General features: G+C 65.1%; 39 protein-coding genes and 1 pseudogene (1 of these 40 only partly in view). All 40 read right to left on the minus strand.

The annotated features are described in order from the left end of the window. Positions 1-152, minus strand: the beginning of a protein-coding gene (locus QZ634_RS20690; protein ID WP_043563183.1) for an amino acid ABC transporter permease. Its footprint begins 607 nt before the window's first position; only the first 152 of its 759 coding nucleotides appear in the window; its start codon is at positions 150-152; its stop codon lies beyond the left edge, outside the window. Between the two features lie 18 nt (positions 153-170). Then, positions 171-944 (minus strand): ABC transporter substrate-binding protein, encoded by a 774-nt coding sequence (locus QZ634_RS20695; protein ID WP_291991372.1) that lies wholly within the window; start codon positions 942-944, stop codon positions 171-173. Between the two features lie 325 nt (positions 945-1269). After that, complete coding sequence (locus QZ634_RS20700) at positions 1270-2889, minus strand: PAS domain-containing sensor histidine kinase (RefSeq protein ID WP_291991373.1); 1620 nt, start codon at positions 2887-2889, stop codon at positions 1270-1272. A 4-nt stretch (positions 2890-2893) separates the two neighbouring features. After that, positions 2894-4393, minus strand: coding sequence for a transporter substrate-binding domain-containing protein (locus QZ634_RS20705; RefSeq protein WP_291991374.1), 1500 nt, complete (start codon positions 4391-4393; stop codon positions 2894-2896). Between the two features lie 77 nt (positions 4394-4470). Then, positions 4471-4674 (minus strand): heavy-metal-associated domain-containing protein, encoded by a 204-nt coding sequence (locus QZ634_RS20710; RefSeq protein WP_291991375.1) that lies wholly within the window; start codon positions 4672-4674, stop codon positions 4471-4473. 443 nt (positions 4675-5117) lie between these two features. Then, positions 5118-6596, minus strand: coding sequence for a HAMP domain-containing sensor histidine kinase (locus tag QZ634_RS20715; RefSeq protein ID WP_291991376.1), 1479 nt, complete (start codon positions 6594-6596; stop codon positions 5118-5120). 119 nt (positions 6597-6715) lie between these two features. Continuing rightward, on the minus strand, positions 6716-7417 hold the full coding sequence (locus QZ634_RS20720) for a response regulator transcription factor (RefSeq protein ID WP_291991377.1): 702 nt from the start codon (positions 7415-7417) through the stop codon (positions 6716-6718). Between the two features lie 84 nt (positions 7418-7501). Next, positions 7502-8338 carry a spondin domain-containing protein gene (locus QZ634_RS20725; RefSeq protein ID WP_291991378.1) on the minus strand — a complete coding sequence of 279 codons (837 nt, stop codon included), beginning with the start codon at positions 8336-8338 and terminating at the stop codon, positions 7502-7504. Between the two features lie 153 nt (positions 8339-8491). Continuing rightward, positions 8492-9418 carry a transglycosylase SLT domain-containing protein gene (locus QZ634_RS20730; RefSeq protein WP_291991379.1) on the minus strand — a complete coding sequence of 309 codons (927 nt, stop codon included), beginning with the start codon at positions 9416-9418 and terminating at the stop codon, positions 8492-8494. A gap of 221 nt (positions 9419-9639) precedes the next feature. Beyond that, positions 9640-10257: a c-type cytochrome gene (locus tag QZ634_RS20735; RefSeq protein WP_291991380.1), complete on the minus strand. Its 618-nt coding sequence runs from the start codon at positions 10255-10257 to the stop codon at positions 9640-9642. A 118-nt stretch (positions 10258-10375) separates the two neighbouring features. Next, positions 10376-11038, minus strand: coding sequence for a putative metalloprotease CJM1_0395 family protein (locus QZ634_RS20740; RefSeq protein ID WP_291991381.1), 663 nt, complete (start codon positions 11036-11038; stop codon positions 10376-10378). Positions 11039-11205: 167 nt separating this feature from the next. Next, on the minus strand, positions 11206-14352 hold the full coding sequence (locus QZ634_RS20745; RefSeq protein WP_291991382.1) for an efflux RND transporter permease subunit: 3147 nt from the start codon (positions 14350-14352) through the stop codon (positions 11206-11208). 15 nt (positions 14353-14367) lie between these two features. Next, the gene (locus QZ634_RS20750; RefSeq protein WP_291991383.1) at positions 14368-15504 is read right to left on the minus strand and encodes an efflux RND transporter periplasmic adaptor subunit; all 1137 of its coding nucleotides are present in this window, start codon (positions 15502-15504) and stop codon (positions 14368-14370) included. A gap of 320 nt (positions 15505-15824) precedes the next feature. After that, positions 15825-16112, minus strand: coding sequence for a DUF1272 domain-containing protein (locus QZ634_RS20755; protein ID WP_291991384.1), 288 nt, complete (start codon positions 16110-16112; stop codon positions 15825-15827). After that, positions 16105-16689, minus strand: coding sequence for an isochorismatase family protein (locus QZ634_RS20760; RefSeq protein ID WP_291991385.1), 585 nt, complete (start codon positions 16687-16689; stop codon positions 16105-16107). The genes QZ634_RS20755 and QZ634_RS20760 overlap by 8 nt, the downstream gene beginning before the upstream one ends. 92 nt (positions 16690-16781) lie before the next feature. Beyond that, positions 16782-17099 carry a pyrimidine/purine nucleoside phosphorylase gene (locus QZ634_RS20765; protein ID WP_291991386.1) on the minus strand — a complete coding sequence of 106 codons (318 nt, stop codon included), beginning with the start codon at positions 17097-17099 and terminating at the stop codon, positions 16782-16784. Further along, positions 17096-17305 (minus strand): DUF2788 domain-containing protein, encoded by a 210-nt coding sequence (locus QZ634_RS20770; protein ID WP_043563167.1) that lies wholly within the window; start codon positions 17303-17305, stop codon positions 17096-17098. The genes QZ634_RS20765 and QZ634_RS20770 overlap by 4 nt, the downstream gene beginning before the upstream one ends. Positions 17306-17324: 19 nt before the next feature. Next, positions 17325-18554 carry an argininosuccinate synthase gene (locus QZ634_RS20775; protein WP_291991387.1) on the minus strand — a complete coding sequence of 410 codons (1230 nt, stop codon included), beginning with the start codon at positions 18552-18554 and terminating at the stop codon, positions 17325-17327. Between the two features lie 57 nt (positions 18555-18611). Next, positions 18612-19547 (minus strand): ornithine carbamoyltransferase, encoded by a 936-nt coding sequence (gene argF, locus QZ634_RS20780; RefSeq protein ID WP_291991388.1) that lies wholly within the window; start codon positions 19545-19547, stop codon positions 18612-18614. Positions 19548-19559: 12 nt separating this feature from the next. Further along, complete coding sequence (locus tag QZ634_RS20785; RefSeq protein WP_291991389.1) at positions 19560-20732, minus strand: aspartate aminotransferase family protein; 1173 nt, start codon at positions 20730-20732, stop codon at positions 19560-19562. Positions 20733-21104: 372 nt separating this feature from the next. Further along, positions 21105-21860, minus strand: a complete 756-nt coding sequence (locus QZ634_RS20790; RefSeq protein ID WP_291991390.1) for a zf-TFIIB domain-containing protein — start codon at positions 21858-21860, stop codon at positions 21105-21107. 180 nt (positions 21861-22040) lie between these two features. Then, a complete protein-coding gene (locus QZ634_RS20795; RefSeq protein ID WP_291991391.1) occupies positions 22041-22274 on the minus strand; it encodes a DUF3567 family protein in 234 nt (77 codons plus the stop codon). A gap of 38 nt (positions 22275-22312) precedes the next feature. Then, positions 22313-24892 carry an ATP-dependent chaperone ClpB gene (gene clpB / locus QZ634_RS20800; protein ID WP_291991392.1) on the minus strand — a complete coding sequence of 860 codons (2580 nt, stop codon included), beginning with the start codon at positions 24890-24892 and terminating at the stop codon, positions 22313-22315. 136 nt (positions 24893-25028) lie between these two features. Beyond that, the gene (gene moaE, locus QZ634_RS20805; RefSeq protein WP_291991393.1) at positions 25029-25493 is read right to left on the minus strand and encodes a molybdopterin synthase catalytic subunit MoaE; all 465 of its coding nucleotides are present in this window, start codon (positions 25491-25493) and stop codon (positions 25029-25031) included. Position 25494: 1 nt separating this feature from the next. Further along, complete coding sequence (gene moaD / locus QZ634_RS20810) at positions 25495-25746, minus strand: molybdopterin converting factor subunit 1 (RefSeq protein ID WP_291991394.1); 252 nt, start codon at positions 25744-25746, stop codon at positions 25495-25497. Between the two features lie 29 nt (positions 25747-25775). Continuing rightward, a complete protein-coding gene (gene glp / locus QZ634_RS20815; RefSeq protein ID WP_291991395.1) occupies positions 25776-26981 on the minus strand; it encodes a gephyrin-like molybdotransferase Glp in 1206 nt (401 codons plus the stop codon). Further along, complete coding sequence (mobB, locus tag QZ634_RS20820; RefSeq protein WP_291990150.1) at positions 26968-27495, minus strand: molybdopterin-guanine dinucleotide biosynthesis protein B; 528 nt, start codon at positions 27493-27495, stop codon at positions 26968-26970. The genes glp and mobB overlap by 14 nt, the downstream gene beginning before the upstream one ends. Then, on the minus strand, positions 27492-28826 hold the full coding sequence (locus QZ634_RS20825) for a hypothetical protein (RefSeq protein ID WP_291990153.1): 1335 nt from the start codon (positions 28824-28826) through the stop codon (positions 27492-27494). Before QZ634_RS20825 ends, mobB begins: the two co-directional genes overlap by 4 nt. Continuing rightward, on the minus strand, positions 28826-30808 hold the full coding sequence (locus QZ634_RS20830) for an ATP-dependent DNA helicase (RefSeq protein ID WP_291991396.1): 1983 nt from the start codon (positions 30806-30808) through the stop codon (positions 28826-28828). The genes QZ634_RS20825 and QZ634_RS20830 overlap by 1 nt, the downstream gene beginning before the upstream one ends. A gap of 48 nt (positions 30809-30856) precedes the next feature. After that, positions 30857-31723, minus strand: a complete 867-nt coding sequence (locus QZ634_RS20835) for a serine protease (RefSeq protein WP_291991397.1) — start codon at positions 31721-31723, stop codon at positions 30857-30859. Positions 31724-31814: 91 nt separating this feature from the next. Beyond that, the gene (locus QZ634_RS20840) at positions 31815-32723 is read right to left on the minus strand and encodes a transglycosylase SLT domain-containing protein (protein ID WP_291991398.1); all 909 of its coding nucleotides are present in this window, start codon (positions 32721-32723) and stop codon (positions 31815-31817) included. Then, the gene (locus tag QZ634_RS20845; protein WP_291991399.1) at positions 32723-33781 is read right to left on the minus strand and encodes an SDR family oxidoreductase; all 1059 of its coding nucleotides are present in this window, start codon (positions 33779-33781) and stop codon (positions 32723-32725) included. Before QZ634_RS20845 ends, QZ634_RS20840 begins: the two co-directional genes overlap by 1 nt. Then, complete coding sequence (locus QZ634_RS20850; protein ID WP_291990154.1) at positions 33781-35061, minus strand: nucleotide sugar dehydrogenase; 1281 nt, start codon at positions 35059-35061, stop codon at positions 33781-33783. The genes QZ634_RS20845 and QZ634_RS20850 overlap by 1 nt, the downstream gene beginning before the upstream one ends. A 45-nt stretch (positions 35062-35106) precedes the next feature. Beyond that, positions 35107-37896 (minus strand): XrtA/PEP-CTERM system TPR-repeat protein PrsT, encoded by a 2790-nt coding sequence (gene prsT, locus QZ634_RS20855; RefSeq protein WP_291991400.1) that lies wholly within the window; start codon positions 37894-37896, stop codon positions 35107-35109. A gap of 36 nt (positions 37897-37932) precedes the next feature. After that, positions 37933-39291 carry a PEP-CTERM-box response regulator transcription factor gene (gene prsR, locus QZ634_RS20860; protein WP_291990159.1) on the minus strand — a complete coding sequence of 453 codons (1359 nt, stop codon included), beginning with the start codon at positions 39289-39291 and terminating at the stop codon, positions 37933-37935. Next, positions 39288-41399 (minus strand): XrtA/PEP-CTERM system histidine kinase PrsK, encoded by a 2112-nt coding sequence (gene prsK, locus QZ634_RS20865; protein ID WP_291990668.1) that lies wholly within the window; start codon positions 41397-41399, stop codon positions 39288-39290. The genes prsR and prsK overlap by 4 nt, the downstream gene beginning before the upstream one ends. Before the next feature lie 61 nt (positions 41400-41460). After that, positions 41461-42678 carry a TIGR03013 family XrtA/PEP-CTERM system glycosyltransferase gene (locus QZ634_RS20870; RefSeq protein ID WP_291991401.1) on the minus strand — a complete coding sequence of 406 codons (1218 nt, stop codon included), beginning with the start codon at positions 42676-42678 and terminating at the stop codon, positions 41461-41463. A gap of 463 nt (positions 42679-43141) precedes the next feature. Further along, positions 43142-44005, minus strand: coding sequence for a hypothetical protein (locus QZ634_RS20875; RefSeq protein WP_291991402.1), 864 nt, complete (start codon positions 44003-44005; stop codon positions 43142-43144). A gap of 26 nt (positions 44006-44031) precedes the next feature. After that, complete coding sequence (locus QZ634_RS20880) at positions 44032-44658, minus strand: hypothetical protein (RefSeq protein ID WP_291991403.1); 627 nt, start codon at positions 44656-44658, stop codon at positions 44032-44034. A 903-nt stretch (positions 44659-45561) separates the two neighbouring features. Beyond that, positions 45562-47462, minus strand: a pseudogene (locus QZ634_RS20885) (TRAP transporter fused permease subunit); the annotation flags it as partial.

Below are 47462 nucleotides of genomic sequence, written 5' to 3' on the forward strand. Positions count from 1 at the left end.
GTGATCCGCGCCCCGTCGGCGAACTGCTGCGCCGCCGGGCCGACCGGCGCCGGCATTGCCGAGAGCGGGATGGCCATCCCCCAGAGAAAGGCGAGCAGCCCGATCATCGCGCCGAACATCGTCCATCCGGGGTTGTTCCTGGTCCAGTTCATGCTGCCTCAGTCACCTACTCAGGGGCGGCAGGAAACGTCTTCCTTGAAGTATTTCTGCGACAACGCCTGGTAGCTGCCGTCCTTCATCACCTCGGCCAGCGCGTGGTTGAGTTTCTCGGCAAGTTCCTTGTTGCCCTTGGGCATGATCATCGAAACCTTCTCGACGAAGACCAGCTCGCCGCCAACGATACCCGCGTCGGGGTTCTTGTCGAGCGTGCCCTTGACGGTGAACTTGTCGGAGATCCAGGCATCGACCTTCTTTGCGCGCAGCGCCGAGAAAGCCTCCGGGTCACCCTTGTAGGTCTTGATGGCCTTGATGCCCTTGATCTTCTGCGCGGCACCCGCGTAGGTGGTCGCCAGTTGCACGCCGACGGACTTGCCGTTCAGCGCGGCAACGGTCAGCGGGCCGCCCTTGTGCGCGGCGATCTGGCCACCGGTGCAGTAGTGCGGATTGGCGAAATCGACCGACTTCGCCCGCTCTTCCGTAAAGCCATGCGAGGCAATCGCGAAGTCGAAACGATCCTGCTTGAGCGCCGCAATCTGGGCATCGAAAGGCACCACGCTCCATTCCAGCTTGAGGCCCAGCTTCTTGGCGATGACCTCGGCGAGCTCGACTTCGAAACCGGTAAGCGTCGAACCTTCGTAGTAATTGAACGGCTGGAAGGCACCCTCGGTGGCCGCCTTGATCGTCCCCGACTCCTGGATCGCTTTCCATTCACGCGCGTTCGCCGCACCTCCAATCAGCAGCGTTAGCGGAATAACGACACTCAACAACCTGGCTAGAAATCGCATGACACCTCCTGTCGATAAAGATCGGACGCCCGAAACAAGGCTTCGCCATCGCCGCCGTACCGTGTGAGCCCGGCCATGGCGGTGAAAACGGAGCACAGAGTACAACAAACAGCGGCAAAAGAGAGCAACTACAGCGCGCGGCGGCCAGCCCGTCATTGCGAGCGCAGCGAAGCAATCCAGGGCTTGGCAATGGCGGCGGTCGGAAGGCACTCGGCAAACAGGTGGAAACGTCACTGACAGGAGGCGTTGTGAGACGCCGCAGAAAGCCGCAGAAAGCCGCAGAAAGCCGCGGGAAACCGCGGGAAGCAGCCGCCGGCCTGCCGAGTCACGCTTCCGCCGCGCGCGCCTTGCCGTCGGGAAACTCCAGCCGGAACACCGAACCCTGGCCGGGCGTGCTTTCGGCGTACACGCGCCCGCCCATGCGCTGCATGGCTTTCCTGACCAGGGCCAGGCCGACGCCGGTGCCGGCGTAGTCCTCGCTGCGCTGCAGGCGCTGGAACATCTCGAAAATTCGGTCGTGGAAGCGCATGTCGAAGCCGATGCCGTTGTCTTCGATGGCCAGCTTCGTCGAGTGGCCGCAGCGCTGCCCGCTGATGCGGATCAGCGGCGACGGCACACCGGCACTGAACTTGACGGCGTTGTCGATCAGGTTGCGGACGACCACGGTCAGCCCCTGCGGATCGGCGCACACGGCAAGCTGGTCGAGGTCGATTTCAACTCTTGCGCCCTGCTGGCCGATGACCCCGTGCAACTCGGCAAGCACCTCGTCGACCAGCGGACGCAAGGCGACCGTCACGCGCTGCAGAGCGCAGCGTTCCAGCCGCGAATAGGCGAGTAGATCGTCGATGAGGTCGTTCATCTGCTCGATGCCACGCGCAATGTTGGCGAGGAACTGCTGCCCGTCGGCGTCGAGTTGCGCGCGGTAGTCGTCGGCCAGCATGTGGCTGTAACCGGCGATGCCCCGCAGCGGCGCCTTGAGATCGTGGGCGACGGCGTAGGCAAAGGTCTCCAGCTCCCGGTTGGCGGCGGCGAGCTGGCGGGTGCGTTCCTGCACCCGCTCTTCGAGTTCGTCGCGGGCGCGGGTCAGGTCGGTCTGCACTGCCTTGAGCGGCGAGACGTCACGCGCGATGCCGAATACGCCGCGCACTTCGCCGGCGATGATCAACGGCCCCTTGGTGGTCAGATACGGCGCGCTCCGACCACCCACGCGCACGGTTTCCTCGTAGATCTCGACCTGACCGCTGGCCATTATGCGCTGGTCATCGGCGCGAAAACGTTCGGCGACCTCGCGCGGGAAGAGTGCGAAGTCGTCGCCGTTCACGACGGCGTCGGGAGACTGTCCGACCAGATCGGCGAGGGCGCGGTTGCCGATCAGATAGCGCCCGTCCTCGTCCTTGACGAAGATGGCGTCGAGCGAGCCTTCCACCAGAGCCGCCAGCATGCCGTGGAGGTGCTCCAGTTCGGAGGCCTTGGCGACCCGTTCGCTGATGTCCTGCACCGTTCCCAGCCGGTACAACGGCGAACCGTCACTGGCGCAGACCGTTTCGCCGCGTTCTTCCACATGCTTGACCCGAGCACCGGGAAAAAGCAGGCGATGGACGATGACGTAAGGCGCGCGCGTGGCCAGCGACTCACGACGCGCCGCGTCGACGGCTGCCCGGTCGTGCGGATGGATGGCGTGGAGAAAGTCCTCGTAGGAAGCGACGACGGACTGCGGGGCGATCTCGAAAATGCGGTAGAGCTCGGCGCTGCCGCTCAGGCGGCTCGTTGTCAGGTCCAGCGACCAGCTGCCAACATGCGCCAGTCGCTGCGCCTCGTTCAGGCGCGCCTCGCTCGCCCGCAGCGCGTTCTCCGCCTGCTGCTGGTCTTCCAGAACACTCAGCAGGGCCCGCCGCGAACGCTCGCCATTGTCGGGGTTGTCGGGGTGCTCTGGCGGTGTCGTCACGACGTCAGTTCCGCCCCGTCGACCCATGCGCGGCCTGGCTGGGATAACGTGGCGGCTGTCCGTGTTCGGCAAGCAAGGCGTTGATCTCGGCCTTGAGTTCCTGCACGCGGTCTTCGCGGCCGAGCATCACGGCCTGCCAGCGGGTCAGTTCGTCGAGCTGGCTTTGCAGCTTGTGCTGCATCGCGCGCCAGTCGGTGACGTCCTGGATGGCGCCGAACAGGCGACCGGGCTTTCCCGTCTCGTCATAGTCGATATCGACGCGCACGCTGACCTCGCGCACGCTGCCGTCAGGACGCAGCAGCCGATACCAGAGTTCGCCGATGTCGTCGCCTGGCCGGCTGGCCAGCATGCGCTGCAGATAGGCGTCGTGGCGCTCGCGGTCACCCGGGTGGACGCGGGCGATCAACTCCTCATAGCTCAGTTGCAGCGACTGCGGCTCGAGGCCGAAGAGGCGATAGGTTTCGTCGGACCACAGGATGCGTCCGTCGGCGACGCGGAATTCCCAGTGGCCTAGGCGGGCGAGGGCCACCGAGGCCTTCTGCCGCTTCTCGCTGTCGTCGAGGGCGTGCTGGCGGCGGGCCAGTTCGCGCTTGAGCTGGCGATTCCAGCCGAGGATGACCAGATAGGCGACGAGCGCCAGCGCCAGCGCGCCGAGCAACCAGGGTACCGCGCGGACCAACAGCGTCGGCTTGCTCAAACGCACAAGCTGCTCGGCCTGTTGCGGCACCCAGCGCTGCAAGATCGCGTTCCTGCGCTCCGCCGGGATGGCCGCGAAGGCCTTGTCGAGGAGTGGCGCGAGTTCTGGCCAGTCCTTGCGCACGCCGAAGCGCTGATTGTTGTCGGCCATGTCGAAAGCGACGTTGACCTTGAGATTGGTGATGCCGCTCTGCGCCGCCAGGAAGATGTTCACGCCGATCACGCCGACATAGGCGTCGGCAGCGCCGGAGGCCACCGCACGCAGGCCGTCAAGCGGATTGGCGACCAGCAGGGGGCGCAGCTGCGGGTATTCGTTGAGCACCCGGCGGCTCGACGAATACCCCTCGACGAGCACCAGGCGCAAGGCCTCGAGATCCTTGAGCGAATGCAGCTGCGCGGTCTCGCGGCGGGTCACGACGACCAGCGGGGTGATCAGGTAGGGGGCGCTGAATTCGAGAAAAGCCTCGCGCTCGGGCAGATGGGCGACGGTGGCCACGGCATCCAGCTGGCGCGCGCGCACCGCGTCCATGAGCTGCGGCCAGGAGAGGTCGGCGACGAACTCGAAACGGACTCCCAGTAACGCGGCGATCTCGGCCATGAAATCGGCCGCCACACCCTGCACCCGGCCGTTCTCGTCAAGGAAGGTGTAGGGGCCGTAGCCGGCATCGATGCCCATGCGGATCACCGGGTGCTCGGCGAGCCAGGCGCGTTCGGCGCCACTCAGGTCGAGCTCGGCAGCGCGCAACGAAGCGCTCGCCGCCAGCAGCAGCAGGCAAAGACCGGTCAGAAGGCGAACGACAAACGGCATGTCTTGTCCCCGGGTCAAATCGGTTCAGGTGGACGCGCGCACAAGATCAACGATACGCGCCCGCCGTCCCGCCGAATCTACTCCGTCGGATAACCCGCGTCTTCGATGATCTGGCGGATATCGCCCTCATCGACCATCGCCGTATGCTCGATGGTCGCCTGGCCGGTTTCCAGCGACACGTCGACGTGGCCGATGCACGGCAGGTCCTGAATGGCGTTCATGACCAGGCGCAGGCAGTCGTCGGACTTCATTCCGGTGATCTTGAGGGTGGTGGTCGGCATCGCATTTTCCCGTTCGCGGTGAGCGCTCATTGTAGCCGCTGTCGCCAGGGTCACCGCAACCCGCGCCGACCGGTGTAGTGCTGCATTCTTGATGAGACTTTCAGCGACCCTGAGAGCAGCGTGAAAGCGCAGGGTAGCTGGAGTTCGCCCGGCCCATACCTCTGCCCGCGTCGCCAAATCCGGGCAACCATTCCCCAGCCATCGTCATTGCGAGGAGGCGTAGCCGACGCGGCAATCCAGTTCCATTCTCTGACTGCAGGTGCACCACATCAGCCAGGCGAAAAACAAGACCTCTGGATTGCCGCGTCGGCTGCGCCTCCTCGCAATGACGTGCACGCTGCTGGGGCGCTGCTTTTCCGACGCGACTTTTAGCACGCTGGACAGCCGCTTGAAACCCTGTCGCCGCCGGCATTCTTAGCTTCCCTACTGCGTAAAACACTACCCTAGCCCAGACTCAGCGCACCCTGCATCGACTGCGCCAGCGGCAGCGCCAGGCAAAGACGCGTGCCGCCTTCCGGCGACGGCAGCGGTCGCAGGCTGCCGCCGTGCAGGGTGGCGACGCGCTGGGCGATGGCCAGGCCGAGGCCGCCGATGCCGCCGCTGCTACGCCGGACCGGCGGGTCGCGCAGCGATTGCCCACGTTCGAGGCGGAACAGGACTTCTTCGGGCAGACCGCTGCCGGTGTCCTCGATGGTGATCCGGGCCTGGGCGCCATCCTGGGTGACGCTGACCCGCACCGGTGCGCACTCCGGCGCATGACGCATGGCGTTGTCGATGAGGTTGGTCAGTGCGCGCTCGATGAGTTGCAGGTCGCCGTCGAGCTCGAGGCGTCCGGGGGGTTCGCCGTGCAGGGTCACCGGCGGCGGTCCGCCGTTGAGCGCGAATTTCTGCACCGCGTCGGCGACCAGTTCGTCGAGCCGGAAGCGCTCGCGGTGCAGCAGCTGGTCGGTCGATTGCAGCGCCGCCAACTCGAAGAGCTGCTGCGAGAGCCGACGCACCTTGTCGCTCTGCGCGAGCGCCGCGGCGAGGACGCGCTGGCGCTGCGCGGGTTCGCCGAGGCCCTTGCCGGCCAGCGCTTCGAGATGGCCGTGCAGCGCGGTCAGCGGCGTCCGCAGGTCGTGCGCGACGCCGGCCATCGTCTCGCGGTGCGCGCTCGCCTGCTGCTGTTCGCGCGCAGCCTGCGACTCGATGCGCTCGGTCATGGCGTCGAAAGCGGCGCCAATGGCCAGCACTTCGTCGCCAGCGCTCGGCGACGAGCGGCTTGCGGCGGCTTCGCCAGACTGCCGGCGGCGCTGGCTGTAGTCGCCCATGCGGCGGGCGAGCCGGTGCAGGGGCTGCGTCAGCCGACGCAGGGTAAAGGCGCCGACCGCCAGGGTCACCAGCAGACCGAGTCCGGCGACCAGTGCGGTGCCCTGCCAGACGCGGCGCTGACTCAGCTGCCCGGCGACCGCTTCGCGCGCCTGGCCGTCGAGGACGATGTACAGGTAACCCGGCGGGCGGCTGTCGCCGGCACGCGGCGGAAACATCGCCGCACTGAAGATGCGCGGGAGACCCGTGCCCATCGGGTCGCTGCCGCGCAGCGGCAAGGCGCCACCGGCCAGGAAGTCGCGCACCGGGCGCAGGTCCACCTGCTCCTGGCGCACCATGCCGGGGTCACCAATGTAGGCCTGCACACGGCCGTCGGCGTCGAGCACGTAAACCTGGATGCCCGGGTTGACGACCATCAGCATCGACAGCAACTCGTCGCGCGCCGCGCGATCGGCCTGGTCACGGTCGGCAAGGGTGATCTCCGGCCAGTGTTCGACGATGTGCCTGGCCAGCCCGTGCGACAGCCGCTGCAGGGATTCCTGCTCGTCCTCGGCGGCGACGTGCCAGCCGAGCACCCCGACCAGCGTGCCGTAGGCGAGCAGGAGCAAGGCCATGGCCATCGTCAGGCGCGAGGAAAATGAACGTCGCGCGTGCCGCACGGAACACGCTGACGAAGACCGCGTGGCATGCGCGGCGCCAGGGCTCACATTGCTCACATTGCGCTCACCGCTCATCACGGGATCTCTTCGAAGCGGTAGCCGACACCCCAGACGGTGACGATGCGCTGCGGGTCGCGCGGATCGTCTTCGATCTTCGTGCGCAGGCGGTTGATGTGCGAGTTGACGGTGTGCTCGTAGCCGTCGAAGCCGGCGCCCCAGACGCGCTGCAGGAGTTCGCCGCGACTGAAGGCGCGGCCCGGGTGGCGAGCGAGAAAGTGCAGCAGGTCGAACTCGCGCAGGGTCAGCGGCACGGCGGTGTCGCCGCGCTGCAGTTCGCGGCGCTCGGTATCGAGACGGAAGGGGCCGAAGCGCAACTCCGACGAGGCGACCGCAGGCGATGAACGCAGCTGCTCGATGCGGCGCAGCAGGGCACGCACGCGGGCGACCAGTTCGAGCATCGAAAACGGCTTGGCGAGGTAGTCGTCGGCGCCGAGTTCGAGGCCCAGCACGCGGTGCGCCTCGGCCGAACGCGCGCTGAGCATGATCACCGGCACGTCGGCATGGCGGGCGCGCAAATGGCGGCAGACGTCCCAGCCGTCGGCGCCGGGGAGCATCAGGTCGAGGAGCACCATGTCCCAGCGCTGGCGATCGATGGCCGCCATCGCGCGCAATCCGTCGGACTCGCGATGCAGGCGATAGCCGGCTTCTTCGAGGTGCAGGCGCAAGGCGCCGGCAATCGCGTCGTCATCCTCGACGAGGAGCAGCTGCTCGTTCATGCGCCCAGCGGCGCGGCGCGCTGCGGGTGCCGACGCCGGAGGACGGTGAACAGAGAGCCGGCGGCCGTCGTCTTCAAACAGTTCTCACACGGGTGACGCCGTCGCCAGAGGCGAATCCGCGCTCTCGGCGCCTGTTTTACGACGCCGGCGGCCGACCCAGCCAATGGCCAGCAGTCCAGGCAGCATCAGCGCCAGGCTTTCCGGCTCGGGCACCGTCGCGAAGCTGATCCGATAGACCTCGCTGGTGGCGCCAAGGCCACTGTTGAAAACGTAGCCGGCGGCCGTATTGACGCCGTTGAACGCCGCCAGTCCGGCGAAGTTCAAACCGACGTTGCCGCCTTCGGCAGTCCGCAGGGTGGCGTCGCTGCCGGCGACGAAAGCGGCGGCAGCGCTATTGAAGGTTTCCGATCCCGCGTCCCAGATGTCACCCGCGGTCTGCACGATCGACGAGATGAGCAGATTGCCGGCAGCGCCGAACAGCTGATACTGCGTCGGCGAATCGTTGCCTATGAAGTGATCGTTGCTGGGCAAGGCCATGGCCGCGAAGGTAAAGAAGGGATTGCTGGTCGAGTCGATCAGCGAGAAGAGCTTACTGCTGCTCGCGCCAGGCAGCAAGGCGCCGCCAATCGCGGCGCGCGTCGACGTCGGATCGGCCGCGGCGAAGGCGGCCTGCCATTGTGCACCGCCACCCAGTTCGGCGACGGAAATGATTTCCGGGCCGGCAGGAGAGCCGCTGTCGAAAGCGTCGAAGCTACCGTTGTTGAAACCCACGTGCAGCGGCGCAAAGCCGATGCTGTTCGCCGCAGCGAGATTTTCAATGGTCACCATGAGGTTGACCTGTGCGGCGCTGGCAGCAGAGCAAACGGCCAGCGCCGCAGCACCGGCCGCCAGGCGGAAAGGGATGGAAAGGCGTTCGTGCATCTGGGTTCTCCTCGAGGAAGGAAGCGGATGGAAAGCGAGCCGGAAAACCCGAGCTCGCACGAACGATGATAGGAAGCGATTCTCCCGCAGTCCTCATGGAATATTCACGCCGCGGTGAACATTGCGCCCGCAGGCACACGGCGACAGCGCCCGTCACCCGCAGCAAGGAAGGTCGGCACGCTTGCCGGCCACCCCGCCAGGATGCGGCGAGCGCGCCGCAGCCGGTGCCTGCCGGGCAAGGCCGGGCTGTTCGTCGGGCGATGCACCGGCAAAGTAGAGAACGCGCCGGACATACTGCTGCGTCTCCAGGCACGGATGCGGAGGCACGGCGCCGCACCGCCCGACGCTTCCCGCACCCGCGTCGTAGGCCGTGGCCATCGAACGCCAGTCACCGGCGAAGCGCTCGTGCAGCTGGCCCAGATACGCCAGAGCGGCGCGAATGTCCTGCTCGCCATCGACGATGCGGGGACCGCCAGAATTCTGCCGCGCAGCTGTGGCGAGCTGCATCACGCCCTGTGCGCCGCCTTCCGGAACGGCGGCGGGATCGAGGTTCGACTCGACCAGGGCGATGGCCAGCGCCAGACGCTCATCGACCTTGTACTGGCGCGCGGCGCTACGGATCGACTGGGCAATCCTCTGCCGGGCGCGCGGCTGCGTGGACAGATAGGCTTCGATGTCGAAGGACTGCGTTTGCAGGCCAGCGGCGAAGGCAGCGCAAGGTTCGCCGAGAACCACGTTGTCGACGCGGGGATCGTAGTACTGGAGCGCCTGCGTGTTGCCGAGGCGGGTAGCCAGGGCGAGATAGGAATTGGCCAGACCCGGGTTGCGCAGGGCGCGGGGCGCGCTGGCCAGCACACGGCCGACGTGGAAGAAGCCTTCGCTGCTGCCCATCGTTCCGGCGTCGCAGTAGAGCGCCATGGCCAGCATCCGGTTCTTGCCGATGCCGATCCCCAGTTCGGCGGCGTGCGCCTGGGCCAGCGCGGCCTGCACGCGTGGCGTCTGAACGTCGCCTTCGGCCCGCGCCGGCAGACCATGAAGCCCGGTCGCCAGCAACAGCACCAGCAATGCGCTTCGCATCATCTTCTTTGCCCCTGCTCGCCCAGCTCACGGCCATCGTCCGCGGGCTCGCCCGCGGCGCGAGGGTGGCAGCCCGGTTGCCGGTCACGGCGAACCGCTGCCTACGGACAAAGTCTCTCAGCTGGGGCGTGCGAGGCACAGGAACTAATGCGCACTGCGGACATTGCCGGGCATTGCCCGCCATTCGCGGACCTTGTCAGGCGTTCTTCCCGGCCGCCGAGCGCCTACTGCAGGGTTGCGATGTACTCCGCAACCGCGTGCGCCTCGAGTTCGGTGAGCTTGGCAGCAACGGTATGCATGACGGCGTTGTCGTTGGTACGTTCGCGGGTGTTGAACTGCTTGAGCTGGTCTTCGATGTAGCGTGGGTGCTGCCCGGCCAGGCGCGGCAATTGCGGCGTCCCATAGCCCTTCTCGCCATGACAACTGGCGCAGGCCGGCAGGCCCGAGAAGGGATTTCCCTGGCTGAAGATATACAGGCCGACACCAAGCAGCGCCGTATCCCGCGACGTTTTTGCCGGCACGCTCTTGCTCTCGAAGAAGGCACCCAGTGCCTTCATCTCGGCCGCCGTCAACTCCGCAGCCTGCGGCTTCATGGTCTCGCTCTTGCGCTTGCCGCTCTTGAAATCGGCGAGCTGCTTGCTGACATACTCGGCATGCTGCCCGGCCAGGCGCGGGAAGACGACGCTTGCCGCCTCGCCTTCCTTGCCGTGGCAAAGCGAGCAACGCTCGACGACGATCTGCTGCGCGCGCGCCTGATCGGCATTGCTGTCCGCCTGCGCGGGCAGCGCCGACAGCGCCGCCAGGGCGCTCGCCGCGAGCAGGGTGCTATATTGGTAAGCCAATTGATTTCTCCTCCGCCAGCACAGACTGTGTGCACAGTGGATGGATACTAATTCGCCGGCGCCTGCTTTTCAATCGCGCTGAACACGGCCGCGCGCAGTGCGCCCGCGGGCGGGCCCGTCAGGCGAAGGCGCGGAATCCTGCGGCGCGAGAAGCTGCCGAGGAGTCGTCGCCGGCAGCGGCCACCGACTGGTAGGCAGCGGCCGCGGCACTGATGCGTGACTCGCTTTCCTGCGCCGGCGTCTGGTTCTGCGCACGTTCCTGGGCAGCCAGCTGCAGGCGCGCCACGCTGGCCATCTGCGCGGCCATCGCCGCGACTTTCTGGTCCTGCGACGACGGATCGGCCGGCGCCAGCGCCGCGGCACGAATCTGCTGCGCCTTGGCGATCGTTTCCTCGGGATCAGCGGCGGGCGAGGTGTCGATACCTACTTCGCCACCGACCGCGTAGCGCTGATTGTCGGGACCGACCTGGTAGGTGAATGTCGCGCCGCCGGTCAAACCGGCCCCCGCCGCCATGTGCGCCAGTTCGTGCGCGCGCACCTGGCGGTCGGTGGCACTGAGCTGATCGATCAGGCGCAGGTCTTCCGGGGAAAGCGCACCCGTAGCACGGGTGGTGGCGATAGCCTTTGCGGCGACAGCACCCGTTTCGGCCGCCGGAATGGTTTCGGCGGATCGACCCGCTGCGCCTGGTCGCCCGGCCTCGGTGGCCGCCGTTTCTTCGGCCGGCCCCGGTTCTTCACGGGCGGCAACGCGGCGAACTCCCTGGCCGGGCGATACGACCATGCGAAGAACTGAAGCCTGCGAAGCAGCAACACTGTTGACCACGACAACCTCGGACCGCAAAGGGCAATGTGATGACTATAGACCCAAGAGGCGTCGTTCGCCAACCGGCCTGCCGGCTGCTGTGCCACTCTCGTCTGGCGCGCCGCGATCAGCGGCGCGCGCCAGCATCAGCGTCGCCGAACGCGTGCCAGCAATCGGCGCAGCAGCGAGCCTCCCCGCGGCAACGTCTGGCGTTCGCCCATGAAAGCCAGATAGAGCAGCGGGACGGCGAACAGGGTCAGCGCGGTCGAGAAGGTCAGCCCCCAGACGATGCTCGAAGCGACCGGCCCCCACAGCAGGCTCTTGCCGCCGAGGCCGAAAGCCAGCGAGAAGAGGCCGCCGATGGTCGTCGTGGTGGTGATCAGGATCGGCACGACGCGCCGTCGCGCCGCCTGGATCAGGGCGTGCATGCCACCCATGCGCGTCATTCGCTCGTTGGCCGCGTCGATCAGGACGATCGCCGAGTTGACGCCGATGCCGGTCAGCGCGATCACCCCGTACAGCGTGTACAGCGAGAGCGGATTTCCCGACAGCGCGAGCCCGAAAGCGACGCCGGTGAAGGCCAGCGGAACGGTCACCAGAATCATCAGCGGCTGCCAGTAGCTGGCAAACTGCGCGGCGAGAATGAGATAGATCAGGCCGATGCCGAGCAGGAAAAGCATCTTCATCGCCTCCAGGCTTTCCTCGATGTCCTCCAGCTCACCGGAAAAATCGAGGCTGACGCCGGGATGCGCGGCGCGAATCCTGTCCCATTCGCCGGCGATGATCGCGTTGGCCGCGGCGGTGTCGGTGAGCGTCTTGTCGAGACTGGCTTCGACGGTGACCGTGCGACGCAGGTTGTAGTGGCGAATGAAGCCGCGGCCCGGCGTGATCTCCGCTTCGACGAGCGCGCCGAGGCGGCTGATCCGGCCATCCGGCAGGGCAATCGGCTCGTTCAGGAAAGTCGCCGGGTCGAGGCGTCGGGTACGCTCGGAACGCACGCGTACCTCGATCTTGTCACCCTCGTCGCGGGTGAAGGCAACCACCTCGCCGTCGACGGCGATGCGCACCTGGCGCGCCAGTTGCGCGGCGTTCAACCCGGCCTTGCGCAGCGCATCGCGGTCGAGGCGCAGGCTCAGTTGCGGTCGGCCGGGGACGTTGTCGTCCTGGACGTCGCGCGCGCCGGGGATTCCAGCGGTGATCTCCTTGAGCGCGTCGGCGGCGGCCTGCAGTTGCGCGAAATCGTCGCCGCGCACCTTGACGCTGATCGCCTTGCCGGCCGGCGGCCCCCCGGAGAGCACGGTAAAGCTCTTGCGGCCGAGACCCGGTACCGCTTCGACGCTGGCGCGCATCGCCTCGACGGTGGCGCTGACGTCGCGTGCTCCCTTGACCAGCGGGTTGAGCGAAACGATCACCTGCCCGTAGGGGTCGCCGTAGAGCGGCTCGGTATCGGTGAACTTGACGCCGGCGTTGGCATACACCGAGCGCGCTTCGCCGCCCGTCCCGACGCCATCGAGCTGGCTGCGCACCACCTGCTCGACGGCCCTGGTTTCGGCCAGCGTATCTTCGAGCGTCGCCGTCGCCGGCATGTCGACGTTCACGTAGATGATCCGGATCGGATCGAAGGCGAAGAACTGCACGCGGATCACGCCGGTGGCAACCAGCGCCACGGCGGCGGCAACTGCGGCCAGGGTCAGCGCCGCGAAGCGCTTCGGCCGGCGCAGGGTATAGGCCAGCGCCTGCCCGTAGCGCAGGCGAATGCGGCGATTGAAACGGTTGCGCCAGAGTTGCAGAGGCGACGGCCGATCGAGGCTCATGCCGATGGCCACGACATGCACCGGCATCATCCAGAACGCTTCGAGCAGCGAGATCAGCAAGGCCAGGGTAACCACGAAGGGAATGATGAACATGAACTTGCCGACGATTCCCGGCAGCAGCATCAGCGGCAGGAAAGCGGCCATGGTCGTCGCCACCGACGCCAGCACCGGCGCCCAGACTTCGCCGATCGCGTCGAGGCTGGCCTGCAGCGCCTGCTGGCCGCGTTCGATGCGGTAGTAGCTGGCTTCGACGATGACCACCGCGTCGTCGACCAGCAGACCGAGTGCGATGACCACGCCGAGCAGCACCGAGACATTGACCGTGTGTCCCATGGCCGCCAGCAGGGCGAAAGTGCCGAGCAGCGAAAACGGGATGCCCAGCGCCACCAGCACGCCGATCTTGGCGCCGAGGAACAGCCAGCAGACGGCGAGCACCATGATCACCCCGTAGAGCGCATTGGTCTGCATGACCTTGATCGCTTCGCGGGTGGGGATGGTCTGGTCGTCGGCCAGGGTCATCTTCAGGCCGCTGGCGGCGAGCACGGCGTTTTCCCCGGCGATGAAGCTGCGCAGGCGGTCGACGAGTTCGAGCGTATTGCTGCCGGCTTTCTTGTTGATCGCCAGCGACACGGCATCGCGGCCGTCGGTCGAAGAGTATTGCGTCGCCGGCGCGCGTGCTCGCTCGATGGCCGCCACGTCTTCCAGGCGCGCCGAAACGCCCGGCCGCGACGCCGACATCACCGGCAGCGTCGCCAGCGACTCGGGGTCGGTGACCACACCCGTGACGCCGACCGACCAGGCACTGCCCTGCCCCTTCAGCGTTCCGCCGGAAACGTCGCGATACCAGTCGCGCACGCTGTCGGCAAGGTCGGTGCTGGTCAGCCCGCGCGCCGCCAGTGCCTGCGGATTGGCGCTGATCAGCAATTCCGGGTCGCGCAGTCCGGAGGCGATGACCGTATCGACGCCGCTCATGCGCTCCAGATCGCTCTTGATGCGCCGCGCATTCAGGCGCAGCGTCTCGTCGTCGGCCTGGCCGACGAGCAGGATCGACGCCGTCGGAAAACCGTTCGACGTGGTGATCTCCATCACCAGCGGGTCCTTGGCCTCGGGCGGCAACTCGGATTTCGACTTGTTCTGGATTTCGCGGCGCAGGTCGTTCATCCGCTTATCGAAGTTGCGCTCGGAGATTTCGCGAAAGCGAACGAGGATCGTCGAGATGTTCTCGCGTGAGGTCGAAATTACGAAGCGCACGTCGGCGACGCCCTTGATGCCGTCTTCGAGCGGGTTGGTGACCAGCCGCTCGACTTCCTCGGCACTCGAACCGGGCAGCGCGGTGATGATGCTCACCCAGTTGAAATTGATTTCCGGGTCCTGCTCGCGCGGCATCGTCAGGTAGCTGAGCAGGCCGAGCAGCAAGACCACCACGAAGGCGACGTTGGCCAGCGGATGGTTCGAGATCAGCGCGCGCAGCAGCTTCATGGTTGGCGGCGCAGCCTACCTGATCGCCGCGCCGTCTTGCAGCGTCGCCTGGCCGCGCACGACGACGCGCGTCGCCAGCGGCAGCTCGACTGCCGCCGCCCGGCCCTCCTGTGCGTCGGGCAGGACGACGAAGCGGGCGACCTTGCCCCGCTCGACGAAAACTCCGATCGCCTCGCCACGGCGCACGAGCAGCGGCGCCGGCAGGTAAGGCTGCGGATCGGACCACAGCAGGCGCCCATCGCTGCCCACGGGAACTGGCGGCGGCTGCGTCGCGTCAGTGGCCACGAAAGCCAGGCGGACCTCCTGCGTGCGCGCCGGCGCCGACACCGTGCTGCCGACGCGCAGCAGGCGCAACGGGTAGTTCTGTCCGCGCGTCTCGAAAACCAGGTCGGTCGCGCGCCGCAGTCCGGCGACGTCGGCCGGTGCGATACTGGCGCTCACTTCGGCGGCGCCGGTCTCGGCTAGGACGTAGAGCACGCTTCCCGGCGCCACCGCTTCGCCGGCCTGCGCCAGCCGCTCTACGACGCTGCCCGCAAACGGCGCGCGCAGCGTCGCTTTCGCCAACTGGCGCTGAGCGACGGCCAGCTGGGCGCGATTCGACGCCAGCTCGCTGCGCTTGAGGGCCACCTCCGTTGCACGCTCGACCTGCGCCTCCTGCGAGAAGAAGCCCTGCGCGACCAGCGCCTGCGAGCGCTGGTGCTGCTGCTCGGCCTGCCTGAAGCGCGCCAGCGACGCATCCACCGCCGCCTGCGCCTGCGCCACCGCCAGCCGGAAGTCGACCGGATCGATGTCTACCAGCACCTGCCCCTTGTTCACCGCGCTGCCGGCTTCGGCGGTCCAGCGCAGCACGACCCCGCTGACCTCGGCCGACAGCTTCGACTCGTTGCGCGCCATCACGCTCGCCGCCAGTTCGCGCTGCGGGTGGATGATGACCTCGCCGAGGGGCGCGCTCTCGATGATCAGCGCAGTCGCTTTGGTGGCCACGGGCGTGTTCTGGGCGTGCGCCGGCGGCATTGCGGCGAGAAGGATCAGGAGGGCCAGGAGGGCGCCAAGGGCGGCGGAAAACGCCGCCGCGGGCGACCGCGTCGGTCCATGCAGCCCCGCTCGCCGAACGAGCCAGGCAATCGCTTGCTGCAGGTCAATCAGTCTCATGTGCTGCCGCCCTGCCGGCGTCGATGAATGTCAGATGAATGGCGACGTGAGCGCCAGCGCAAGGAACGAAGTATCCTCAGCAAAGGGGCGGCGGTCAAATGGGTCGTTGCCGCCAATAGGCTCTCTCAGAACCGGCCCCGACTTGCCACACAACCCGGCTGATACGGCCTTGCGGCGCCGTAAGTCACGCGACATCGACCCGCCCTATGCCCAGCAGGTCGGCCGCCTCACATAGTCGTTGGTCAGTGCTGGCCAAGCGGGCGTTCAGGCGACGAGCAACGGCCAGGTGCAGGGCGTCTCCAGCGCGCAGGGCAGCGAGATCAGCGCGGAGTGGAGGCCACCGAGGGGGCCACCGAGCGCGTTTCGGCTGCCGCGCACCCCAGCGGCTTGACGACGCGTTGCGTCGAGGCCGGATGGCGCAGCAGTTTGCCCGCCGGGCGAATCGGCCGGCGCACGAGTTCACCGCCACAATTGGGGCAGCGACCGGCCAGCCGCTGTTCGACGCAGTCGGCGCAGAACGTGCATTCAAACGAGCAGATCATGGCTTCGAGCGATTCCGGCGGCAGGTCGCCATCGCAGCATTCGCAGTTCGGGCGCAGTTCAAGCATGTACGGCTCCGAGGCTGGCCAGGCAGTCGTCGACGCTGGCGATGCGCGCGAAGCGTCCGGCCAGTACCAGTTCGGCATGGGCCTTGATTTCCTGCGCCGAGTACACGCGGCCGCTGACCGGATGCGTCATCGGAAAAGTGAGCGTCGCCTCGCTGACAAAATCGACCTGGTAACCGATATCCGACCCCACCCGGGTGGTCGTCTCGCAGCATTGTTCGGTACGGATACCGGCGATGATCAGCCGCTCGACGCCGCGCCGGCGAAGCCACAGGTCGAGGCCGGTATCGGAGAAAGCGTTGTGCGTGTGCTTGAAGAAAGACGCGGCGGGCGACCCCGGCAACCAGTCGAGTCCGTGTACGGCGCCTGACTCCTCGGTGAACGGGCCGGCCTGACCGACGTGGAAAATGTGTACCACCGGCACGCCACGCGCGCGGCAACCGTCGTCAAGGGCGAGCAGCGCCGCCTTGAAGGCGGGCAGGTCACTTTCGGACCAGTAAGGCATCTGGCGAAAGGACTCCTGCACATCGATGACGATCAGTGCGCTACGGCTGACGTTTTCAATTTCGTGCGCGGACATTTCAGGATCTCCGGTGTTGAGCGTGCGGCCATGGTAAGGCTTTCTCCTGCGTGGAGCGATAGCGCCTACTGACAGCAAACGGACGGAGAGAACTACGCGAAGTGGCAGACGTAGTGAAAAGCGTCTTCGCAGACGATGTCGAACGACGAATCGCCGGGCACGGCGAATGACTGGCCTGCGGCGTAGGTTTGCCACTGATGCTTGCCGTTGAGACGGACACGGCACGAGCCGGCGACGCATTCCATGACCTCCGGGGCGCCGGTGGTGAAGGTCAGCGACGAGGGCATGATGACGCCGATCGTCTTGCGGCTGCCGTCGGCCAGGTGCACGGTATGGCTGATGCACTTGCCGTCAAAATAAACGTTGGCCTGCTTGACCACGCTGACGTTGTCGAACTGCGAGCTGTTCATAATCCCCAGACTTTCTCCATGATCGTCTTGGCAATGAAGCCAAGCATCCCGAAGGACAGGACGAAGAACAGGATGAGGGTCCCTGTCCTCCCGGCTTTCGCTTTCCAGGCAATCTCGCCCACGATGAACAGCATGAAGAGCATGAAGGCACCGATCCCGAAGGTCATGCCAAATTCCGATATCTGCTCTTCCGTCAGCCCAAACATGGCGGGCTCATCTCCAGGATCAGTGTGGGCGATTCGCCAGTTTTGCCGCGATGCGCATGCGTAGCGCGTTGAGTTTTATGAAGCCACCGGCGTCCTTCTGGTCGTAGGCGCCGGCGTCGTCCTCGAAGGTGGCGATGGTCGAGTCGAACAGGGAGTTGGTTTTCGAATCGCGGCCGACGACGATCACGTTGCCCTTGTACAGCTTGACCCGCACCCAGCCATTCACCGGCTGCTGCGTGTGGTCGATCAGCGTCTGCAGAGCGAGGCGCTCGGGGCTCCACCAGTAGCCGTTGTAGATCAGGCTGGCGTAGCGCGCCATCAGGTCGTCCTTGAGATGCGCAACTTCGCGGTCCAGGGTGATCGACTCGATGGCCCGGTGCGCGGGCAACAGAATGGTCCCGCCCGGCGTTTCGTAGCAACCGCGCGACTTCATTCCGACGTAGCGATTCTCGACCAGGTCGATACGGCCGATGCCGTGCTTGCCACCGAGCTGGTTGAGCAACGCGAGAAGTTCGTGCGCCGGCATGCGCGTGCCGTTGATCGCCACCAGGTCGCCCTTCTCGAATTCGAGATCGACGTACTCGGCCGCGTCGGGTGCCGCTTCCGGCGACACCGTCCAGCGCCACATCGACTCCTCGGCTTCGGCGGCCGGGTCTTCGAGGTGGCGGCCTTCGTAGCTGATGTGCAGCAGGTTGGCGTCCATCGAATACGGCGAGCCGCCCTGGCGGTGCTTCATCTCGACCGGAATACCGTGCCTCTCGGCGTAGGCGAGCAGCTTCTCGCGCGACAGCAGGTCCCACTCGCGCCACGGGGCGATGATCCGGATGTCCGGCTTGAGTGCGTAGGCGCCGAGTTCGAAGCGCACCTGGTCGTTGCCCTTGCCGGTCGCCCCATGCACGACGGCGTCGGACGCCGTCATCTCGACGATCTCGATCATCCGCTTGGCGATCAGGGGACGGGCGATCGACGTGCCGAGCAGGTACTCGCCTTCGTAGACGGTGTTCGCCCGGAACATCGGGAAGACGAAATCACGAACGAACTCCTCGCGCAGATCGTCGATATAGATGTTCTCCGGCTTGATGCCGCACTGCAGCGCTTTCGGCCGCGCCGCCTCAAGTTCATCACCCTGGCCGACGTCGGCGGTGAAGGTCACCACCTCGCATTGATAGGTATCCTGCAACCACTTCAGGATCACCGAAGTATCGAGACCGCCGGAATAGGCCAGTACCGCTTTCTTGACGTCGCTCATGAGATTTCCCTGCTGATTTTTCTGGTTCTGCTGACGATGCTGATCGTGTTGATTCAGCTATTTGGATTCTGGCGTCTCGACCCGGCCCAGAAGCAGGTACTCAAGGAGCGCCTTCTGGGTGTGCATGCGATTCTCGGCCTCGTCCCAGACGACGCTCTGCGCACCGTCGATGACTGCCGCTTCGACCTCTTCGCCGCGATGCACCGGCAGACAGTGCATGAACAGGGACTCGCGGCCAGCAGCGCGCATCATGTCTACGTCGACCTGCCAGTCGGCAAAGTGACGCCGACGCTCGTCGTTCTCGGCTTCGAAACCCATCGATGTCCACACATCGGTGGTCACCAGGTCGGCGCCGCGCGCGGCCTCCATCGGATCAGCGTAGAACTCGAAGTGATCGGTGCCATACAGCCCGGCGCGTGCCGGCTCGACCTCGTAGCCCGGCGGCGTTGACACATGGACGTTGAAATCGAGCACTTCGGCCGCCTGCAACCAGGTGTTGCAGACGTTGTTCGAATCGCCGATCCAGGCCACCGTCTTGCCCTGGATCGGACCGCGATGCTCGATGAAGGTGAAGATGTCGGCGACGATCTGGCAGGGGTGATACTCGTTGGTCAGGCCGTTGATCACCGGCACACGCGAATTGGCGGCGAAGCGCTCGATCATTGCCTGCTCGAAGGTGCGGATCATGACCACGTCGCTCATCCGCGAAATCACCTGCGCCGCGTCTTCGACCGACTCGCCGCGCTGCAATTGCGAATCGCGGCTGTTCAGGTAGATCGCCGACCCCCCGAGCTGCTGCATACCGGCCTCGAAAGACAGGCGGGTACGGGTGCTGGCCTTCTCGAAAATCATCACCAGCGTGCGGTCGCTGAGCGGCCAGTATTTCCGGTACGACTTGAACTGCCCCTTGATCCAGCGCGAGCGCTCGAAGAGGTGATCGAACTCCGCACGGGTGAGGTCCTTGAACTGCAGGAAATGTTTGACGCTGTCCATCACAGATCTCTATCAGGGGGCGAGAAAATCGCCAATCAGTCCGCCCAGGCGGGTCACCAGTTCGCGCGCCTCGTCGGCGCTGAAGTTCAACGGCGGCAGCAGGCGCACGACCCTGTCGGCGGTGACGTTGATCAGCAGCCCGACGGCGAGCGCGCGGAGCACCAGCTCGGCGCAGGGGCGATCGAGTTCGATGCCGATCATCAGGCCCTGACCGCGAATCTCGACCACGCCGGCGCAGCCTGCCAGCGCTTGCGCCAGGCCCTCGCGGATCAAGCGCCCGATGGCCACCGCGTTGTCGATCAAACCATCCTCTTCGATGACCGCGATGGTCGTCAGCGCCGCGATCGATGCCAGCTGGCTGCCACCGAAAGTTGACCCGTGCTTGCCGGGCTTGAACAAGCCCGTCGCTTTGCCCAGCGTCAGGCAGGCGCCGATCGGCACGCCGCCGCCGAGCCCCTTGGCCAGCGTCACCACGTCCGGACGGATACCCGCGTGCTGAAAGCCGAACCAGGTGCCGGTACGGCCGGTACCGCACTGCACCTCGTCGCAGATCAGCAACCAGTCGTTCTCGTCACAGAGGGCACGCAGACCGCGCTGGAAATCGACATCGGCGATGTGGATACCACCCTCGCCCTGGACGATTTCGAGCATCACCGCGACGACGTTCTGATTGGCCCTGGCCACCGCCCGAATCGCTTCGAGGTCGTTGTAGGGAACACGCACGAAGCCCGAGACCAGCGGTTCGAAACCAGCCTGCGCCTTGCGGTTGCCGGTCGCCGAAAGCGTCGCCATGGTGCGCCCGTGGAAAGCATTCTCCATGACCACGATCGCCGGCCGCTCGACATCCCGCCGGTGACCGTAATAGCGCGCCAGCTTGATCGCTGCTTCATTGGCTTCGCAACCCGAGTTGCAGAAGAAGACCTCGTCCATCTCGGCCAGCGCGGCCAGCTTGTCGGCCAGCTGCTCCTGTTGCGGAATGCGGTAGAGGTTCGACGAGTGCAGGATGCGCCCGGCCTGCGCAGCAATCGCCGCGACCAGCGCCGGGTGGTTGTGCCCGAGCGTCGAAACGGCAATACCCGCCAGCGCGTCGAGGTAGCACTTGCCGTCGGTATCAGTCACCCAGCTGCCGTCGCCGTGGCTGAAGGCAATGGGCAAGCGAGCGTAGGTATTCATCAGGTGCGACATGGTTCACCCATTGCAAAGCACTTGAAACTGAAACGGCGGCTCGCGCCGCCGAATTACGAGATAGACGTGATACGCAGTGAAACCAGAATCGGTCCGTTCCGGCGTGCTTTGAAAGGGGTTCGCACACCGTCTTGCAAGGGCATGGATTTTACGGGAAAAAGACTGCCCTGTATAGAAAAGGCGAGCGTTTTGAGGAGCGTGCGTCGGGATGGTGCGGCCGGGAGAGACGAAACGGAGGCAGCTGGCACGGCACTGGCCGTTCATCGCGCTACGGCAAGCGCGCGTACCGCGTCCACGGCACCCCCCCCGCCGGGGCGGACCTGGCCACTGGCATGTCATCGTCGTTCGCCGCGCGTGCAAGTACTCGGTCACTCAGCGCCGCAGCAGGTTCCAGACGGTTTCGATCCCGCCCAGCACCAGATCGGAAATATCTTCCTCGAGCCAGCCCTTGCGCTTTTCGCGAGTCGCCAGCGATTTTGCCCGCTCGTTGGCGACCAGCGCGTCGGCGACGGCGTGCGGGTTCACATGCTGCTGGCGGCTGGCTTGGTCACCGAAGTTGTCGAGCGCGTCCTGCACCGCGTCGGGATCGAGAATAACGATCGGCGAACGGCAGTGCGTGCATACGTGATCGCGGCGAATATCGACCGGCGCGCCGCAGCCCGAGCAGCGGATGGTCTGCACCTGCCGCGCCAGCTCGGCGACCTCGACGCCGTTGAGCTGACGGACAAAACCTTTTTCGATCATGAACGCGGCGAAAGCGCTGTAGCGACCGTGGCGCTGCGGGCAGCGGCTGTAGGCAAAGCGGCCGTTGCGCGTGCTGTCCAGCCGGTGCATCAGGCGTTCGCGGCAGCGCGGGCATTGCAGGATGTCGCGCCAGGGTTGGCGCAGGTCGGCGTGGTGTTCGTGCAGCAGGCGGAACAGTTCGAGAACGCCGGCCGGGGCGAGTTGCGCGCTTTCGAACTCGTCGAACCAGATGCCCTGGCAGGGAAAGCAGATGTCGAGCGAGACGATGCCGTTGAGCTGGCGCTGGAAATGCTGCACCGCCATCGGTGCCTGGCAGCTCGGACATGGTCCGCCGCGCGCCGCATGTGCGGGTTGAACAGGTTGAGGATCGCTGAGGTCGTTCATGGCATCGAATGCCTGCTGGCTGGGTTTACTCGGGCGGGGCCTTCCTTGCACTCCCCGACTTCTGCTCGGCGCCAGCGCTGCTCGCCGCAGCCTGAAGCGCACTTTCGCGAGTATAGCGGCCAGTCCTTCAGCAGGCGAGCCCGGGCCAGAGGGCGGCCGTCCGGCCGCCCTCTCGAGTCCTCAGTGCAGCACGATGGCGCGGGCAGCGCCTGCGCAGTAGGTATCGAGGACGGCGTCGATCGACTCCTCGTCGCGCTCGCTGTAGGGAATCTCGTCGAGCGTTCGGCGCAGGGCCCTGGCCACCGAGCCCTGGATGAAGAGGCTGCGACTGGCCGCCTTGTCGACCACCTCGAAACCTTCCTGCACCGGATAAGCGACGATCGCGTAATGCGCACTGTCATAGACGAGGTTCATGATCGCTCCTTATTGCTCCGGTGGGCCATGGCTATAGCCTATACCTTGTCGAAGCGCATGATGCCATTTTCGCATCGCGCACGAATCGTATCGCCGGCGACGAAACGCCCTTCGAGAATCGACCTGGCCAGCGAGTCCTCGAGTTGCGACTGGATCGCGCGCTTCAGCGGGCGGGCGCCGAAGACCGGATCGAAGCCGGCAGCGGCGATCTCGGACAGCGCGCTGTCGTCCACCTGCAGTTGCAGTTCGAGCAGAGCCAGGCGCTTTTCGAGGTAGGCGAGCTGGATGCCGGCGATCGACTTGATATGCTGCTCGTCGAGCGCGTGAAAGACGACGACTTCGTCGATGCGGTTGATGAACTCGGGCCGGAAATAGGTCTTCACTTCGCCCATCACCGCCAGCTTGATCACCTGATAATCGTCGCCAGCCATCTGCTGGATCATCTGGCTGCCGAGGTTCGAGGTCATGACCACCACGGTGTTCTTGAAGTCGACCGTGCGGCCGTGCCCGTCGGTCATCCGGCCGTCGTCGAGAACCTGCAGCAGGACATTGAAGACATCCGGGTGCGCTTTCTCGACCTCATCGAGCAGGATCACCGAATACGGCTTGCGGCGCACCGCTTCGGTCAGGTAGCCGCCTTCCTCATAGCCGACGTAGCCCGGCGGCGCGCCGATCAGCCGCGACACCGAGTGTTTCTCCATGAACTCGCTCATGTCGACGCGGATCAGGTGCTCGTCGGAATCGAAGAGGAAACCGGCGAGCGCCTTGCACAGCTCGGTCTTGCCAACGCCGGTCGGGCCAAGAAAGAGGAAGGAGCCGTAAGGCCGATTGGGATCGGACAGGCCGGCACGCGAACGGCGGATGGCGTTGGCCACCAGGCGCACCGCCTCGTCCTGCCCGACGACCCGCTTGTGCAGGTGCTCTTCCATGAGCAGCAGCTTCTCGCGTTCGCCCTGCATCATTTTCGACACCGGAATGCCGGTGGCCCGCGAGACGACCTCGGCGATCTCCTCGGTGCCCACCTGATTGCGCAGCAGCTTGTTCTGTTGCCCGCCCTGGTTCGGCTGTTCCGCCGCTTTCAACTGCGCCTCAAGCTGCGGCAACCTGCCGTACTGCAACTCGGCCACCTTGTCGAGCTTGCCATCGCGCTGCAGGCGAACGAGTTCGATCTTGAGTTTGTCGATCTCTTCCTTGATCTGCGCACTGCCCTGCACCTGCGCCTTTTCAGCCTTCCAGACCTCGTCGAGGTCGTTGTACTCGCGCTCGAGCTTGAGCAACTCATCCTCGATCAGCTGCATACGCTTCTTCGATGCCTCATCCTTTTCCTTGCGCACCGCCTCGCGCTCGATCTTGAGCTGGATCATGCGCCGGTCGAGCTTGTCCATCACTTCCGGCTTCGAGTCGATCTCCATCCTGATCCGCGCCGCCGCCTCGTCGATAAGGTCGATCGCCTTGTCCGGCAGGAAGCGGTCGGTGATGTAGCGATGCGAAAGTTCGGCGGCAGCGACGATCGCCGGATCGGTGATGGCGACGCCGTGATGCAGCTCGTATCTATCGCGCAGGCCGCGCAGGATGGCAATCGTCGACTCGACGCTCGGCTCGTCGATCAGCACCTTCTGGAAGCGGCGCTCGAGCGCGGCGTCCTTCTCGATGTACTTGCGGTATTCGTCGAGCGTCGTCGCGCCAACGCAATGCAGTTCGCCGCGAGCGAGGGCCGGCTTGAGCATGTTGCCGGCGTCGATCGCCCCCTCGGCCTTGCCGGCGCCGACCATGGTGTGCAGTTCGTCGATGAAGACGATGATCTGACCCTCTTCCTGGGCGATTTCCTTGAGCACCGCCTTCAGACGTTCCTCGAACTCGCCGCGATACTTGGCCCCGGCGAGCAGCGCAGCCATGTCGAGACTCATCACTTTCTTGCCCTTGAGCGTTTCCGGGACCTCTCCATTGACGATCCGCTGCGCCAGTCCTTCGACGATCGCCGTCTTGCCGACGCCCGGCTCGCCGATCAGCACCGGGTTGTTCTTGGTACGCCGCTGCAGAATCTGGATCGCCCGGCGGATTTCGTCGTCGCGCCCGATCACCGGGTCGAGCTTGCCCTGACGGGCGCGGTCGGTGAGGTCGATGCAGTACTTGGCCAGCGACTGGCGCTGCCCTTCGACGTCCTGGTTGTCGACCCCTTGTCCGCCGCGCACCGAGGTCACCGCCTGCTCGAGTGACTTCTTGACCAGCCCGTGCTGCTTGGCGAGGCGAGCGCACTCGCCCTTGTCGTCGCACAACGCGAGCAGGAACATTTCCGAAGCGATGAACTGGTCGCCGCGCTTCTGCGCGTCCTTGTCGGCGAGATTGAGCAGGTTGCCCAGATCGCGGCCAATCTGTACCTCGCCGCCGTGTCCTTCGACTTTCGGCAGGCGGGTGATCGCCTGCGCGAGCGCCGCCTTCAGCGACGCCACGTTGACGCCGGCGCGCGCCAGCAGGGGCGAGGTGGCGCCGTCGTCCTGCTGCAAAAGGGCGAGCAACAGGTGCTGTGGCTCGATCAGCTGGTTGTCGTGGCCGACCGCGAGACTCTGGGCATCGGCCAGCGCCTGCTGGAATTTGGTCGTCAGTTTGTCGAAACGCATGCTGCACTCCTTGGGAGATATATGTTCATGCGCTACAAGTGGGGGCATACCAGGCTAAGTCAACACCAAGGCTGAGGTGATGGCTTATTTCTTGCGTGCCCTGCACGGCGGATGAGGAGCGCTGCGCGCGGCTCGGTCAGTCGGCGCCCGGCTCACGCCAGCGTTCGGCTGCCTGGTCGTCGGCGTCGCGGGCGTCCACCCAGCGTGCGCCGGCCGGCGTCACTTCGCGCTTCCAGAACGGCGCGCGCGTCTTGAGGTAGTCCATGATGAACTCGCAGGCTGCGAAGGCCTCGCCGCGATGCGCGCCGGCCACCGCGACCAGGACGATCTGATCGCTCGGCACCAGGCGGCCAACACGATGAATCACCAGCGCGTCGATGATCGCCCAGCGCCGGCGGGCTTCGGCGACGATCTCGGCAAGCGCTTGCTCGGTCATTCCCGGATAGTGTTCGAGCGTCATTTCACAAACGCCGGCCCCGTCGTTCGTATCGCGCACCAGGCCGACGAAGGACGCCAGCGCGCCGATCTGCGGATTTCCCCGGCGCAGGGCGGCGAGTTCGCTGCCGACGTCGAAATCGGCTTCCTGAACGCTGATGCGCATCTCAGCCACCGGTCACCGGCGGGAAGAAAGCGACTTCGTCGCCCGCGCGCAGGGGCGAGTCCGGCCGTGCCATTTGCTGATTGACCGCGTAGCGCAGGTTCTGCAGCGTTACCAGGCTTTCCCAGGCGCCGCCGCGAGCGGCCAGCAGGTCGCGCAAGGCCGCGACATCGCCCACTCCGGCCGGCAGCTCGAGTTCCTCGCTGCCCCGTCCCAGTCGTTCACGCAGACCGGCAAAGTAGAAAATCTTCAGCATCTTCACGCTTTTCGCTGGCGGCGATCGGCTCAGCTCAGCAATTCGGAAAACGGCACGAAGCGCACCATGTCACCGCGCCGAATCGCCTGCTGCGGTGGGTTGTCGACCAGGCCATCGCCCCACACCGCCGAAGTCAGCACGCCCGAGCCCTGGTTGGCGAAGAGTTCGACGCCGCCATCGGCGTTGATCCTGGCGCGCATGAACTCGCGCCGCGCATCGGGCCGTGCCCATTCGCCGTCGGCGCGCAGCCAGTAGCTCAGCGGCGCGGTGCGGCGAATGCCCTGCATCTTGAGTACGAAGGGCCGCACCAGCATCAGGAAAGTGACCAGGCTCGACACCGGGTTACCCGGCAGGCCGATGAAGGCCACCTCGCGCTGCGCTCCGCGGACCTGACCGAAAGCCAGTGGCTTGCCCGGCTTGATGGCGATTTTCCACATCTCGAGCCGACCCTCGGCTTCGACAGCAGCCTTGACGTGATCCTCCTCGCCGACGGAAACGCCACCCGAGGTGAGGATCAGATCGCTGTCCAGCGCCGCAGCGCGCAGCGCCTGGCGGGTCGCGGCAAGGTCGTCGGGAACCTGTCCGTGATCGAGCAGCTCGCAGCCCAGACCGTCCAGCAAACCGGTCAACAGGAACCGGTTGGCGTTGTAGATCGCCCCTTCCTGCAGCGCCTCGCCGGGCATGCGCAGTTCGTCGCCGGTGAAGAAAACGGCCACCCGCAGGCGCCGCAACACCGGCAGCGAAGCGATCCCCACCGACGCCGCCAGCGCCGTGTCCTGTGGCCGCAGGCGCTGGCCGGCGGCGAGAATCTCGCTGCCGGCGGCGATGTCGCTGCCGGCACGACGGATGTGGTCGCCAGCTTCGGGCAGATGATTGATCGTCACTTCGCCGGCGACGTGCTGGCAGAGTTCCTGCATGACGACGGCGTCGGCGCCGGCCGGGATCGCCGCGCCGGTGAAAATCCGCGCGGCGCTTCCCGGCTGCAAGGGGCTGCCGACGCTGCCCGCCGGGATGCGCTGCGCCACCGACAAGCGTGTCGGCACCTGGCGGACGTCGGCGACGGCGACGGCGTAGCCGTCCATCGCCGAGTTATCGAGTGGCGGCGCATCGATCGGTGCCCGCTGCGCCTGCGCCAGCACGCGGCCGGCGGCGGCCAGGGTGGGCAGCGAGCTCGCTTCGGCAAGCGCCGACGCCGCGCCCAGCAACTGCGACAGCGCCTGATCAAAAGACAGCATGGCTCGCTCCCCTCAGTTGAACGGTATCGAGAATGTAGCCGACAATCGCCGGCGTGTCGTTCAGGTCCAGCGCCACCAGGCCGGCGGGAAAACCCGGCGGCAGCGGCTGGTCGGAGGCCACGCCGACGATCTGGCGATGCACGGGCCACAGCGGCGGCTTGCCGTTGGCCGGCCGATAGACCTCCAGCGTCGGCACCGCCTCGTCCTTGAAACCCTCGACGAGAACCAGATCACACGGCGAAAAACGGGCCAGATATTCGGCCAGCGACGGCTCGCGAGCGCCGCGCAACTCGTTCATCAGCACCCAGCGCGAACTGCTGGCCAGCAACACCTCGCCGGCGCCCGCCTGGCGGTGCCGGAAAGAGTCCTTGCCCGGACGATCGATATCGAAATCGTGATGCGTGTGCTTGATCACCGAAACGCGCAGACCGCGTGCCGTCATCTGTGGCAACAGCTTTTCGAGCAGCGTCGTCTTGCCCGAACCGGAATAGCCGGCGACCCCGAAAACCTTCATCGACAGCCTCCGGAAGAATCCTGACAAGACACCGGCAGCACCGCCGCAAAACCGCCACCGCGGGTTCTGAAATTGGTCGTCTGGCCACGGTAGAGGCGTGCGGAAAGCAGTTGTACCTCGCCCTGGTAGACGTAGTTGCGCAAGTCCAGCTTGAAATCCTGGCCAACGCCATCGACCAGGAGGTGGCGCTCGGATGGCGCGACCAGTGCCTGCGCGACGTAGCCGCCGCGCGCGATCTCGGCGAAAACGCGGCGGGTGACCTTGTCGCCCCGGTACGCCGCCTTGCTGCCAAAACCGGCCGCCGGTTTGAAGAACCATTGCTTGCGACTTTTCCAGAACGCTTCGGCCGCGGCCGGCAGGACTTCCTCGGTACGCGGAATACTGCTCGCCAGGAGCCGCCGATCGTGCTCCCCGACGCCGATCTGCGCCAGCCATTGCTCGTCGCCGAGCAGCGCCAGATTGCGCTTGTCGGCGTACAGCGCGTGCATCTGTGGATGCGGGGTGAGGACCACCGCGTCGGCCAGATAGGCGGCACGCAGCGCTGCATGCTGCGCCTCGGCAAGCGCGAAGTCGGTCAGCCGGTTGTAGACCAGGTCCACGGTCGCGCCGCGACAGGCGAGACGCTCGCCGTCAAAGGAAAGCTCTTCCGGGTCGGCAACCACCGTCGCGATGCCATGCGCTTCGAACAACTCGCGGAAGAGCTCGAACTCGGGCGCCAGATACTGCTCGCGGGGGCGGGTATCGACGATCGCTACGCGCGTCAGCGGCTGTTCGGGAGACTTTCCTCGCGCCAGCCGCCACTCCTCGCGAAACATGTTGACGAAAGCCGCCTCCAGCGGACGCGGGGCAGGCATCATTTTCGCCACCGGAGCGCAGCAGGCGCGCTGGGCACGCAAAAGGCGGGCGTTGAGCAGTGCCCCGCCGGCATTCGAATTGACCTCGATAAGCTGCGGACCGTCCGGCCCGAGGTGAAAATCGTAGCCGAGGAAAACGCCCGCGGCGGCCGGTGAATGGCGGGCGATTGCCGGCGCGTAGGCGAGCACCCGCTCGCGATAGGCGGGCAGCCGCAGCACGCGTTCGAGAGCGGCAATGGTCTGCGCCATGCGCAACAGGTGCGCTTCGCTGACAAAGACGACGCTGTCGGAGAACAGGTGTGGCCGCGTCGCCAGGAGTTCGGCATGCGAGACGCTCCCCTGGCCTTCTTCGAGCGCCCGCTTCAGCGACGGGTGATCGACGGAAATGCACGCGCAGCCGCGATTGAGCCACTCGGCTGCGGCAGCGCAGTCGGCGGGCATCAGTTCGGCAACCGCCGGCGGCAGGGGCGCGGCCATCAACTGCCCGCCACCCCTGGCGAGGCGAAGAAGGCCAGCGCTTCTTCGACATCGCGGCTGCGCTTCATCGGTGGCAGGCTTCGCCAGATGCGCTTGCCGTAGGGTTTGCTGATCAGGCGCGGGTCGCAGATCATCAACACGCCGCGATCGCTCTCGTCGCGAATCAGGCGCCCGGCACCCTGCTTGACGTTGATCACCGTGCGCGGCAACTGGTACTCCATGAAGGCATTGCGGCCGGCGCTCTTCATGCGCTCGATGCGCGCCGAGAGCACCGGATCGTCGGGCGGCGCAAAGGGCAGCTTGTCGATGACCACCAGCGACAAGGCTTCGCCGCGCACGTCGACGCCTTCCCAGAAGCTCTGGCTGCCGATCAGGATGGCGTTGCCGAGGCGGCGAAAACGCTCCAGCAACTCGTTCTTGCTGCGCTCGCCCTGCAGCAGCAAAGGCAGGTCGAGTCCTGCCCGCTCAAGCTGTTCGCCAAGCAGTTCATGCGTTCGCCGCATCGCGCGCAGCGAGGTGCACAGAAAGAACGCCCGCCCGTGACTGGCCTCGAGCAAGGGAAAGGCGGCCTTGACCACTGCTTCGCTGTAACCCTGACTGTTCGGCTCGGGGAGACCTTTCGGCACGTACAGCAAGGCCTGACGCGCGTAGTCGAAGGGGCTCTCCCAACGTGCCGAACTGGCGTCGGCAAGCCCCATCTCGGCACAGTAATGGCTAAAATCGTCCTGCACGGCAAGCGTCGCCGAGGTGAATATCCAGGCCCGCGGATGACCGCTCATCTGCTTTTGCATGATCTCGGCAATCACCAGCGGCGTCGCGTTGAGCTGCAGGCTATGGCTATGCGTTTCCCCCCAGCGGACGAAATCGGCGTGGGCGCCGCTCTGCCCGCCGTTCTGCCAGTTGCGCACGCGCAGCAGCAATTCGCCCGCACGCCGCCAGCAGCTGTCCAGGCCCTCGGAACGCTGCGCCTGCGTTTCCAGCAAACCGGCCAGCGCTTCGAGCTCGTCGACCACGCCGGCGACGCCACTCTCGAAGCCAGCCCTTCCCTCGAGTTGCAGGAGCGCGAAACGCGCCGGCTCCACCGGCAGCGTCAGACGCAGGTCGCGCGCCGCCTTTTCCAGGCTGGCACACAGCCTGGGAAGATCGAGGCAGTCGCGCGCCGACGCCAGAGCGGCGATCTGGGTATCACGCGCCAGCTCGCCGAGCTGCGCCGTCGACACGCTCTCGCCGAAAAACAGGCTGGCGATTTCCGGTAGCTGATGCGCTTCGTCGAAAATTACCGTGTTGCACGCCGGCAGCAACTCGGCCGTTCCTTCGTCACGCAGCATCACGTCGGCAAAGAACAGGTGATGGTTGACCACCACCAGGTCGGCGGCCAGCGCTTCGCGGCGCGCCGCCAGGACGAAGCATTCCTTGTGCTGCGGGCAGTCCTGCCCGAGGCAATTGTCGCGCGTCGAGGTGACCATCCCCCACACCGTGGCGTTCTCGGGAACGTCGGCGCAGTCGGCCTTGTCGCCGCTGCGCGTCTGTTTGGCGAAACGGGCGATGTGCCGCGCGTAGGCGGCATCCTCGCGCGCCAGGAAACGGCCGTCGGCCAGCGCTCGCTCGAGATGATAGTGACAGAGGTAGTTGGCGCGGCCCTTGAGCAGCGCCACCTTGACGGGTGCCTTGAGCGCCTTGCGGATGGTCGGAATGTCGCGCGAGAAGAGCTGGTCCTGCAGGTTCTTGGTGCCCGTCGACACGATCACCTTGCCGCCCGAGAGCAGCGCCGGAACCAGATAGGCATAGGTCTTGCCGGTGCCGGTGCCCGCTTCGGCGATCAGCACGCTATTGTCGGCCATCGCGGCGGCGATGCGCTCGGCCAGTTCGAGCTGCTGAGTGCGCAGCCGATAGCCGGGAACACCGCTGGCCAGCGGGCCATCGGCAGAGAAAACTTCGGAAAGCAGGGCGGTCATGCGCGAATCGTCGGAAGCAGCGCGCATGCTACCAGAAGCCGGCGCAGCCAGCGCGATTCCCGACTGCGCCGCGAACTATTGCCTGGCTTCGCGCAGCAAGTCGCTCAGATACTCGGAGGGAATGGCAAAACTGATCCCCGACGGCTTGCTCAGCGTTGATTCCTTGCTCTCCTTGACGAAGACCATGTTGATGATGCCGACCACTTCGCCGCGGTCAAGCTCGTACAGGGGGCCACCACTGTTGCCCGGATAGGCGGTCGCGTCGAGCTGGAAAATGTCGAAGCTGCCCCGGCGCAAGCGAGCGATCACTTTGGCGTTGAGGTTGCGGGCGTTCGAGCTGGGCAGGACGATCGGCGTGATCGACGAAATGATTCCCCGGTGCGTGACCGGCGAAAGGCCGAGAACGGCACCAATCGGAAAACCGGTAAATGCCACTGACTGTCCCTCGCGCACCCGATTGGAGTCGTGCAGCGTCAGCGCCGGCATGCTCGGGCCGTCGACCCGCAGCAGGGCGAGATCGTGAATCTTGTCGACCGCCACCGTTCGCGCTTCGCGCCGCTGCAGCGAGGGTCCCGCTGGACGGGCCATGATCACCAGGCGCTCGCCGGCCGCTTCGTCGATCTTGTCCGGCAGGACGTGCGAATTGGTCGCCACCTGACGGCCATCGCCGACGACGAAGCCGGTACCGCGCATCATGAACTGCGGGCTGCGCGTCAGCTGATAGGTGCCGATGACGACGATCGAAGGCTTCACCCGATCAATCACGTCGGGCAGATCCGCCGCCACTGGCGCGGCGAAAAGCAGCAAGCTGGCCGCCGCGACGGCTGTGCACCAGTAGTACGCCACTGCCCGTGCCCGGGCTGCGGGCAGGGAAAAGCTGCCCGGCAGGTCGCCGAGGCGGTTGCGCGAGAGGAAAGGAATTCGGGACCAGAGGCTCATCATGTTCCTTCGACGACGATCAGACGCTTGCTGACACGGGAAGCGACCGGGGAACGAGCAGCCGACAGCGCCGCGCCTCGGCGCGCCAGCTTTCCTAGCTTCCCTGGGTCAGGCGGATGCGCGGCAACTCCGGCGAAGGCGTCGTCACGCTGGCGTCGTAGGGATGCGCTTCGCGCTGGAAAAGACTCATGATGCGTTTCACGTAGCCGCGCGTCTCGGCGTACGGCGGTACGCCGCGGTAACGATTGACCGCACCCTCGCCGGCGTTGTACGCCGCCGCGACCAGGCTGACGTCGCCTTCGAAATAGGCCAGCAGCCAGCGCAGATAGGCGAGACCGCCACGCAGATTCTGCTCCGGGTCAAACGGTTGCTTGACGTTGAAGCGCGCCGAGGTGTCCGGGATCAGTTGCATCAGGCCCTGCGCGTTCTTGTTCGAGAGCGCCTGCGGGTTGAAGTTGGACTCGGCGCGGATGACCGCCAGAGCCAGGCGCGGGCTGACACCGTACTGGGGCGCCAATTGCCGGACCAGACCAAAAACCGCTTCCTGAGCTTCACCGCGGGCAACCAGCATATCGCGACCGTCGTCGGCAAGAAGCGCCGGACGCATGCATTCGGGCACCTTGGCGCCCGGCTCACCCACGAAGCGCAGCATTTTCTGCGACTGCGCGTGCCCCTGTTTCGCCGCCAGAGCGAAAAAGTACGCCGCACGCGCGTCGTCGCGGTCGACCCCGCGACCGTTGGCGTACATCCAGCCAAGGTTGAACTGCGCCTCGGCGTCGCCGAGCAGCGCCGCTTCACAGTACAGACGAGCCGCCCGCGCCGGGTCCTTGGCCACCCCTTCACCATGCTCGTAGCTCAGCGCCTCGGTGCGCACCGCCAGCCAGCGCACGGCATCGGCAGCCTTGTCCGCCGCCACGGCGGGCGCCGGCGCGGCGAAGACGAGCAAGGCGCAAACGAGCATTGCGGCGCAGACTGGCAGCGGACTGCGAACGGCGGCGGTCATCACGCACCCCCGCCGGTGACGGCGAAGCGTGACACATACCAAGGCATGGCGGCTTGCACCCCCGCCTGCAGTGCGTGGCTCGGGAGATAGCCGAGCAAGCGCCTGGCCTTGCCGATATCGGCCTGCGAGTGGCGCACGTCACCGGCCCGAAAGTCCCCGTAGGCGGCTTGCACCTGGCGTACGTCGGGGCGAATATCGGCAAGCGCGTCGCGGAGGATTTCGAACAGCCGATTGAGCGTCGTGCGGTCATCGACGGCGACGTTATAGACCTGGTTGAGCGCCGCCGGCTCGTCGCTCGTCGCGGCCAGCAGATTGGCCTGCACGGCGTTGTCCACGAAACAGAAGTCACGGCTCGTCTCACCGTCGCCGTTGATCGTCACCGGCTCACCGAGGAGCAGAGCCCGTGTCCAGCGGGGAATGACCGCCGCGTAGGCGCCCTGCGGATCCTGGCGCGCGCCGAAGACGTTGAAATAGCGCAGGCCGATCGACGGGAAGGCGTAGCAGCGAGCGAAGACCTCCGCGTAGAGCTCGTTGACCAGCTTGGTCACCGCATACGGCGACAGGGGTCGCCCGATCGTGTCTTCGACTTTCGGCAGCGCCTGATGATCACCGTAGGTCGAACTCGACGCGGCATAGACAAAGCGCCTGACGCCCGCGTCGCGGGCGGCGACCAGCATGTTGAGAAAGCCGTCGATGTTGGCGGCGTTGGTGGCCTGCGGATTGGCCAGCGAGCGCGGCACCGAACCCAGCGCTGCCTGATGAAGAACGAAGTCGACCCCGGTGCACGCCTCGCGGCAGGCGTCGGGATCGCAGATGTCCGCTTCGATGAAACGATGAAGCCGCCACTGCCCGGGAGTGAGCAGCGCCTGCACCTCGTCGATATTGCGACGATGTCCGGTGGCAAAGTTGTCCAGACCGACCACCGTCTGCCCGAGGCTGAGCAGCTTCTCGACCAGATGCGACCCGATGAAGCCGGCGCTGCCGGTCACCAGCCAGCGTGCCGACCGGGCCAGCAGGCGCTGCTCAAGGGCGGCAAAAGCGGTCGGCAATGCAGACATTACAGGCGCCACACGGTCACACCCTGGGCACGCAGCTGCGCCGCACTGAACATGCTCTTGACGTCGGCCAGAACACCGCCTTTCTGCAGCTTGCCGGCGATGTCGGCCAGCGGCCGCTGCTTGAACTCGCGGTGGGCGACGGCGGCGACGATTGCCACAGCGGCCGGCAATTGCTCCCAGGGCGTCAGCTCGACACCGTACTCGTGGCGCGCTTCGTCGGCGTCGGCGACCGGCTCGTGCACCAGCACCTGTGCCCCGTACGACTCGAGTTCCCGGATCACGTCAATGACGTGCGAGTTGCGCAGATCGGGGCAGTCCTCCTTGAAGGTCAGGCCCAGGACGATGATCGGCGCGCCCTTGACCGGCAGGCCATTGCGAATCATGTGCTTGATCGTCTGTTCGGCGATGAATTTTCCCATGCCATCGTTGATTCGCCGCCCGGCGTTGATCACCTGCGGGTGATAACCGAGCATCTCGGCCTTGTGCGTCAGGTAGTAGGGATCGACGCCGATACAGTGACCGCCGACCAGACCGGGACGGAAAGGCAGGAAATTCCACTTGCTGCCGGCCGCTTCGAGCACTTCGAGCGTATCGATGCCGATGCGATCGAAAATGATCGCCAACTCGTTCATCAAGGCAATATTGAGGTCGCGCTGGGTGTTCTCGATGACCTTCGCCGCTTCGGCGACCTTGATGCTCGAGGCCGGGAAAATTCCCGCGGTGATGATTTCCGAATAGACGGCGGAGACCCGTTCGAGGGTCTCCGGCGTGTCGCCGGAAACGACCTTGACGATTTTCGTCAGTGTCCGCTCCTTGTCGCCGGGGTTGATCCGCTCGGGCGAATAACCGACGAAGAAATCGACTTTCCACTTCATTCCGGAGAACTTCTCGATGATCGGGATGCAGACTTCCTCGGTGGCACCGGGGTAGACCGTCGACTCGAAAACGACCGTCGCACCACGCTTGAGGTTCCTGCCGACCGCTTCAGACGAGCCGACCAGGGGCCCGAAATCCGGCCGATGCGCCTCGTCGACCGGCGTCGGCACGGCGACAATCACGAAATCGGCTTCCGCCAATGCCGCCGGATCGGTACCCACCTCCAGGTGTGTAGCGGCCTTGAGGTCGGCGCTGCTGACTTCGCCGGTCGGATCGAGGTGCTGCCGGTAATGCGCAATCTTGCTGGCTGAGAGGTCGAAACCGATGGTCCGCCGCCGCTTGCCAAACTCGACTGCCAGCGGCAAACCCACGTACCCCAAACCAACCACAGCAACGGTAGTCATTTACTTGTCATCCTTTCAAGATCATCGATTGCCAGACGTTTGCGCTCAGAGCCCCTTGAGCAGGTCGGTGACTTCGGCCTGCGCCGCAAACTTGTCGCCCAGCTTGGCAAGCTGCTCAAGCTCGCTCCTGGCTTCCTTCTTCTGTCCGGCCTTGATCAGTGCCTTGGCATAATTGAAACGGATCAGCGACGCCTGCGGGGCCAGTTCCACCGCTTCCTTGAGCAGCGCCACTCCGCGCGCCTTGTCGCCCTTTTCCATCAGCAGGACACCGAGAGTATCCATCACGGCCGGCTGCTTGGGTGCCAACTTGTTCGCTTTCTCGGCATAATCGACGGCCTTCGGATCCTTCAACTGACCGGCCACCCAGGCCATGTTGTTGAGCACCGCGGCGTTGTCCGGCTGTGCATCGAGCAGGATGCGATATTGCTTGGCCGCTGCGGCATAGTCCTTGCGGGCGGTATCCGCCTCGGCCAGATACAGGCGGAAGCGACCATCCTTGGGGTGATCCTTGAGCCAGGTCTGAGAAAACCTGTCCGCTTCGGCAGCATTTCCACCCACGGACATGGCCACATGCAACTTGACGGCCAGCTCGGTCGCCGCGGGAATCTGCGTGAGCCCGGCCCGGTAGGCCGTTGCGGCCTCCGTCCACGAGCGCTTGGCGGCATAGGCATCGCCCTCGAAAATGTAGCCGACAGGCTCCTTCGGCCGCTGCTTCTGCACCTCACGGGCGACAGCGACCGCCTCCGGCAGGCGACCGGCGTCGAGTTGGAGCATGATGATTCCGCGCTGTGCCTCGAGCGAATCGGGCATGACCTTCAAGGCCTTGTGCAAGCTCTGCAAAGCCGCTTCCTTGTTCTTTGCCGCAACTTCGACTTCGGCCATGCGCAGATAGGGCAATGGCAGATCGGGCTTGAGCGCGGCCAGCTTGCCGTAGGTGGCCAGCGCCTGGTTGAACTCTCCGGCGGCCTGCTGGGCACGTCCGGCAGCGTCCAGGATCTCGGCCTCGTTGGGCAGCACGGCGACCGCATTCTGGGCGGCGGAAAGCGCGCTCTTGATGTCGTTCTTGCCGAGATAAAGACCGATCAGGCCGAGATGGGGTGCGGACTCGGTCGGGTTTGCCGCCATTGCCCGATTGATGAGGGCGGCAACGTCCTCGGTCGAGCCGCCTTCCTTGGCACGCATCTGCGCGAGAGCGAGAAGCGCCTGCATGCTCTTGGGATCCTTGGCGAGCACCGCTTCGAAGCGCTTCTTGGCGTCGGCGGGCTTTTTCTCGACGATATCCAGATTGGCCAGGTTGGCCGCTGCCGGATAGAACGCCGCATTCACGGCCAGAGCTTTCTCGAAACTCGCCCGCGCGCCAGCCAGGTCGTGCTTGCCGAGCAGTGCCGTGCCGCGCAGGTTATGCACCAGCGGGTCATCGGGCTGCTTCTTCTCCATGCTGGTGATGGCCTTGAGGGCAGCGTCGAACTCACGACGCTGCAGGTGCGCGGCAATCAGGGCCAGGTCGGCGCGGTTGCCCGGGTCGGCAGCGGCAACCTGCTCGAGGTCGCGGAAGGCCACCTCGCTCTCGCCTTGCGCCAGATTGACCATCGCCAGCGAGGTCCGCTTGCCGGCGTTCTGCGGGTCGAGCGCGGCAGCCTTGGCGAAGTATTCACCCCCTTTGTCGATCTCGCCGTTCTGAACATAGACCTGGCCGGCCAGGGCCAGCATGTTCGAATCCTTGTCGATCTTGCCGAGCACCGGCGTGAGAACGCCCAGCGCCTTGCCGGGCTGCGAGCTACGCAGGTAACTGGCAATCAGCACGCGCCGCGCGATCCCCAGCTCCGGCGTGCTCGGAAGCGCCTTGAGCAGGTAGATCTCGGCCTGCGGATAGGCCTTCAGCTCGTACTCGATGAGGCCGGCCAGCTGCAGGCCGAGAGGACTGTCCGGCGTGAACTTGAACATCTGCTGGATGGATTCCCTGGCCGCCGGAAAGTCCTTTTGCTGGTAAGCCATCAAGGCCGACAGGTAGGTCGTCTGCGGATGGGTCGGAGCGATGTTCTTCATCGCCGCGATCTGTTGCCCCGCCTCGGCGAGTTTGCCGTCGGCCATGAACAGCCTGACGATCGCCGCATGCGCTGGCAGGTACGCTGGCCGCAGCTCCAGGGCCTTCCGATACGCCAGCATGGCGCCCGCTGAGTCGCCCTGGGACGACAGAACGTCGCCCTTGAATTGCCAGGCGTCGTAGAGGTCCGGCGACTTCTCGATCGCCGAGTCGACCAGCACCAGCGCGGCCGGCAGCTCGCCCTTCCTCGCCTTCTGCCCGGCCTGGCCAAGCAGCGCCGGGCCGTAGCCCGGTTGCGCCGCGACGGCGGCCGCATAAGCGGTTTCGGCCTGCACCGGCTTGTTTTGCATCAGGTAGGCCGTCGCCAGTGACGTCTGCAGGTCGGCCTTGGCCTGCGCCGTGGACAGGTCGGCGTTGGCAAATTCGTCGGTCACCTTGTCGGCCTGCCCCAGCGCCAGCATGCTGCGCGCAAGAGCCGGCGTCACCTCGTCGGCCGAATAATTGTAGAGCTTGGCCTTGCGCAATTCGACCTCGGCGCCGGTCGCGTCGCCGGCCTCGAGCAGCGCCTTGCCGAGAAGAAAACGCGCTTCGGCCAGGTCCGGTTTCTGCTGCAGAGCGTTCTTCAGCTGGATGGTCGCGGCCTTGGCATCGTGCTTGGCCAGGTACTCCTTGGCCGATGCGAGCATGGCTTCCGGTTTCTCGCCGCCACAACCAACCAGGAGCAGAGCGGCCAGCAAACCCGAAACGGTCGCTTTACGCAATCGCTGCATTGATGAGTCACGCGTATTCATAGGTATCCCCACGGAGTGGTAAAAATTGCAATTAGTCTACTTGAGTCCAAATCGATGCATCAGGTCGTACAGGGTCGGGCGGCTGACGCCAAGCAGTTCGGCGGCCTTGACCACGTTCCCGTCGGCACGCGCCATGGCGGTGATGATCACCCGCCTCTCGGCTTCGTCGCGCGCCTGGCGCAGATCCAGCGGCGTCGCTTCCGGCGGTTGCGCGGTGGACAAGCCGATGTCGTCGGCGGTGATCTGATTGCCATCGGCCATGATGACCGCCCGCTTGATGCAGTTTTCGAGTTCGCGCACATTGCCCGGCCAGCGGTGGGCTTCGATCGCCCGGGTGGCATCTTCGCGCAGGGTCATCGCGCCGCGATTCTGTTCCTCGGCAAAGCGTCGGACGAAGGCATGCGCCAATAGAGCGGGGTCCCCGGAGCGTTCCCGCAAGGGAGGGATATTTACCACAATTTCGGCAAGGCGATAGTACAAATCTTCACGAAATCCCCCGTCTGCGATCAGGGATTTGAGATTCTGGTGCGTGGCACAGACGATGCGCACATTGACCGGAATCTCCTGCCGCCCGCCGATCCTCTCGACAACACGCTCCTGCAGAAAACGCAGCAGTTTGGCCTGCAGCGAATGCGGCAGATCGCCGATCTCGTCGAGCATCAGGGTACCGTTGTTGGCGGTCTCGATCTTGCCCAGAGTCATTCGTGCGGCGCCGGTAAAAGCGCCCTTCTCGTAACCGAACAGCTCGCTTTCCAGCAGATTCTCCGGTATCGCTGCGCAGTTGATGGCCACGAAGCGTTCACCACGCCGCGTAGACGACTCATGTACCGCGCGCGCCAGAATTTCCTTGCCGGTTCCACTTTCGCCGAGCAGCAAGACCGTCGCATCACTGACCGACACCCGCTCAATGGTTCGGCAAACGCGCAGCAGCGCGGGGTCGCGAGTGAGCAGGCCGGACAGCACATCGGGCTGCTGCATCGATTGCAGTCGCTTGTTTTCCTGCTGCAGTTCATGCAGGCGGTAGGCACGATCGATGGTCAGGCCGAGCATTTCGATCTCGAAGGGCTTGGCAAAGAAATCGTAGGCTCCGAGGGCAATCGCCCGCAAGGCATTGGCGCGATCGTTCTGGCCGGTGAGAACGATGACCTTGGTGTCCGGCGCCAGGGTCAGGACTTCCTCGAGCAGCCTGAACCCCTCGGAAACGGAGTCGGCATCGGGTGGCAAGCCGAGGTCCATGGTCACCACTGGTGGCTGGAAGCGGCGAATCTGCGCCAGAGCACTCTCGCGGTCGTCGGCGGTGATGGTCTCGTACTGGTCGAAAGCCCAGCGAATCTGTTTCTGCAATGCTCGATCGTCCTCGACGATGAGCAGATGGGGTAGCTTTTCGGAACTCATTCCGACTCCTCGGGCAAATCAGCGGAGTTCTTTGTCGAGCCCGCGTCGAACAATGGCAACAGCAGGGCCACCTGCGTACCGACATCGACAGCGCTGTCGACCGACAGCTTGCCGCCCAGCTCATGCACGTACTGAAAACTCTCGTAGGCACCAATCCCCATGCCGGTCGGCTTGGTCGTCTGAAAAGGCTTGAACAGGCGCTCGCGAACAAACTCCGGACTCATCCCGTGGCCGCTGTCACCGACCTCGACCAGCGCATAGTTCCCTTGCCTGGCAAGACGGATCCACACGCGCCCAGTCGGGTCCGTGGCCTCCAGCGCGTTCTGGACGAGATGGCCGATGACACGTTCGATACGGTCTTCGTGGCCGCGGGCGACGAGCTTATCCTCGATGGTCAATTCGACCTCGCGTCCCTGACCCGACTTGGCGGTCTGGATGCGGCGCACCGCGTCAGCCAGATCGATGCCGCGTGGACTGTCAAGCGGCGTTGCGCCCTCGCGCAGCTGCAACATCAACTGGCGCATTCGTTCGACCGAGTTTTCGACGGTCATCAGCATGTCTTTCTGGAATTCGGGGTTGTCGCGGTGGCGTTCTGCGTTCTTGATCATCAACGACAACTGGGCGACGATATTTTTCAGGTCATGGACGACAAAAGCCGACATGCGGTTGAAGGAGTCGAACTTGCGCACTTCAAGCAGCGCTTCGCTGGCCTGCATCTGGCCAAGAAACGCTCCCGCCTGCCGGCCAGCCGTTTTCAGCAGGTCGTTGACCTCCCAGTTCACGTCGATTCGGGCCCGAGCCGTGGCCAGCACGACAAAGGCGATCAGCTCGTTGCCGGTGGTCAGCGGCACAACCAGCCATGCGTTCGGCACTTCGACCAGCCACGACGGCAGGGCGAGGCCATCATAGCGCCGCGGCAGCGAGCGATACTCCTCGAGATTGATCACCCAGCCGCTGTCGATCAGAAACCTGCACAAAGGACTGCCATCATCCTCCGTGGCCGCCGACACGGGCATGTTCCAGCACGCGGCCTGGGCAAAGAAACGCCCCGAAGGATCCTTCAACCACAGCGCACCGCCGGGACTCTCGACCATGTCGGCCAGGCCGCGCACGGCGTGACGGCCCATTCCCGAGAACCCGCCTTGCGAGGAAAGCGTCTGCGTGAAGCGCAGCCATTCCTCACGGTAGTCATAGCGGTAGCTGAAGAAGTGCTTGCCAACCTGGACCCGCAAGCGCGCACGCATGGACCCCGAAAAGGTCAGCGCAACGAGAACCAGCAGGGCAGCAAAGAGCAGCGCCAACTGCAGGGCCCGCCCCCACTCGCCGCCGAACAAGCGAACGTAATAGCCGGCGGAAGCCATGAACAACAGATAGATGCCAACGATGACCAGGGTTGCCGACTGCAGGGCGGCACGCTGCGACATCACCAGACGGCGCTTCCAGTCGTGGCTGCGGATCGCCGAAAGAGCGACCATCGGCAAGCTCACGGCGTGCGCAAAACCACGGATACTGAAGGCGTCGGCGTCGACCTGGTTGAACAACAGCGCGTCGGAGTAAAGGTAGAGATCGAACAGGAATGTGCCACCAAGGCCCAGACACAGCGGCTTGATACTCCAGCGAAAGTCGGGCGAGACGTTGCGAAACAGTTGTTCGAGCAGGACCAGACCGAAGACACTCATCGCCAGCGACGTAAATAGCGACAGGCGCTGCGCGGGCAGGAGCAGGTCAATGCCGGTGACCACCAGTACCTGCGCGCCGAAACCAACGACGACGAGGAGCAGGGCGATGCCACCCAACCAGCCGACGCGCACGCGCGCCGGCGCACCGTCGCCGGGCTCCGGCTTCATCAACAGGATCAGGAACAGATACCAGCCACCGAAGCGCAAGGCATCGGCGAGCATGCTGCCGGCGAGGAAGACAAGGTTATGGGTCAGCGCAAAAGCCATCCCCAGCAGTCCCCATACGGCACACAGGCTGACCGCCAGGAACATCGCGCGGCTGCGTCCTCCGACTCGCCAACCCGAGGCCAGATAGAGCGCCAGGAAGGCGGCCAGCAGTCCGGTCAGCCCGTAGCTCCAGGTAGCAATCATCGCCATATTGGTTGCCATCACGATCGACCAGCCTCCCCAATTCGCGCCCACACGCCATCTGCCAGGATCGCCAGAAAGCTCACTGAGCGCCTTTGCCGGTCAACACCACGCCGACCGTCTGAAAGAGAATCACGACATCGAGAAACAGGCTGTGATTCTTGACGTAAAACAAATCGTACTGCAGCTTCTGAATCGAATCGTCGACCGTCGAACCGTAGTGGTAGCTTACCTGCGCCCAGCCGGTGACCCCGGGCTTGACACTGTGGCGCACGGCGTAGAAGGGTACGTCGCGAGTCAGTTGATCGACGAAATAGGGGCGCTCCGGACGCGGTCCGACCAGGCTCATGTCACCGGTCAGCACGCTGTACAGCTGCGGCAACTCGTCGATGCGCAGCTTGCGGATGATCCTGCCGACACGCGTCACGCGATCGTCGTTGGCCGTCGCCCAGCGCGGTTGGCCATCGCTTTCGGCATCCTTGCGCATGCTGCGAAACTTGATGACATTGAACAGGCGGCCGTCGAGACCCACCCGCTCCTGCCGGTAGAAGACTGAAAAGCCGTCTTCGAGGATGATCATCAGCATGGTCAGCAGCATCACCGGTGCGGCCAGCAGCAAGAGGACGCTGGCGGCGACGATATCGAACAGGCGCTTGACGCCGGTCCGCCGCCAGCTCTGCCGAAAGCCGTCGCCGAAGATCAGCCAGCTGACACGCAGCGAATCGATGCGAATCTGCCCGAGGGCACGTTCGAAGTAGCTCGCCAGGTCGAGAACCTTGACCCCGGACAGTTTGCAGTCCAGGAGTTCGCGCAAGGGAAGCGCGCCACCACGACGCTCGCGAACAGCGACGATGATCTCGTCCACCTTCAGCGAATGCGCGGTGTCGGACAGCGACATGTCGCGCGACAGGAGGACCTGCGCCGGAACGACGATCTCGGTATCGGTCGGGCTGGGATAAAAGCCGACGATGTGGATATCCGGATCCGACTTGCGCAAGACGCGACCGACATTTTCCGCCTCGTCGCCGGCGCCAAAGACCAGCACCCGGTGACTGAGCAGCAGGCCGCTACGGCTGTGCGCCGAATGGACGCGGTGCAGCAAGGTCGCGAAGAGCGCCGCCAGGCCGGAGAGGAGCATGAAGCCACGATCGACCTCGGCCACGGAGAGCATGGAGAACACGACATAGGCCAATGGAATGGCCAGATACAGGGACAGCACTGCACGCGCCCGCGTCTCGGCCCGAGTGCGGCTATGAACGCGCTGATAGATACCCAGCCAGGCGTTGAAGGCAATGCTCATCAGCGCGAAGATCAGCGCATAGAAAAGCCACCTTCTCGAGTGCTATCTCGCCGCCACGACCGACCCAGACGGCGACCAGGATCACGCAGACCACCGGGAACATCAGATCGATCGCCACCCGGGCGATGGTCGCCCGATAAAACCAATGATTGAGACCTTGATCACGACAGACCCCTTGCAATCGCCAATCTGAAAGCTTTTCGTTGATAACGGACTTGCCGAACGTCGCCCTGGTGAAAGGGAAAGCAGGCAAGTATCACGAAACAGAGGTTATCAACGGAACAACGCCAAGACCGTGACCGAATACACAAGCGGGGGGGAATACCTTGTAAAACATACCGTCCAACTCCCTACAAATACCAAACGTGCACTTCAATACAATGCGCTAATACATTGATATGTCTTGTTCTATTGATTTTTGACGAGCGCGTGCAGTCAGGAATTCTGCAAGCTGCGGCGTCTGTCAGGGCGTCCGACCGGGAACCGACGGCGCTGCAAGAGGGTTGGCAGCAGCGCGCCCGTTCAGGAACAGGGCAAAGCATAGCAGCAAGAAGAACAGGAAAGCAGGCCGCGGCATGTCCAGAAGGCTGGAAAAAACGCCGACGGTCATAAATGCAATTAATGTAGCCAGTAAAAAGGGGGCCAAAACATGCGTACGTCCCGGCCCGCGGAGCAGGTTGACGCAGGCCAGCGCCAGCAGGACGAGCAGGAGCAGGAGGCCGCAGACGCCCTGATCGATGAGCATTTCGAGAAACAGGTTGTCGATGTGCCAGGGAACGAAATAATGGCGACCGGCAAAGAACCAATGCGCGAGCCCGTCGGAAAAGCCGCCATTCTCCAACAGGTCCCGCCCCGTGTCGTCAAGGAGGTGCAGCTTGGCGACGTCGATGGCGTCACCCGACCCGGCCAGGAGGCGCAAACTGAGAAAACCGAGAGCCGGTGGCCACGCACCGGCGGTGCTGGCAGCGGGAGCGTTCAGGCGCAGCGAGAAGTGGTGCCATTGCGCGTCCCCTGCCGGAACCCGCACCAGCGTCCCACGGCAGGAAGCCTCGTAGAGTAGATGCCTCTGGCAGACAGCCACACTCAGCCTGGCTTCCTGCGGCGCACGCAGGTCCATCGCCAGCGTGTAGGTCCCGTCGTGCAGTGGCGACACGCGTTGCAGCAGTTCGAAAGCGCCCTGCCGACGCGCGTCTTGTGACGGGCCGGAAAGGCGCAAATAGGTGCCGCTCCGGCGGTCGTCGACAAGCAGCAGGCGGCCGGGAATCGCGCTCTCCGGCACGGCCTGTGAATAATTGGCAGGAAAACGTCCCAGGCCCCTGCCGAACATTATCTCTGACGGCGATCGCAAGAGGTTCAGCCCGGCAGTCCAGTGCTCCAGGCGCCCCCGCCCAGATCGCGCTCGCTGGCCGACAGCCGCCGGCTCATGAAGTTGCCGAAGCCAAGCACCGCGACCACCTCGAAGGCCAGGACCACCAGCAGGACACGTCCTCCCCACAGGCGCCAGGCCTCCGGCGGCGGGAATGGCGAATCCGTCGGCGCGCTTGTTGCGGCAAGCTCGTCGGCGGGAAACGACTGCCGCTGCGCCGACAAACGCCAGGCCAGCAGCGCCAGGGACAGCCCCACGCCAAGATAGACGCTGCGCGAGAAACTGGTCAGGCAGGCGTAGGCGACGAGCACCGCCAGCGCTGCGGCGATGCCCCAGCGCCGCCGATCCGGCGCGCGCACCACTGCATGGACGGCAAACGGAACCGCCAGCGCAAGATAGCCGTCGAGCGCCGCGCCACCGACGTGCATCTCCCAGAACAGGGCCGTGCTGCGATAGGCCGTCGAGAAGTCGAACAGCCCGGGTAGGCGCTGCGCTCCCAGACAATCGCCACACAGAGCAGCCCCAGGCCGGTCGCCACCGCCCGCGGCGAGACGGGACGCCGCCAGCGCCGGCGCGCGTTCGTGCAGCTGGCGCAACGACGGCAAGAGGAGCAATGCGAAAAAGAAAGCCTTGCCTGCGCGCAGCTGTTCAAGGGCTCTTCGTAGCCCTGGAACCATCCCGCCAGCGAGGGATCGGCAGCGCTCAGACCACGCACCAGGGCCACAGCGTAGGATACGGCGAGCGCCGCCAGCCCGATTCTGGCCAGGCGAACGAGGGTGAATTCCGCGGATCCCGCGCTGCCGTCCGGACGGCAGCAACGGGTGAGGAGCGCCTTCAGCCGCCCTCGCTGCACCGTCCGGGCGCCGTAACCGGGGCGCGCTGGCGATCGACCCCGGCGTGGCCAGCAATCGGCGGCCATGCGTGCCTGGCAGCCGCTCACCGCTGCCAGTAGCAAGAGGTCGAATTCGTCGATGCCGATCCAGCCGGTCCACGCCGAGAAACTGGCGACCGGCAAGAGTGCCGGGAGGACGAACAGGAAGAGCGACGGGCGCAGGCCGACCGCCATGGCCCAGGCGACGAAAGCGACACCGAGCAGGTTCGGCCACAAGGGATGATTGGCGGCGATGAACAGGCCCAGTGCGCCAGTGAGAGCCGCCAGCGCAGTATGCAGCCCGAGCGGCCAGCTCACGGCCTGCCGCCCGAGCAAACACAGCGGACACTCTCAACGCGGCCTGCCTGCCGGCTTCCAGTGGTCATCAGCCCTCTTTTTTTTTTCCGTTCGCCTGGCCGGCGCAAGACCTTGGCGCGGGAATACTGTCGGTGCGACCCGTACCTGTCAATCGATCAAGCCTCGCGACCGCGAAGCTCATGAGCCGGACACAACGCCGACGCAAGCGCTCAGCGACGGGAGCGGCTAGCGCGCAAACGGAAGAGGCCACCGGTGGACCACGATCGTGCAGCATGGTCGAAAGGTGGCCTCAACGCAGCAAAGCCCATGCCAGAGGCAAGCAGCCCTGCTAGCTAGCCGGCTTCAGCTCGTTGGCAGCAATCACCCGCGCACGCCGAAGCTGGATGACAATCACCAGCCCCATCAGCAGAAAGGCAGGAATATAGAACATTCCTTGTCCGGTCGCTCGGTGGCCACCTCGAGGGCAGTGATGACAAAGCCCTGCTCGATGCCGAGCTTCGCCGCACGGCTGCCGAACTTGACCCCCAGGATATCGACCTGATCACCCGACGCCATCAGGCTGAGGCCCACGGCATTGAGACGCTGCAGTGCGGGCGCCTGGACGCCGAGCGGCAGCAGGACCCCCTTGGCGACCTTCTTGCCGTTGATGTCCTCACCCTCGTCCAGACCCTCAGACCAGCACCGTCGGGCGCCTGCTCGACAACCTCCATGATCTTGGTCGGCGGCAACTTGTCGTAAGGCGGATGGATGATGTCCATCCAGAAACCCGGACGGAACAGAGTGAAGGTCACCAGCAGTAGAACCAGGGCTTTCCCACCAGCGGTTGCGGGTCATGAACCAGCCCTGCGTCGCGGCGGCGAAAAGGAGATTGGCGATGATCGCCGTAGACACCGTCAGGAAGAGGTGTCCGAGGCTGTCGATGCCGAGTCAGCAACAACTGCGTGTTGAAGATGAACATGAAGGGCAGGATCGCCGTTCGAATGCTGTAGCCGAAGGCCGTGACACCGACCTTGATCGGGTCCGCAGCGCGCTATCCGGCCGCGGCATACGACGCCAGGCCTACGGGCGGTGTTCACGTCGGCCATCAGTCCGAAATAGAAGACGAACAGGTGTACGGCAATCAGCGGCACCAGCAGACCGCTCTGCGCACCGAGTTCGACCACCACCGGAGCCATCAGGGTGGATACGACGATGTAGTTGGCCGTCGTCGGCAGACCCATGCCAAAGGATCAGGCAGATCACCGCCACCAGACAGAGCATGATCATCAGGTTGCCGCCCGAGATCAGCTCGACCAGCTCGCTCATCACCAGTTCCGATGCCGGTCAGCGTCACGGTACCGACGATGATGCCGGCGGCCCGCAGTGGCGATACCGATACCGATCATGTTGCGCGCACCGGTGACCAGGACCGTCAAGCAGGTCCTGGAAGCCCTGGCGAGCCGCTGCACCAAGGTCACCGTGCTGGCGGAAGAAAGCAATCATCGGCCGTTGCGTGACCAGGATGAACATCAGGAACACCGTCGCCCAGAACGCGGACAAGGCCGGCGAGAGCTCCTCGACCATCAGGTTCCAGATCAGCACCACCACCGGCAGCAGGAAGTGCAGACCGGACTTCAGCGTCGGACCGGCATCCGGCAGGTGGTCGATAGGCGTATCCGGATCGTCCATGTGCAATTCGGGATAACGTGTACCGAACTTCAACAGGCCGATGTAGCCAGCCATCATCACCACACCGACGATATAGATCGAGGCGTCACCGAAGACATCCTTGAGCCAGCCAAAGCCGTAGTAGACGATGCCGGCAAGGATGACCATTCCGGAAACGGTCATCAGGAAGGAAATCATGCGCTGGCTCAAGGTGGCCTCGTGCACATGCGGAATGCCGCGAATGTCGGCCTTCATCGCTTCCAGGTGCACGATGTAGAACAGCGCGATGTACGAGATCAGCGCCGGCAGGATGGCGTGCTTGAGCACCTGCGTGTAGGGAATGCCAACGTACTCGACCATCAGGAAGGCAGCCGCACCCATCACCGGCGGCATGATCTGACCGTCGACCGAAGCCGCGACCTCGACGGCGGCGGCCTTGTCGGGTCGATAACCGACGCGCTTCATGAGCGGAATGGTAAACGTCCCGGTGGTGATCGAAGAAAAAGAAACATTGGTCGATCGACGACCCGCAAATCAGGCCCGTACACTCCTGAGGCCACCACCGCGGCCTTCGGCCGGACC

Origin of the sequence: Candidatus Accumulibacter sp. ACC007 (genome assembly GCF_907163205.1) — a bacterium.
Lineage (GTDB): Bacteria > Pseudomonadota > Gammaproteobacteria > Burkholderiales > Rhodocyclaceae > Accumulibacter > Accumulibacter regalis.

Bases quoted from the DNA above. Each gene is read 5' to 3' on its own strand.
- QZ634_RS20695 (WP_291991372.1), bottom strand. From the start codon at position 944: ATGCGATTTCTAGCCAGGTTGTTGAGTGTCGTTATTCCGCTAACGCTG.
- QZ634_RS20705 (WP_291991374.1), bottom strand. From the start codon at position 4,393: ATGCCGTTTGTCGTTCGCCTTCTGACCGGTCTTTGCCTGCTGCTGCTG.
- QZ634_RS20710 (WP_291991375.1), bottom strand. From the start codon at position 4,674: ATGCCGACCACCACCCTCAAGATCACCGGAATGAAGTCCGACGACTGC.
- QZ634_RS20715 (WP_291991376.1), bottom strand. From the start codon at position 6,596: ATGGCCTTGCTCCTGCTCGCCTACGGCACGCTGGTCGGGGTGCTCGGC.
- QZ634_RS20720 (WP_291991377.1), bottom strand. From the start codon at position 7,417: ATGAACGAGCAGCTGCTCCTCGTCGAGGATGACGACGCGATTGCCGGC.
- QZ634_RS20725 (WP_291991378.1), bottom strand. From the start codon at position 8,338: ATGCACGAACGCCTTTCCATCCCTTTCCGCCTGGCGGCCGGTGCTGCG.
- QZ634_RS20730 (WP_291991379.1), bottom strand. From the start codon at position 9,418: ATGATGCGAAGCGCATTGCTGGTGCTGTTGCTGGCGACCGGGCTTCAT.
- QZ634_RS20740 (WP_291991381.1), bottom strand. From the start codon at position 11,038: ATGGTCGTATCGCCCGGCCAGGGAGTTCGCCGCGTTGCCGCCCGTGAA.
- QZ634_RS20745 (WP_291991382.1), bottom strand. From the start codon at position 14,352: ATGAAGCTGCTGCGCGCGCTGATCTCGAACCATCCGCTGGCCAACGTC.
- QZ634_RS20750 (WP_291991383.1), bottom strand. From the start codon at position 15,504: ATGAGACTGATTGACCTGCAGCAAGCGATTGCCTGGCTCGTTCGGCGA.
- QZ634_RS20755 (WP_291991384.1), bottom strand. From the start codon at position 16,112: ATGCTTGAACTGCGCCCGAACTGCGAATGCTGCGATGGCGACCTGCCG.
- QZ634_RS20760 (WP_291991385.1), bottom strand. From the start codon at position 16,689: ATGTCCGCGCACGAAATTGAAAACGTCAGCCGTAGCGCACTGATCGTC.
- QZ634_RS20765 (WP_291991386.1), bottom strand. From the start codon at position 17,099: ATGAACAGCTCGCAGTTCGACAACGTCAGCGTGGTCAAGCAGGCCAAC.
- QZ634_RS20770 (WP_043563167.1), bottom strand. From the start codon at position 17,305: ATGTTTGGGCTGACGGAAGAGCAGATATCGGAATTTGGCATGACCTTC.
- QZ634_RS20775 (WP_291991387.1), bottom strand. From the start codon at position 18,554: ATGAGCGACGTCAAGAAAGCGGTACTGGCCTATTCCGGCGGTCTCGAT.
- argF (WP_291991388.1), bottom strand. From the start codon at position 19,547: ATGGACAGCGTCAAACATTTCCTGCAGTTCAAGGACCTCACCCGTGCG.
- QZ634_RS20785 (WP_291991389.1), bottom strand. From the start codon at position 20,732: ATGTCGCACCTGATGAATACCTACGCTCGCTTGCCCATTGCCTTCAGC.
- QZ634_RS20790 (WP_291991390.1), bottom strand. From the start codon at position 21,860: ATGAACGACCTCAGCGATCCTCAACCTGTTCAACCCGCACATGCGGCG.
- QZ634_RS20795 (WP_291991391.1), bottom strand. From the start codon at position 22,274: ATGAACCTCGTCTATGACAGTGCGCATTACGCGATCGTCGCTTATCCG.
- clpB (WP_291991392.1), bottom strand. From the start codon at position 24,892: ATGCGTTTCGACAAACTGACGACCAAATTCCAGCAGGCGCTGGCCGAT.
- moaE (WP_291991393.1), bottom strand. From the start codon at position 25,493: ATGCGCATCAGCGTTCAGGAAGCCGATTTCGACGTCGGCAGCGAACTC.
- moaD (WP_291991394.1), bottom strand. From the start codon at position 25,746: ATGCTGAAGATTTTCTACTTTGCCGGTCTGCGTGAACGACTGGGACGG.
- glp (WP_291991395.1), bottom strand. From the start codon at position 26,981: ATGCTGTCTTTTGATCAGGCGCTGTCGCAGTTGCTGGGCGCGGCGTCG.
- mobB (WP_291990150.1), bottom strand. From the start codon at position 27,495: ATGAAGGTTTTCGGGGTCGCCGGCTATTCCGGTTCGGGCAAGACGACG.
- QZ634_RS20825 (WP_291990153.1), bottom strand. From the start codon at position 28,826: ATGGCCGCGCCCCTGCCGCCGGCGGTTGCCGAACTGATGCCCGCCGAC.
- QZ634_RS20830 (WP_291991396.1), bottom strand. From the start codon at position 30,808: ATGCGCGCTGCTTCCGACGATTCGCGCATGACCGCCCTGCTTTCCGAA.
- QZ634_RS20835 (WP_291991397.1), bottom strand. From the start codon at position 31,723: ATGATGAGCCTCTGGTCCCGAATTCCTTTCCTCTCGCGCAACCGCCTC.
- QZ634_RS20840 (WP_291991398.1), bottom strand. From the start codon at position 32,723: ATGACCGCCGCCGTTCGCAGTCCGCTGCCAGTCTGCGCCGCAATGCTC.
- QZ634_RS20845 (WP_291991399.1), bottom strand. From the start codon at position 33,781: ATGTCTGCATTGCCGACCGCTTTTGCCGCCCTTGAGCAGCGCCTGCTG.
- QZ634_RS20850 (WP_291990154.1), bottom strand. From the start codon at position 35,061: ATGACTACCGTTGCTGTGGTTGGTTTGGGGTACGTGGGTTTGCCGCTG.
- prsT (WP_291991400.1), bottom strand. From the start codon at position 37,896: ATGAATACGCGTGACTCATCAATGCAGCGATTGCGTAAAGCGACCGTT.
- prsR (WP_291990159.1), bottom strand. From the start codon at position 39,291: ATGAGTTCCGAAAAGCTACCCCATCTGCTCATCGTCGAGGACGATCGA.
- prsK (WP_291990668.1), bottom strand. From the start codon at position 41,399: ATGGCAACCAATATGGCGATGATTGCTACCTGGAGCTACGGGCTGACC.
- QZ634_RS20870 (WP_291991401.1), bottom strand. From the start codon at position 42,678: ATGAGCATTGCCTTCAACGCCTGGCTGGGTATCTATCAGCGCGTTCAT.
- QZ634_RS20875 (WP_291991402.1), bottom strand. From the start codon at position 44,005: ATGTTCGGCAGGGGCCTGGGACGTTTTCCTGCCAATTATTCACAGGCC.